General features: G+C 56.9%; 52 protein-coding genes, 2 tRNA genes, 2 rRNA genes and 1 pseudogene (1 of these 57 cut by a window edge). 34 read left to right on the plus strand and 23 right to left on the minus strand.

What is annotated here, in order from left to right; genetic code table 11:
- The 4 genes from CWM54_RS13655 to dkgB all read left to right on the plus strand — a co-directional run.
- A 23S ribosomal RNA gene (locus CWM54_RS13655) occupies positions 1–107 on the plus strand; the annotation flags it as partial.
- 198 nt (positions 108–305) lie between these two features.
- Positions 306–421 (plus strand): 5S ribosomal RNA (rrf, locus tag CWM54_RS13660).
- Between the two features lie 57 nt (positions 422–478).
- Positions 479–555 (plus strand) — tRNA-Asp (locus CWM54_RS13665).
- Positions 556–719: 164 nt separating this feature from the next.
- Positions 720–1,523, plus strand: a complete 804-nt coding sequence (gene dkgB / locus CWM54_RS13670; RefSeq protein ID WP_061155681.1) for a 2,5-didehydrogluconate reductase DkgB — start codon at positions 720–722, stop codon at positions 1,521–1,523.
- Between the two features lie 45 nt (positions 1,524–1,568).
- Here dkgB and yafC read toward each other — a convergent pair whose 3' ends face one another.
- Positions 1,569–2,474: a DNA-binding transcriptional regulator YafC gene (gene yafC / locus CWM54_RS13675; protein ID WP_100697498.1), complete on the minus strand. Its 906-nt coding sequence runs from the start codon at positions 2,472–2,474 to the stop codon at positions 1,569–1,571.
- A gap of 104 nt (positions 2,475–2,578) precedes the next feature.
- Here yafC and CWM54_RS13680 point away from each other — a divergent pair, with 104 nt between their 5' ends.
- The 3 genes from CWM54_RS13680 (at position 2,579) to CWM54_RS13690 (ending at position 5,527) form a co-directional block, all read left to right on the plus strand.
- The gene (locus tag CWM54_RS13680; RefSeq protein WP_100697500.1) at positions 2,579–3,769 is read left to right on the plus strand and encodes an MFS transporter; all 1,191 of its coding nucleotides are present in this window, start codon (positions 2,579–2,581) and stop codon (positions 3,767–3,769) included.
- Positions 3,770–3,871: 102 nt separating this feature from the next.
- Positions 3,872–4,669 (plus strand): endonuclease/exonuclease/phosphatase family protein, encoded by a 798-nt coding sequence (locus CWM54_RS13685; protein WP_004204614.1) that lies wholly within the window; start codon positions 3,872–3,874, stop codon positions 4,667–4,669.
- A gap of 87 nt (positions 4,670–4,756) precedes the next feature.
- Positions 4,757–5,527 (plus strand): class I SAM-dependent methyltransferase, encoded by a 771-nt coding sequence (locus tag CWM54_RS13690; protein WP_100697502.1) that lies wholly within the window; start codon positions 4,757–4,759, stop codon positions 5,525–5,527.
- A 60-nt stretch (positions 5,528–5,587) separates the two neighbouring features.
- On the opposite strand, the gene mltD is transcribed toward CWM54_RS13690, so the two are convergent.
- Together mltD and gloB are read right to left on the minus strand one after the other, a co-directional pair.
- Complete coding sequence (gene mltD / locus CWM54_RS13695; RefSeq protein ID WP_032737077.1) at positions 5,588–6,955, minus strand: murein transglycosylase D; 1,368 nt, start codon at positions 6,953–6,955, stop codon at positions 5,588–5,590.
- Positions 6,956–7,026: 71 nt separating this feature from the next.
- Positions 7,027–7,782, minus strand: coding sequence for a hydroxyacylglutathione hydrolase (gloB, locus tag CWM54_RS13700; protein WP_061155677.1), 756 nt, complete (start codon positions 7,780–7,782; stop codon positions 7,027–7,029).
- A gap of 32 nt (positions 7,783–7,814) precedes the next feature.
- On the opposite strand from gloB, the gene CWM54_RS13705 reads away from it, so the two are divergent.
- Positions 7,815–8,537, plus strand: coding sequence for a class I SAM-dependent methyltransferase (locus tag CWM54_RS13705; RefSeq protein WP_061155676.1), 723 nt, complete (start codon positions 7,815–7,817; stop codon positions 8,535–8,537).
- Here the strand turns inward: CWM54_RS13705 and rnhA are convergent.
- Positions 8,534–9,001: a ribonuclease HI gene (gene rnhA, locus CWM54_RS13710; RefSeq protein WP_061155675.1), complete on the minus strand. Its 468-nt coding sequence runs from the start codon at positions 8,999–9,001 to the stop codon at positions 8,534–8,536. The genes CWM54_RS13705 and rnhA overlap by 4 nt on opposite strands.
- Before the next feature lie 64 nt (positions 9,002–9,065).
- Between rnhA and dnaQ the strand changes: the two genes are divergently transcribed.
- On the plus strand, positions 9,066–9,797 hold the full coding sequence (dnaQ, locus tag CWM54_RS13715; RefSeq protein ID WP_100697504.1) for a DNA polymerase III subunit epsilon: 732 nt from the start codon (positions 9,066–9,068) through the stop codon (positions 9,795–9,797).
- A 133-nt stretch (positions 9,798–9,930) separates the two neighbouring features.
- Positions 9,931–10,007 (plus strand) — tRNA-Asp (locus tag CWM54_RS13725).
- Between the two features lie 59 nt (positions 10,008–10,066).
- Here CWM54_RS13725 and CWM54_RS13730 read toward each other — a convergent pair.
- Positions 10,067–10,948 carry a LysR family transcriptional regulator gene (locus CWM54_RS13730; protein WP_100697508.1) on the minus strand — a complete coding sequence of 294 codons (882 nt, stop codon included), beginning with the start codon at positions 10,946–10,948 and terminating at the stop codon, positions 10,067–10,069.
- A 103-nt stretch (positions 10,949–11,051) separates the two neighbouring features.
- Here CWM54_RS13730 and eamB point away from each other — a divergent pair, with 103 nt between their 5' ends.
- Positions 11,052–11,642, plus strand: a complete 591-nt coding sequence (gene eamB / locus CWM54_RS13735; protein WP_061155674.1) for a cysteine/O-acetylserine transporter — start codon at positions 11,052–11,054, stop codon at positions 11,640–11,642.
- A 28-nt stretch (positions 11,643–11,670) separates the two neighbouring features.
- Here the strand turns inward: eamB and CWM54_RS13740 are convergent, their stop codons facing one another.
- The 3 genes from CWM54_RS13740 to fadE form a co-directional block, all read right to left on the minus strand.
- On the minus strand, positions 11,671–12,771 hold the full coding sequence (locus tag CWM54_RS13740; RefSeq protein ID WP_061155673.1) for an AI-2E family transporter: 1,101 nt from the start codon (positions 12,769–12,771) through the stop codon (positions 11,671–11,673).
- Between the two features lie 248 nt (positions 12,772–13,019).
- Positions 13,020–13,790 carry an amidohydrolase gene (locus CWM54_RS13745; protein ID WP_061156412.1) on the minus strand — a complete coding sequence of 257 codons (771 nt, stop codon included), beginning with the start codon at positions 13,788–13,790 and terminating at the stop codon, positions 13,020–13,022.
- 179 nt (positions 13,791–13,969) lie between these two features.
- Positions 13,970–16,414: an acyl-CoA dehydrogenase FadE gene (gene fadE, locus CWM54_RS13750; RefSeq protein ID WP_100697510.1), complete on the minus strand. Its 2,445-nt coding sequence runs from the start codon at positions 16,412–16,414 to the stop codon at positions 13,970–13,972.
- 239 nt (positions 16,415–16,653) lie between these two features.
- On the opposite strand from fadE, the gene lpcA reads away from it, so the two are divergent.
- Positions 16,654–17,235: a D-sedoheptulose 7-phosphate isomerase gene (lpcA, locus tag CWM54_RS13755; protein ID WP_100697512.1), complete on the plus strand. Its 582-nt coding sequence runs from the start codon at positions 16,654–16,656 to the stop codon at positions 17,233–17,235.
- A 74-nt stretch (positions 17,236–17,309) separates the two neighbouring features.
- The gene (locus tag CWM54_RS13760; protein ID WP_061155671.1) at positions 17,310–18,077 is read left to right on the plus strand and encodes a class II glutamine amidotransferase; all 768 of its coding nucleotides are present in this window, start codon (positions 17,310–17,312) and stop codon (positions 18,075–18,077) included.
- Here the strand turns inward: CWM54_RS13760 and dpaA are convergent.
- Entirely contained in the window at positions 18,048–18,788 is a 741-nt protein-coding gene (gene dpaA / locus CWM54_RS13765; protein ID WP_061155670.1) for a peptidoglycan meso-diaminopimelic acid protein amidase, read from the minus strand. The genes CWM54_RS13760 and dpaA overlap by 30 nt on opposite strands.
- 411 nt (positions 18,789–19,199) lie before the next feature.
- Between dpaA and CWM54_RS13775 the strand changes: the two genes are divergently transcribed.
- From CWM54_RS13775 to nqrM, 7 genes are read left to right on the plus strand one after another with little or no spacing between them, the layout of a single operon-like run.
- Positions 19,200–20,543, plus strand: a complete 1,344-nt coding sequence (locus tag CWM54_RS13775) for a Na(+)-translocating NADH-quinone reductase subunit A (RefSeq protein ID WP_100681400.1) — start codon at positions 19,200–19,202, stop codon at positions 20,541–20,543.
- A 3-nt stretch (positions 20,544–20,546) separates the two neighbouring features.
- Positions 20,547–21,785 (plus strand): NADH:ubiquinone reductase (Na(+)-transporting) subunit B, encoded by a 1,239-nt coding sequence (locus tag CWM54_RS13780; RefSeq protein WP_074386796.1) that lies wholly within the window; start codon positions 20,547–20,549, stop codon positions 21,783–21,785.
- On the plus strand, positions 21,778–22,572 hold the full coding sequence (locus tag CWM54_RS13785; protein ID WP_061155667.1) for a Na(+)-translocating NADH-quinone reductase subunit C: 795 nt from the start codon (positions 21,778–21,780) through the stop codon (positions 22,570–22,572). Before CWM54_RS13780 ends, CWM54_RS13785 begins: the two co-directional genes overlap by 8 nt.
- Entirely contained in the window at positions 22,565–23,203 is a 639-nt protein-coding gene (locus CWM54_RS13790; RefSeq protein ID WP_002889716.1) for an NADH:ubiquinone reductase (Na(+)-transporting) subunit D, read from the plus strand. Before CWM54_RS13785 ends, CWM54_RS13790 begins: the two co-directional genes overlap by 8 nt.
- 10 nt (positions 23,204–23,213) lie before the next feature.
- The gene (gene nqrE / locus CWM54_RS13795) at positions 23,214–23,810 is read left to right on the plus strand and encodes an NADH:ubiquinone reductase (Na(+)-transporting) subunit E (RefSeq protein WP_061156411.1); all 597 of its coding nucleotides are present in this window, start codon (positions 23,214–23,216) and stop codon (positions 23,808–23,810) included.
- A gap of 12 nt (positions 23,811–23,822) precedes the next feature.
- Positions 23,823–25,046, plus strand: coding sequence for an NADH:ubiquinone reductase (Na(+)-transporting) subunit F (nqrF, locus tag CWM54_RS13800; RefSeq protein ID WP_100697514.1), 1,224 nt, complete (start codon positions 23,823–23,825; stop codon positions 25,044–25,046).
- 2 nt (positions 25,047–25,048) lie between these two features.
- Positions 25,049–25,264, plus strand: a complete 216-nt coding sequence (nqrM, locus tag CWM54_RS13805; RefSeq protein WP_004204638.1) for a (Na+)-NQR maturation NqrM — start codon at positions 25,049–25,051, stop codon at positions 25,262–25,264.
- Positions 25,265–25,673: 409 nt separating this feature from the next.
- Here the strand turns inward: nqrM and CWM54_RS13815 are convergent, their stop codons facing one another.
- Entirely contained in the window at positions 25,674–26,534 is an 861-nt protein-coding gene (locus CWM54_RS13815) for a glycerophosphodiester phosphodiesterase family protein (protein ID WP_100697518.1), read from the minus strand.
- Positions 26,535–26,693: 159 nt separating this feature from the next.
- On the opposite strand from CWM54_RS13815, the gene dinB reads away from it, so the two are divergent.
- Both dinB and CWM54_RS13825 read left to right on the plus strand, forming a co-directional pair.
- On the plus strand, positions 26,694–27,749 hold the full coding sequence (gene dinB / locus CWM54_RS13820; RefSeq protein ID WP_100697520.1) for a DNA polymerase IV: 1,056 nt from the start codon (positions 26,694–26,696) through the stop codon (positions 27,747–27,749).
- Between the two features lie 2 nt (positions 27,750–27,751).
- On the plus strand, positions 27,752–28,204 hold the full coding sequence (locus CWM54_RS13825; protein WP_061155663.1) for a GNAT family N-acetyltransferase: 453 nt from the start codon (positions 27,752–27,754) through the stop codon (positions 28,202–28,204).
- A gap of 42 nt (positions 28,205–28,246) precedes the next feature.
- On the opposite strand, the gene pepD is transcribed toward CWM54_RS13825, so the two are convergent.
- Positions 28,247–29,704 (minus strand): cytosol nonspecific dipeptidase, encoded by a 1,458-nt coding sequence (gene pepD / locus CWM54_RS13830; RefSeq protein WP_100697522.1) that lies wholly within the window; start codon positions 29,702–29,704, stop codon positions 28,247–28,249.
- A 257-nt stretch (positions 29,705–29,961) separates the two neighbouring features.
- On the opposite strand from pepD, the gene gpt reads away from it, so the two are divergent.
- From gpt to crl, 3 genes are all read left to right on the plus strand, one after another.
- Complete coding sequence (gene gpt, locus CWM54_RS13835) at positions 29,962–30,420, plus strand: xanthine phosphoribosyltransferase (protein ID WP_002889733.1); 459 nt, start codon at positions 29,962–29,964, stop codon at positions 30,418–30,420.
- 105 nt (positions 30,421–30,525) lie between these two features.
- A complete protein-coding gene (frsA, locus tag CWM54_RS13840) occupies positions 30,526–31,770 on the plus strand; it encodes an esterase FrsA (RefSeq protein WP_061155661.1) in 1,245 nt (414 codons plus the stop codon).
- Positions 31,771–31,827: 57 nt separating this feature from the next.
- On the plus strand, positions 31,828–32,226 hold the full coding sequence (crl, locus tag CWM54_RS13845) for a sigma factor-binding protein Crl (protein ID WP_004178681.1): 399 nt from the start codon (positions 31,828–31,830) through the stop codon (positions 32,224–32,226).
- 85 nt (positions 32,227–32,311) lie between these two features.
- On the opposite strand, the gene csiR is transcribed toward crl, so the two are convergent.
- The 6 genes from csiR to glaH form a co-directional block, all read right to left on the minus strand.
- Entirely contained in the window at positions 32,312–33,004 is a 693-nt protein-coding gene (csiR, locus tag CWM54_RS13850; RefSeq protein WP_061155660.1) for a DNA-binding transcriptional regulator CsiR, read from the minus strand.
- Between the two features lie 45 nt (positions 33,005–33,049).
- Positions 33,050–34,450 carry a GABA permease gene (gabP, locus tag CWM54_RS13855; protein WP_061155659.1) on the minus strand — a complete coding sequence of 467 codons (1,401 nt, stop codon included), beginning with the start codon at positions 34,448–34,450 and terminating at the stop codon, positions 33,050–33,052.
- A gap of 135 nt (positions 34,451–34,585) precedes the next feature.
- Positions 34,586–35,869: a 4-aminobutyrate--2-oxoglutarate transaminase gene (gabT, locus tag CWM54_RS13860; RefSeq protein WP_008805274.1), complete on the minus strand. Its 1,284-nt coding sequence runs from the start codon at positions 35,867–35,869 to the stop codon at positions 34,586–34,588.
- Positions 35,870–35,881: 12 nt separating this feature from the next.
- Complete coding sequence (gene gabD, locus CWM54_RS13865) at positions 35,882–37,330, minus strand: NADP-dependent succinate-semialdehyde dehydrogenase (RefSeq protein WP_061155657.1); 1,449 nt, start codon at positions 37,328–37,330, stop codon at positions 35,882–35,884.
- Between the two features lie 23 nt (positions 37,331–37,353).
- Entirely contained in the window at positions 37,354–38,622 is a 1,269-nt protein-coding gene (gene lhgO, locus CWM54_RS13870) for an L-2-hydroxyglutarate oxidase (RefSeq protein WP_100681384.1), read from the minus strand.
- A gap of 27 nt (positions 38,623–38,649) precedes the next feature.
- On the minus strand, positions 38,650–39,627 hold the full coding sequence (gene glaH / locus CWM54_RS13875) for a glutarate dioxygenase GlaH (RefSeq protein WP_100697524.1): 978 nt from the start codon (positions 39,625–39,627) through the stop codon (positions 38,650–38,652).
- A 461-nt stretch (positions 39,628–40,088) separates the two neighbouring features.
- Here glaH and CWM54_RS13880 point away from each other — a divergent pair, with 461 nt between their 5' ends.
- Positions 40,089–40,346 carry a YjhX family toxin gene (locus tag CWM54_RS13880; protein ID WP_061155654.1) on the plus strand — a complete coding sequence of 86 codons (258 nt, stop codon included), beginning with the start codon at positions 40,089–40,091 and terminating at the stop codon, positions 40,344–40,346.
- A 57-nt stretch (positions 40,347–40,403) separates the two neighbouring features.
- Positions 40,404–41,153 carry an SAM-dependent methyltransferase gene (locus tag CWM54_RS13885; protein WP_165785930.1) on the plus strand — a complete coding sequence of 250 codons (750 nt, stop codon included), beginning with the start codon at positions 40,404–40,406 and terminating at the stop codon, positions 41,151–41,153.
- Between the two features lie 209 nt (positions 41,154–41,362).
- On the opposite strand, the gene lpdA is transcribed toward CWM54_RS13885, so the two are convergent.
- Genes lpdA through CWM54_RS13905 form a run of 4 tightly spaced genes read right to left on the minus strand, consistent with a single transcriptional unit; the run spans position 41,363 to position 46,279 of the window.
- Positions 41,363–42,760, minus strand: a complete 1,398-nt coding sequence (gene lpdA / locus CWM54_RS13890) for a dihydrolipoyl dehydrogenase (protein WP_100697526.1) — start codon at positions 42,758–42,760, stop codon at positions 41,363–41,365.
- Positions 42,750–44,285, minus strand: coding sequence for a 2-oxo acid dehydrogenase subunit E2 (locus CWM54_RS13895; RefSeq protein ID WP_100681381.1), 1,536 nt, complete (start codon positions 44,283–44,285; stop codon positions 42,750–42,752). The genes lpdA and CWM54_RS13895 overlap by 11 nt, the downstream gene beginning before the upstream one ends.
- A gap of 3 nt (positions 44,286–44,288) precedes the next feature.
- Positions 44,289–45,308, minus strand: coding sequence for an alpha-ketoacid dehydrogenase subunit beta (locus CWM54_RS13900; protein WP_002889881.1), 1,020 nt, complete (start codon positions 45,306–45,308; stop codon positions 44,289–44,291).
- Between the two features lie 11 nt (positions 45,309–45,319).
- On the minus strand, positions 45,320–46,279 hold the full coding sequence (locus CWM54_RS13905; protein ID WP_100681380.1) for a thiamine pyrophosphate-dependent dehydrogenase E1 component subunit alpha: 960 nt from the start codon (positions 46,277–46,279) through the stop codon (positions 45,320–45,322).
- A gap of 252 nt (positions 46,280–46,531) precedes the next feature.
- Between CWM54_RS13905 and CWM54_RS13910 the strand changes: the two genes are divergently transcribed.
- On the plus strand, positions 46,532–49,297 hold the full coding sequence (locus CWM54_RS13910; protein ID WP_100681379.1) for a LuxR C-terminal-related transcriptional regulator: 2,766 nt from the start codon (positions 46,532–46,534) through the stop codon (positions 49,295–49,297).
- A gap of 573 nt (positions 49,298–49,870) precedes the next feature.
- Here CWM54_RS13910 and CWM54_RS13915 read toward each other — a convergent pair.
- Both CWM54_RS13915 and CWM54_RS13920 read right to left on the minus strand, forming a co-directional pair.
- Positions 49,871–50,773: a proline iminopeptidase-family hydrolase gene (locus CWM54_RS13915; RefSeq protein ID WP_061155649.1), complete on the minus strand. Its 903-nt coding sequence runs from the start codon at positions 50,771–50,773 to the stop codon at positions 49,871–49,873.
- Positions 50,774–50,857: 84 nt separating this feature from the next.
- The gene (locus CWM54_RS13920; RefSeq protein WP_100697528.1) at positions 50,858–51,610 is read right to left on the minus strand and encodes a helix-turn-helix transcriptional regulator; all 753 of its coding nucleotides are present in this window, start codon (positions 51,608–51,610) and stop codon (positions 50,858–50,860) included.
- A gap of 200 nt (positions 51,611–51,810) precedes the next feature.
- Here CWM54_RS13920 and CWM54_RS13925 point away from each other — a divergent pair, with 200 nt between their 5' ends.
- The 6 genes and pseudogenes from CWM54_RS13925 to CWM54_RS13950 all read left to right on the plus strand — a co-directional run.
- Entirely contained in the window at positions 51,811–52,710 is a 900-nt protein-coding gene (locus CWM54_RS13925; RefSeq protein ID WP_100697530.1) for a proline iminopeptidase-family hydrolase, read from the plus strand.
- Positions 52,710–53,648 (plus strand): ABC transporter permease, encoded by a 939-nt coding sequence (locus CWM54_RS13930; protein ID WP_061155646.1) that lies wholly within the window; start codon positions 52,710–52,712, stop codon positions 53,646–53,648. The genes CWM54_RS13925 and CWM54_RS13930 overlap by 1 nt, the downstream gene beginning before the upstream one ends.
- A complete protein-coding gene (locus CWM54_RS13935) occupies positions 53,645–54,490 on the plus strand; it encodes an ABC transporter permease (protein ID WP_100697532.1) in 846 nt (281 codons plus the stop codon). The genes CWM54_RS13930 and CWM54_RS13935 overlap by 4 nt, the downstream gene beginning before the upstream one ends.
- Entirely contained in the window at positions 54,487–55,467 is a 981-nt protein-coding gene (locus CWM54_RS13940) for an ABC transporter ATP-binding protein (RefSeq protein WP_061155644.1), read from the plus strand. Before CWM54_RS13935 ends, CWM54_RS13940 begins: the two co-directional genes overlap by 4 nt.
- Positions 55,467–56,502, plus strand: a pseudogene (locus tag CWM54_RS13945) (ABC transporter ATP-binding protein). Before CWM54_RS13940 ends, CWM54_RS13945 begins: the two are co-directional and overlap by 1 nt.
- On the plus strand, positions 56,483–57,238 hold the 5' end (the start) of the coding sequence (locus CWM54_RS13950; protein ID WP_061155642.1) for an ABC transporter substrate-binding protein. The gene runs 759 nt beyond the window's last position; the window shows 756 of its 1,515 coding nt (coding positions 1–756); its start codon is at positions 56,483–56,485; the stop codon falls past the right edge of the window. The pseudogene CWM54_RS13945 and the gene CWM54_RS13950 overlap by 20 nt, the downstream one beginning before the upstream one ends.

A 57,238-nucleotide genomic window follows, 5' to 3' on the forward strand; every position in this document is an offset into this window, starting at 1 on the left:
TAAGTCTCCTGAAGGAACGTTGAAGACGACGACGTTGATAGGCCGGGTGTGTAAGCGCAGCGATGCGTTGAGCTAACCGGTACTAATGAACCGTGAGGCTTAACCTTACAACGCCGAAGCTGTTTTGGCGGATTTGAGAGAAGATTTTCAGCTTAGATTCAGAGTTGAGTACGCAATAATTTGCGCAGCAGCAAGGCGGCAAGCGAAGGAAAGGAAAGAGCATACTGAAGTATGTGACTGACTTTACGAGCGCAGGCAACGCGGCTGATGCGATAAAGAATGGCGTACTGAGCACAAAGAATTTGCCTGGCGGCGATAGCGCGGTGGTCCCACCTGACCCCATGCCGAACTCAGAAGTGAAACGCCGTAGCGCCGATGGTAGTGTGGGGTCTCCCCATGTGAGAGTAGGGAACTGCCAGGCATCAAATTGCAGTAAGCCGGGGTGACAACCGGTGGTAATAAAGCGAAGAAATTCGGTGGAGCGGTAGTTCAGTCGGTTAGAATACCTGCCTGTCACGCAGGGGGTCGCGGGTTCGAGTCCCGTCCGTTCCGCCACTTATTAAGAGCCCTGAGCATTTGCTCAGGGCTTTTTTGTTTGCTCTATTCCCTATTATTGCTAAATCAGCAAAAATCCTCTGCATTAATCGCTCTTTTTCTCCACTTCTCCCTCAGCCATAATTCTATCCGTTAACCGAAATGAAGAAATAACGAGGAAAATCATGGCAATCCCTGCATTTGGTCTTGGCACCTTCCGTCTGAAAGATGATGTTGTTATCGCATCCGTAAAAACCGCGCTGGAGCTGGGCTATCGTACTATCGACACCGCGCAAATCTATGACAACGAAGCCGCGGTGGGTCAGGCCATCGCCGAAAGCGGCGTGCCGCGTGATGAGCTGTTCATCACCACCAAAATCTGGATCGAAAACCTGAGCAAAGACAAACTCATCGCCAGCCTGAAAGAGAGCCTGCAGAAGCTGCGCACTGACTATGTTGACCTGACGCTGATCCACTGGCCGTCGCCGAATGACGCTGTTGCCGTTGAAGAGTTTATGGCTGCCCTGATGGAAGCGAAGAAACTGGGACTGACCCGTCAGATCGGTATCTCCAACTTCACTATTCCGCTGATGGAGCGTGCGATTGCCGCTGTTGGTGCGGAAAACATCGCGACCAACCAGATTGAGCTCTCGCCGTACCTGCAAAACCGTAAAGTGGTCGATTGGGCGCGTGAGCACGGCATCCATATCACCTCTTACATGACGCTGGCCTACGGTAAGGCACTGAAAGATGAAGTGATTGCCCGCATCGCGGCGAAACATGGTGCGACCCCAGCGCAGGTTATTCTGGCATGGGCAATGGGCGAAGGCTATGCGGTTATCCCATCGTCCACCAAGCGTGACAACCTGGCCAGCAACCTGAAAGCGCAGGATCTGCAGTTGGATGATGAAGATCGTAAAGCGATCGCCGCACTGGACTGCAACGATCGTCTGGTGAGTCCGGAAGGTCTGGCTCCGCAGTGGGATTAATCTCCCGATACCGGGATGCCGCTCGCATTGCCGCCTGAGATTGTATTACGACAGCTCCTTCGGGAGCTGTTTTACATGCTCGCTCAGAAAATCAATAAATGCCCTGATGCGGGTGCTGACCGCCCGGTCGCTGTAATAGACGGCACTGAAGGGCATCTCCACCGGTAAGCGCTTATCGGCCAGTAGTTCGACAAACTCTCCGCTGGCAATCTCTTTATCCACCATGTAATCCGACAAACAGGCAATTCCGTTACCGGTCAGGCACAGCTGCTTGAGCGTTTCGCCGCTGTTGGATGACACCGCCGACTCGATCTCTAACAGCTGACCATCGCAACAGGAGACCGGCCAGGTATTCAGTGATACCGGCTCGGTGAACCCGAGGCAGTGATGCTGTTTCAGATTGGACGGATCCTGTGGCATACCGTAGCGCGCGACATAGTCGGGCGAGGCGACGATCTTACGATAGCTGGTAAACAGCGGCCGGGCGCGCAGGCTGGAATCCGTTAAGGTCCCGGCCCGAATGGCTACATCCACTTTTCGTTCAATCAGATTGATAAACGTCTCAGACGAGACGAGCGACAGCGTCATTTCCGGGTAGCGCTCACGAAATGGCTTCACCAGCGGCATGAGAAAATGCAGCATCACCGGCGTCGCGGCATCCACCCGCAGCAGGCCTCGCGGCGTCGTGCGCGTCTCCAGCAGGTCATTCTCTGCCGCCGCCATTTCCTGCAAGACCACCTGCATCCGACGAAAATAGCGCTCGCCTTCCTCCGTCAGACTAAGCTGGCGGGTGGTCCGATTGAGCAGGCTTACGCCTAGCTTTGATTCCAGCTTCTTGACCGCCCGGCTGACGGCAGAGTTGGCCTGTCCGAGCTGCTCGGCCGCCCGGCTGAAACTCCCGCTTTCCACCACCGCCACAAAGATGGCGATCTCCTCTGATGTGGCTCTCATTATTGCACCTGTAGCAAAATTCTATTGATACTTTGATGGTTTTTGTTATTTATACAACCCTTCATACTACGTGTCATCTTAATCCTGATGCTACGGAGTAAATTATGCCACTGGCGCTATTTGCCTTAACTATCGGTGCCTTCGCAATTGGCACCACTGAATTTGTGATTGTCGGTCTGGTCCCGACCATCGCGCAACAACTCTCTATCTCTCTGCCTTCTGCGGGACTACTGGTCTCTATCTACGCGCTGGGTGTGGCGATCGGCGCCCCGGTATTGACGGCACTAACGGGTCGTATGCCGCGTAAACAGCTGCTGCTGGCGTTGATGGTCCTGTTTACGGCGGGTAATGTGCTGGCCTGGCAGGCCCCGGGCTATGAAACGCTGATCCTAGCGCGATTGCTGACCGGACTGGCACACGGCGTGTTCTTCTCTATTGGCTCGACAATCGCCACCAGCCTGGTGGCAAAAGAGAAAACCGCCTCAGCTATCGCTATTATGTTCGGCGGCCTGACGGTCGCGCTGGTCACCGGGGTGCCGTTCGGGACTTTCATCGGTCAGCATTTTGGCTGGCGGGAAACGTTCCTCGCGGTATCGATTCTGGGCGTGATTGCGCTTATCAGCAGCCTGATTCTGGTACCGAATAATATTCCGGGCCGTGCCAGTGCCAGCCTGCGCGATCAGATGAAAGTATTAACTCATCCTCGCCTGCTGATGATCTACGCCATTACCGCGCTGGGCTACGGCGGCGTGTTTACCGCCTTTACTTTTCTTGCACCGATGATGCAGGAACTGGCCGGTTTCAGCCCGTCAGCGGTTAGCTGGATCCTGTTGGGCTATGGTGTCTCGGTTGCTATCGGCAATGTGTGGGGAGGCAAACTGGCCGATAAGCATGGCGCCGTCTCCGCGCTGAAGTTTATCTTCGCCGCGCTGGTTGTGCTGTTGCTGGTCTTCCAGTTGACCGCCAGCATCCACTATGCCGCGCTGGCAACGGTTCTGGTTATGGGTATTTTCGCCTTCGGTAACGTTCCGGGTCTGCAGGTGTACGTGGTGCAAAAAGCCGAACAGTACACGCCTGGCGCCGTCGACGTCGCTTCCGGCCTGAATATTGCCGCCTTCAATATTGGTATCGCACTGGGGTCCATCGTCGGTGGGCAGACGGTTGAACGGTATGGTCTGGCGCAGACGCCGTGGATTGGTGCGGTGATTGTGCTGGTCGCCTTGCTGTTGGTGGTGCTGAGCGGTCGTTTAGATAAATCGCCACACCGTTCGGCAGCGGTTTCTCTCGAAGGCTAAGGGTTTATCGCAAATTGCATTGAAAGTGGATGGGAAAATCCCTATAACAGAAGAACCAGTCGTTGTTGGGCTGGTTTCTGTTATTGAGGATTGATGCCCAAATTGCGAAAGAATACCTATGCCATGCGCTACGTCGCCGGACAACCTGCGGAGAGAATATTGCCTCCGGGGGCGTTTGCGGGTGTGAGTCCGGTTTATCCTGCCGGCACGCCGTTAAGCAGCGATGAGAAGATCCGCGTGCTGGTATGGAATATCTTCAAGCAGCAGCGCGCAGAGTGGCAGTCAGTCCTCAAAAATTTCGGCAAAGATGCCCATTTAGTCCTGTTGCAGGAGGCGCAGACGACGCCTGAGCTGGTCAGGTTCGCGACCACTAACTATCTGGCTGCCGATCAGGTACCGGCTCTGGTGCTGCCGCAGCATCCTTCCGGCGTGATGACGCTGGCCTCTGCTCACCCCATCTATTGCTGCCCGCTGCGCGAGCGCGAACCCATTTTGCGCCTGCCTAAATCCGCATTAGTGACCGTCTATCCGCTGCCCGATGCGCGATTGTTGATGGTGGTGAACATCCATGCCGTTAACTTTAGTCTTGGCGTTGACGTCTACAGTAAACAGCTGCTGCCGATAGGCGATCAGATTGCCCATCACAGCGGGCCGGTGATCATGGCCGGAGACTTCAATGCCTGGAGCCGCCCGCGGATGAACGCGCTGTACCGCTTTGCGCGTGAGATGTCGTTACGCGAAGTTCGTTTCTCTGACGACCAGCGCCGCCGCGCGTTTGGTCGTCCGCTCGATTTTGTGTTCTATCGTGGGTTAAGCGTGCACGATGCTTCCGTGCTGGTGACCCGCGCCTCCGATCACAACCCGCTACTAGTCGAATTCAGTCCCGGCAAGCCTGATTAATTTAAGGTATGTCAGGCCTGCCATCGGGCAGGTCTGCGTTCAGCACGATGCTGCCCTAAATTACTCACACAACCGAAGGACAACACAATGACAACACGCTCTCACCATGACAACGTCGAAAAGCAGTTCGGCTCCCAGGCCAGCGCCTATTTGACCAGCGCCGTGCACGCCTCCGGGCGCGATCTGCAGCGGCTGGCGGAACGGCTGGCCGATTTCCCTCAGGCGAAAGTGCTGGATATGGGCTGCGGGGCAGGGCACGCCAGCTTTACCGCGGCGGGACAGGTTGCCGAGGTGACCGCCTATGATTTATCAAGCCAGATGCTGGAAGTGGTTACCGCGGCGGCAAAAGAGAAAGGCTTTACCAATATCGTGACCCAGCAGGGATATGCTGAAACGCTGCCGTTCGCTGATGCCAGTTTTGATGTGGTGATTAGCCGCTACTCCGCTCACCACTGGCATGATGTCGGCCAGGCGCTGCGTGAGGTGAAACGGGTGCTGAAGCCGGGCGGGGTGATGATCATAATGGACGTGATGTCGCCGGGCCATCCGGTGCGTGATGTCTGGTTGCAGACCGTGGAAGCGCTGCGCGATACCTCGCACGTGCGTAATTATTCCAGCGGCGAGTGGCTGGCGCTGGCCAATGACGCAGGCCTGGTGATTAATCATTTATCGACCGATCGCCTGCCGCTGGAGTTCAGCTCCTGGGTGGCGCGGATGCGTACCCCAGAGGCGCTGGTAGAAGCGATTCGCTTATATCAGCAGAGCGCTTCGGCGGAGGTCAAAGCCTACTTCGAATTACAGCAGGACGGGTCGTTTACCAGCGATACCATCCTGTTCGAAGCACATAAGGCCGTCTAAAGCGGGCAATAAAAAAGGCACCGGGGGAAGTCGGTGCCTTTTTATCGAACCCTGAGAGTATCAGGACTCTGGTCGATCGCTGTTTTTCACGAACAGCGTCAACTGATCGCCGGGCCGCAAATTGTCGGTATCGCTGTTCCAGCGCATCACGTCGCGAATGTTAACACCGTGACGTTTTGCGATGCTCGACAACGAATCACCTTTGCGAACACGATAGGTGATGCTATCGCTGTTATTCGCCAGGCGCTGTGCGCTGCTACCTGCGCCGACAACCAGATTCTGCCCGACTTTTAACCCTGAACCGCGCAGGTTGTTCCACTGCTGCAAATCCCGGGTCGTGACGCCGAGACGCGAAGCAATCCCGGAAATCGTGTCGCCAGAACGTACCTTATAGCTACGGCTGGTCAGCGGCGTATTGTCCGCGAGCTGCGTTGGCTGCACGGCGGCAATGTCGCCAGAGGCCAGCGATTCACGCAGCTGAGCAGCGTGCTTCTGCGGCACCATGACGTACTTTGGCCCACTCGCGCCCAGCGTTGATCCCTTTACGCCAGCGTTGAAGGTTTTCAGTTTGCTGACCGGCATTCCTGCCATGTCCGCGAGCTGAGAAATATCAACCGGGCTGTCGAGGCGAACGCGCGCCAGCGCACGGCTTTCATCGGCCGTAGGCAGCTTTACGCCGTAACGCTTGCTGTTTTTGAGAATGTCGCTCAACGCCAGCATTTTCGGTACGTAGATTTTCGTTTCATGCGGCAGAGACAGCGACCAGAAATCGGTGGGTTTACCACGCGAACGGTTCGCTTTTACTGCCTTCATGACCCGACCTTCGCCGCTGTTATAGGCTGCGACCGTTAATAACCAGTCGCCGTCGAACATTTTGTTCAGACGTTGCATCATGTCCAGCGCCGCGGTAGTAGAGGCGACGACGTCACGACGCGCATCGTAACTGCGGGTCTGTTTTAAACCATAATTGCGCCCTGTGCTCGGAATGATCTGCCAAATGCCTGCGGCATTGGCGCCAGACGTCGCGTGTGGGTCAAAAGCGCTCTCCACTATGGGTAGTAATACCAGTTCCATTGGCATGTTACGTTTCTTAACCTGCCCGGCTATCCAGTACATATACGGCTCTGCCCGTAAAGTTACATCGTGGAGATAGCTCTTATTTCTTAAGTACTTCTGTTTCTGTTCGCGAATCCGGGGATTATCCGGTATTCCCATCTTTAGCTCGTCGCCTATGGAAGTCCACAGATCCTGGTCTTGCGCGTAGAAGGTTCCATCATCTAACCAGCGCGCTTGACTTGTGAACTTACCTGCTTCCCCTTGACCAGCCGCAGAAAGGCTCTGTGCTCGCTGTTCGACGGTGCCATCGTGCTTAGACGCCTGGCACCCCACCAGCAGGACAGAGGCGAGTAATATCGCTCGTGCCTTCATGTGTGTGTCAATAGTTGCTTAAAAGACGACCAAGGATAACGGCGAAGTTGTCCGATGACAAGAATTAAATATCAGAAGTCGTCTTTCTTTGACCTTAACCATGCAAATCGCGCCACAGAGTGTTGCAAATTTGTTTCTTTGTTAATTTTATCAATTAAATCAACATCATTTACGCGTAAAAATAAATTTATACGACGCTCATTTTTCAGAATTACGGGTAGTGTTTTTTGTTTTTTTGCACGTAACTCATTAACTTTATGATAGTAATCGTTTATGTCCCTATCATCTGGCAGGATACTCAATGCAAACTTCATATTCGCTAACGTATATTCATGTGCGCAACATATGAGGGTTTCTTCAGGAAGGGCGTTAATTTTCATAAATGATTGATACATCTGCTCAGCAGTACCTTCGAACAGCCTTCCGCAGCCGCCGGAAAACATAGTGTCGCCACAGAACAGATAAGGTTCGCTGTAGTAACAGATATGTCCTAATGTGTGACCTGGCGTAGAGAAAATGGAAAAATCGCGCCCGAGAATTGACAGCCGATCGCCATCGCCTACTACCTGAGTGACTCCCTTATCCTGGGTTTCCGCCGGCCCGTAAACCGCTATAGAAGGGAATTTCTCCCGTAGTTGTTTTACGCCGCCGACGTGATCCTGATGATGATGGGTCAGTAAAATGGCCTCGGGCTGCCACTGGTTTTCCTCGATTGCCGCCAGAACCGGCGCGGCTTCGCCAGGGTCAACGATGATGCAGCGGCCGTTATTCTCACTGAGAACCCAGATGTAGTTGTCCTGAAACGCGGGAATACTGATAAGATTCATAAATTACCTCTAAAGCGTAGCGGAAGGTGGCAATGAAGCCGGCAAGGATACCTCACACAGTGACAGCGCCTGAGCATTGGTCCAGTATGCCGTGGGGCGAATACTATCGCGAAACGCTGGAACAGCAGATGAAACCGTGGCTGGCTAAATTATATGGCTTTCATCTGCTTAAGATTGGCAATCTGAGCGCGGAAATCAATACCGAAGCTTGCGCCATCTCGCATCAGGTCAATGTCTCGCTGGCGGGAAACCCGATGCAGGTCCGGGCCGACCCGCTGCATTTACCCTTTGCCGAAAAGTCCGTCGACGCCTGTCTGCTGGCGCACACTCTGCCGTGGTGTGGCGATCCGCATCGTCTGCTGCGGGAAGCCGATCGCGTGCTGATTGATGATGGCTGGATGATCCTGACCGGGTTTAATCCGGTCAGCCTGATGGGAGTGCGTAAGCTGGTGCCGGTCCTGCGCAAAGGTACGCCTTATAATAGCCGTATGTTTACGCTGATGCGCCAGCTGGACTGGCTGTCGCTACTCAACTTTGAAGTGCTGCACTATGGGCGTTACCAGGTTTTACCCTGGTCGCGCCACGGTGGCAAACTATTGAGCACTCATCTGCCAGCGCTGGGCTGTTTACAATTGATTGTCGCCCGCAAACGGACCATTCCGCTGACGCTCAATCCGATGAAATCCGGCAAAGCGAAAACGCAGCTGCGGCCGGCAGTGGGCGCCACCCGGCAGTGGCGCAAGGGGCAGAATTAGCTCTCAGGCTGGTAGCCGATATCGTCCTGAGTGGGATGAGTGGCTGCCGCGCGGGCCAGTTCGTCGCAGCGTTCGTTTTCAGGATGGCCGGCGTGGCCCTTCACCCATTCCCATTTAATCTTATGCTGGCCAAGTGCAGCGTCCAGGCGCTGCCAGAGGTCGACATTCTTCACCGGTTTTTTATCTGCCGTTTTCCAGCCGCGCTTTTTCCAGTTGTGGATCCACTGGGTGATCCCCTGGCGGACATACTGGCTGTCGGTGCTGAGTACGACCTCGCAATGTTCTTTTAACGCTTCCAGGGCGACGATTGCCGCCATCAGTTCCATGCGATTATTGGTGGTCAGACGGTAGCCGGCGCTAAAGGTTTTTTCGTGCTGGCGGTAGCGCATGATGGCGCCGTAACCGCCGGGTCCTGGATTTCCCAGGCAAGAGCCGTCGGTGAAAATTTCTACCTGTTTGAGCATCTCTGGTAGACTTCCTGTAATTGAAATCGATTTGTAAACGATAAGTCTGACATAAATGACCGCTATGAGCACTGCAATTACGCGCCAGATTGTTCTCGATACCGAAACCACCGGTATGAACCAGATCGGGGCGCACTACGAAGGACACAAGATTATTGAGATCGGCGCCGTGGAGGTGATCAACCGCCGCCTGACCGGTAACAATTTCCACGTCTATCTGAAACCCGACCGGCTGGTGGATCCTGAAGCATTCGGCGTGCACGGGATCGCCGATGAGTTCCTGCTGGATAAACCCACCTTTGCCGACGTTGCTGATGAGTTTATGGATTACATCCGCGGCGCGGAGCTGGTGATCCATAACGCCTCGTTCGATATCGGCTTTATGGACTATGAATTCGGGAAGCTGAACCGCGGCATCGGGAAAACCGATACCTTTTGTAAAATCACCGACAGTCTGGCACTGGCGCGGAAAATGTTCCCCGGCAAGCGCAACAGCCTGGATGCGTTATGTTCGCGCTACGAAATAGATAACAGCAAGCGTACGCTGCACGGGGCATTACTCGATGCCCAGATTCTGGCCGATGTCTATTTGATGATGACCGGCGGCCAGACTTCGATGGCGTTCTCTATGGAAGGCGAAAGCCAGCAGCAGGCGGGAGAGATGGGCATTCAGCGCGTCGTCCGCGCCGCCAGCCAGTTACGGGTGGTTTATGCCTCTGATGAAGAACTGGTGAACCATGAATCACGCCTCGACCTGGTACAAAAGAAAGGCGGAAGCTGCCTGTGGCGTGCCTGATAACCCCTGAAATGGATTAAAAGTAGGCGGTTGGGCGATTTTTGCAGCAAACGATTCAAAACGGTAGAAAAAGCGTTGACGGGGTAGAGGGGAATACGTAATATTCGCCTCGTTCCCAACGGAACAACAACGCGGAGCGGTAGTTCAGTCGGTTAGAATACCTGCCTGTCACGCAGGGGGTCGCGGGTTCGAGTCCCGTCCGTTCCGCCACTATTCAGAAAGCCTGAATCAGCAATGATTCAGGCTTTCGTCGTTTTCGTCGCCGAATTTCAGCGCGCCTCTTGTTCCTCCTGCATACACTGCATGAATACCCGCATCGCCGGACTGATTGCTTTCCCGGCGTGATGGGCGCAGAGCGCATGGATCGTCAGCGGCGTCTCGCTGAACGGCAGCTCGACCAGCGTCCCGCGTTTGAGCTCCTCCTCTACCGCAAAGCGCGGCAGGAAGCTCACCCCAAGATTACCCGCCACACACTGCTTGATGCTTTCAATACTCCACAGTTCGATGGTGTTCTCCATGGTAATGCCGCGCTGGCGCAGGGTACTTTCAAAAATCTGCCGGAACACGCACTGGGGCTCGTTGATGATAAAGCTCAATGGGATATGCTGCTGCGGGCGCAGGAAGTCGACCGGCGCCTGATCGACTGACGCGACCAGCGCCAGCGGCTGCGGGCCAAGTTCCATCATGGTGAGTGCATCATCGTTGCCAACCCGGTAAAACACCCCCAGGTCGACTTCGTCAGCGAGCAGCGCATCACGGATGCTGTAGCAATTGAGCGACTGTAGTGACAGGCGGACCTTCGGGGCGCGTTGCTTAAAACGCTGCAGCACCGGCGGCATTTTATACGCCAGCAGGGTTTCACCAGTGGCGACGCGAAGTTCACCGCCGGGTTCATCGTCCTGGCGGGCTGCCTGACGAATCGACGCCATTACTTTGGTCAAGTCGTAGACATGCGGCAGGACATTCTTACCCGCGGCGGTGAGACACATCCGCCGGCCAATTTTCTCAAACAACGGGATGGCAAGCTCTTGCTCAAGCTGCTGGATATGAAAGGTTACGGTGGACTGGGTGCAGCACAGTTTCTGCGAGGCGCGCAGAAAGGATCCTTCTTCGACAACCGTTTTGAAGGTGATAAAGCGTCGCAGATCCATATTTCCTCTTTATATCGACATTCTCGAAGTCAGAATGAAAAAACATTCATTTTTTTAAATTATCAGCTTCGGGTACTGTCTGCCAGTCAAGAGGAGAAAATACGTGACACCTACCCTGATTAGCGCCTTTTTAACGTACACCCTGATCACCGCCCTGACGCCCGGGCCGAATAATATTCTGGCGCTGAGCAGCGTCACCGCGCACGGCTTTCGACGCAGCACACGGGTACTGGTCGGTATGAGCCTCGGATTCGTGATTATCATGCTGATTTGCGCCGGGCTGACGTTAACCCTTGTTACGCTGGATGCGGGAATTACCTCCCTGCTCCGCTGGATCGGCGCGGGTTATATTCTGTGGCTGGCCTGGCACATTGCCCGTAGCGATCCTGCCAGCGGCGGGCAGGAGGAGCGGCCTGTCAGCTTCTGGGCCAGCCTGGGGCTGCAGTTTGTGAATGTAAAAATTATCCTGTACGGCATCACGGCCCTGTCGACCTTTGTTCTGCCGGTGACTCGCGAGCCATTCTGGCTGGTGATGATAAGCCTGTTGCTGTCAGTAATAGGCGTTGCCGGCAATCTTTGCTGGGCGCTGGCCGGTCAGCTGTTTCAGCCGGTGTTCGAACGCCATGGAAAAGGGTTAAATCTGCTGCTGGCGCTGCTGCTGGTCTGGTGCGCGGTGCGAATGTTTATGGAATGAATTAAGGGAGCGTAACGCTCCCTTGAGGTTATTTATCCTGCGGCAGGGCGGGTTGCCCTTCATTTACCCAGGTCATGAAAATCCGGTAACCGATGGCCAGCAGAGTGGCACCGAGGAACATACCGAGAATACCGTTAGAGGCCATTCCGCCGAGGGCGCCCAGCAGCACCACCGGCATTGGCGCATCGACTCCGCGCCCCAGCAGCAGAGGTTTGAGAACGTTATCGGCCATACCGGCGACGATCAGCAGGATGGTGTAGAAGATATCCATTCCGGTACTGTGGGTACCGAGACTCCACATTAGCGCAATGGCCGGGGCCGTCACCAGGATCACCGGCACCTGCGCAATGCCGAGGATCAGGGCCAGAATAAAGAAGATCCCAACGGCGGGAATGCTGGCCATCAGCATGATCACGCCGACCAGCAGCGCCTGGATCAATGCCACCCCGATGACGCCCTGGGCGACCGCGCGGATGGTGCTGGTGCACAGGCGGGTGAGGGTCACGCCTTTATTTTCATCGGTAATACGAATGGCAATACGCTGTGCGCTGATGGCGCCTGCTGTGCCCCAGGCCATCATAATTCCCGAGACGATAAACGAAATAATAAAGCCAATCAGCCCGCCGCCCATGCTGGCCAAAATGCTGAGAAACTGTTTGGCAATGTCGCCGATTTGCGAGCGGTAATTACTGAGCAGCCCCGGGAGATCCACGGAAGCCCTCATCCACAGGGCGCTAAGCCGTTCGCCAATGATCGGTAACGCGGCAATGCGCGAAGAGGGCGGGGGAATGGTAAAGCTCTGGCTCCCCATCTTGTCAATCATGTCGCTGGCGCTTTCCGCCAGCGAGGTGATCATCAGCACCGTGGGGATGACGATCAGTAAAATACCTAACAACACCAGCACCACTGACGCCAGTCCCTGTTTGCCCGCTAACAGTCCGGCAAAATATTGATGTAAGGGATAAAGCGCCACGGCGAGGATCAGCGCCCAGAGCATCATATTGATAAAGGGAGAAAAGACGGTAAAACAGAATGAGGCCAGCGCCAGAATAAGCCCGAACCGAATAAACATATCGAGAAAGCGGGTGACCAGCCGTTTTTCAATCAACAGCAGATTATTATTATCCATTGTCTATTACGCTCACATAATATTCTTACGCCAACGCTCAGCGTTGTTTAACAAAACACGCCAGCAACAGAAAATTCATGATTTACAACGCAGAAGTGAGTTGAAGGTGATCTCCGTCCATTTGATTGTGGAGTCTTTTAATGAGTGTAGAACAGAAATGAATGGCGCCCGGCAAATATTCTGTGGCGCGTTGGCGGGCGAAATCCCGCTTTCTTTACCCGCTGAATGGGGAAGAAAGCGGAGGGATATTAATCGAGGGTAAAAGGATCGGCATCGCGCCAGGCGGGAAATTTTTCACGATATTCCTGGAGGGCCGTCAGCGACAATTCGGCGTCAAGACGGGTGGCCTGATGCGGATCGGCAGTAGCGACAATCTCCCCCTGGGGGCTGATAATCCGGCTATCGCCGCGGTAATGATGGCCGTTGCCGTCAGTACCGACCCGGTTACAGCCGGCGACATAGGCCTGGTTCTCGATGGCGCGAGCGACCAGCAGCGACTGCCAGTGCAGCGATCGCGGTGCCGGCCAGTTGGCGACATACAGTGCCAAATCATAGTCGTTCAGATTACGTGACCATACCGGAAAGCGCAGGTCGTAACAGACCAGCGGCAGGATCCGCCATCCGCGCCATTCAAAGACCACGCGCCGGTCACCAGCCTCATAGTGATGGTGTTCATCGGCCATACGGAACAAGTGCCGTTTATCATAATGGTGCACCGTACCGTCAGGCTCGACCAGCAGGAAGCGGTTAACGGCGCCGTGTTCGGTTTGCAGCGCAGCGCTGCCAGCGATCAGCGCCTGAGTTTGCGCGGCCTTGGCATACATCCACTCCACAACATCGGCCTGTGGCAAAGACTGTTTTGCCGCCTCCATGGCAAAGCCGGTGGTGAACATCTCCGGTAAAACAATGACATCGCGCCCGATAATCCCTTCCAGTTGGCGATCAAAATGGCGCAGGTTAGCAGGGCCGTCCATCCAGACCAGCGGTTGTTGCAACAGCGTAATTTTCAGGCCAGGCACAATGGTCAACTCCATTCTCATGAGGGGGTTAGGTTAACTGTAACACCATATCAGCCTCGCGGCGGTCAGCGGAATATTTTGTTAAAAAAATGCTACTGACAGAAGCCACGGAGGAGGGGATGACGAAAAAAAAGGCGGGGAAAGTTCCCCGCCCGGCGTGTGATGTGGTGATTGTTTTATTATGCGGCTTCAACCTTGCGAACTTTCTCCGGCAGCTTTACCGGCTGCGTTGCCAGCTCCTCTGGTGCAAAGTCGTCGACGTTGATACTGCGCAGGCGACTGTGCTCTGCACGGGTCAGAATAGCGGCTTCTTCCTGATTAATTAATCCTTTGGCCAGCGCGTTGTGTGCCAGCTCATCCAGACGGGTGAACGGCAGATTTTTACCCAACTCTTTGCAGATCCGCTGGTGGATAGGATCGGCCGCCATCACTTCCAGCAGCGCTTCTTCCAGCAGACCAACCGGGTTATGCTCGCTCGGCGTCAGGTACTGACCGCGACCGATGCGGGAGCGGGTGGCGCTGGGCACCTGCAGAATTTTAGCGACTTTATGGTCCAGCTTATCCGACGGCGCATGATGATGACGCCCGGTCGGGAAGATGGCCACGCGCATCGCGCCAGCCACCAGGCGGTTCGGGAAGTTTTTCAGCAGATCGTCGATAGCTTGTTCAGCCTGGTGCAGCGCATCCTGCACTCCCCAGTGAACCAGCGGCAGATCGGCTTCATTGCGTCCTTCATCGTCATAGCGTTTCAGCACCGCCGAGGCCAGGTACAGCTGGCTTAACACATCGCCCAGACGCGCGGAGATACGTTCGCGACGCTTGAGGCTGCCGCCCAGTACCGCCATTGATACGTCTGACAGCAGCGCCAGGTTAGCGCTCAGGCGATTCATTTGCTGATAATAGCGACGGGTGGCGTCACGGGTCGGTGCACTGCTGGTGCGCCCGCCGGTCAGGCCCAGCCAGAAACTCCGTACTTTATTACTACCGACATGGCCAATGTGTTTGAACAGCAGCTTGTCGTAGGCGTTCAGGTCGTTATTCTGCGCGGCGGCCATCTCTTCCAGCACGTAAGGGTGGCAGCGAATAGCCCCCTGACCGAAGATCATCATGCTGCGGGTCAGGATGTTTGCACCTTCAACGGTGATGGCGATAGGCGCGCCCTGATAAGCCCGGGCGAGGAAGTTGCCTTCGCCCAGCATAATGCCTTTCCCGCCGGTAATATCCATCGCGTCGATAATGGAGCGCTGGCCGCGGTGGGTACAGTGATATTTCACAATCGCGGACAGCACTGCCGGTTTCTCGCCGAGCATAATGCCGTAGGTGATCAGCGACGCAGCGGCGTCCATCACATAGGCGTTACCCGCGATGCGCGCCAGCGCCTCTTCAATCCCTTCCATTTTGCCGATCGAAATCTTGAACTGGCGGCGAATATGGGCGTAGGCACCGGTTGCCATGGCGACTGATTTCAGACCGCCGGTGGCGTTGGACGGCAGGGTAATGCCGCGGCCGACCGACAGACATTCAACCAGCATGCGCCAGCCCTGACCGGCCATGCTCGGGCCGCCGATGATGTAATCGATCGGCACGAAGATATCCTTGCCGCGGGTGGGGCCGTTCTGGAACGGGACGTTCAGTGGGAAGTGGCGGCGGCCAATTTCCACACCCGGCGTTGAGGTTGGGATCAGCGCGCAGGTGATGCCCAGTTCTTCCTCACCACCCAGAAGACGATCCGGGTCAGAGAGTTTGAAGGCCAGGCCCAGCACGGTGGCGATTGGCGCCAGCGTGATATAGCGTTTGTTCCAGGTCAGGCGCATCCCCAGCACCTGCTGACCCTGCCAGTCGCCCATGCACACCACGCCGGTATCCGGGATAGCGCCGGCGTCAGAGCCCGCTTCCGGACTGGTCAGTGCGAAGCAGGGGATTTCCAGGCCGCGTGCCAGACGCGGCAGGTAATGGTTCTTCTGTTCTTCGGTACCGTAATGCTGCAGCAGTTCGCCCGGGCCCAGTGAATTCGGGACGCCGACGGTGATCGCCAGGATGCCGGAGACGCCAGAGAGTTTCTGCAGTACCCGTGCCTGAGCGTAAGCCGAGAACTCAAGCCCGCCATACTCTTTCTTAATGATCATCGCGAAGAAGCGGTGCTCTTTCAGATAGGCCCACAGCTCTGGCGGCAGATCGGCCATTTCGTGGGTGATGGCGAAGTCGTTAGCCATCCGGCAGGCTTCTTCCACCGGGCCATCAATGAATGCCTGCTCTTCGGCGGTCAGACGCGGCTGCGGATAGTTATGCAGCTTGTGCCAGTCCGGGTTGCCGCGGAACAGATCGCCTTCCCACCAGGTGGTGCCGGCGTCGATGGCTTCTTTTTCCGTACGCGACATCGGCGGAATCACCTTGCGGAAAGCGCGAAATGCCGGTGCGGAAATCATGGATTTACGCATTGGGGCAAAGTTGAACGGCAACAGAATAATGGCCAGCGGTAGCAGCAGCCAGATATTCCACAGTCCGGCCGCGCCGAGCGCCGCGGTCCAGGCGAGCAAAATCACACTGCTGAGCAGCAGACTGACCCGGTGATAGAAGAGCGCACCGAGTAAAACGACGGTTGCAACAATACTCAAAATCATCATAGAGAAATGCTCCCTGAGCTTGTAGGAGGTCTGACCACTTGTGATGTATTGGTTGTAGTGCATGCGTTTTTATTTAGCAATGTATTTACAAAATAATTACAACCTCGCTCACATTGTTGTATGCAAAAGCGGCACATAAAATCAAAAGGGCGGGGGATAACGCAGCCTGCTGCTTCTCGCTTCCGCGGCTATCCGGTACACTGCCAGGGTTATTCCACTCATACTGAAGGATTATCCTCATGTACCAGGATCTTATTCGTAACGAACTGAACGAAGCCGCGGAAACGCTGGCTAACTTTCTGCAGGACGAAGCCAATATCCATGCTATCCAGCGTGCCGCTGTCCTGCTGGCGGATAGCTTTAAGGCGGGTGGTAAAGTGCTGTCCTGCGGTAACGGTGGTTCCCATTGCGATGCGATGCATTTTGCGGAAGAGCTGACAGGACGTTATCGCGAAAACCGCCCGGGTTACCCGGCCATCGCGATCTCCGACGTCAGCCATCTCTCCTGCGTGAGCAATGATTTTGGCTATGAGTATGTATTTTCCCGCTACGTTGAATCCGTTGGCCGCGCGGGCGATGTGCTGCTTGGTATCTCCACTTCTGGCAATTCCGGCAACGTGATCAAAGCTATTGAAGCCGCGCAGGCGCAGGGGATGAAAGTGATCACCCTGACCGGCAAAGACGGCGGCAAAATGGCAGGTTCCGCCGATGTTGAAATTCGCGTGCCGCACTTTGGCTACGCCGACCGCATCCAGGAGATCCACATCAAAGTGATCCATATCCTGATCATGCTGATCGAAAAAGAGATGGTGAAAGGCTAACAGGCAGGCGAGTATGTACTGTTGACGGCGGCTTCGCTTTGGCGCCGTCGTGATTTGTGAGGGTGAGGTGATCTATGTGCGAACTGCTCGGGATGAGCGCCAATGTGCCAACAGATATCTGTTTTAGCTTTACCGGGCTGGTACAGCGCGGAGGCGGGACGGGGCCGCATAAAGACGGTTGGGGTATCACCTTCTATGAAGGTAAAGGCTGTCGCACATTCAAAGATCCGCAGCCAAGCTTTCAGTCACCTATCGCGAAGCTGGTCCAGGATTACCCGATTAAATCCTGTTCCGTTGTCGCCCATATTCGTCAGGCCAATCGCGGTATGGTGGCGCTGGAAAACACCCATCCGTTTACTCGCGAGCTGTGGGGGCGCCACTGGACCTACGCGCACAACGGGCAACTCAAAGGCTATAAATCGCTGAAAACCGGGAATTTTCATCCGGTGGGTGAAACCGACAGTGAAAAGGCGTTTTGCTGGTTGCTGCACCGCTTAACCGAGCGCTATCCGCGCACGCCGGGCAATATGCTGGGGGTATTCAAGTTTATCGCCACCCTGGCGGGTGAACTGCGTGAGAAAGGGGTGTTCAACATGCTGCTGTCGGACGGGCGCTACGTGATGGCGTTCTGCTCGACTAATCTGCACTGGATCACCCGGCGGGCGCCGTTCGGCGTGGCAAAACTGCTGGACCAGGATGTGGAGATCGACTTTCAACGCGAGACCACACCCAACGATGTGGTCACGGTTATCGCCACGCAGCCGCTGACGGCCAATGAAACCTGGCACAAGATCATGCCAGGCGAGTGGGCGTTATTTTGTCTCGGGGAGCGTGTAGTTTGAGGCCAGCTGCGGCTGAACAACCTCGTGGCTGAGCGGCTTGCTTACCACATAGCGGCCGTCGGTCACTGACACAATCGGCGGTTTGTGGGTCTGCTGGAAATAGTCATAGCCAGGCTTGAGCTGTTTCCAGAAATCCGCATAGTAGGAGTATTTGTGGCGTTCCATATTGGCATTGGTCATGCGGAACGGATAGATACTCACTTGCACGCTTGCCTGGCCGAAGACTAAGGCGCCGGTCACGAACTGGAAGATCTCATCGATCCCGCTGTCGGTCATGGCGTAGCAGCCGATAGAGACGCAGTCGCCATGGATCATCAGGTATTTCCCTTCATAACCATGGGCGCGATCGTAGGCGTTCGGGAAGCCGATGTTAATGGCTTTATAGAAGCGGCTGTCGGGTTTGAGCTGGCCGCGGGTGACGTTGTAGAACCCTTCCGGACTCTTGAAATCGCCCTGGCGCTGTTTCGGCCCAAGACCACCGGAGTAGTTGCAGATCCGATAGCTGTCGAGGAGCTGGTAGGTCTCACCCATTTTGACGTAAAGGTCGAGCATGCGCTCTTCTTTAAAGATCTCAATATAAACCGGTGAACCCATTAATTGCTGCTTGTATTCTTTGCTAACCGGCGTCGTCGGGCTATTGCTGCTGAGCAGCCCGGCAAATGACACGCACGGCAACAGAAGCATCGCAATAAATAATGCGATTTTGCGCATACTGCTTGTTCCTTGATAAAACAAAATAGCCACATTGCCAGGACGGCAAGAGAGACCCGAAATCAGAGTTTTCTGGATTTAGAGCGCTCACATTAGCATCACGGCATTTTTTCGCAAGGGCGACGTGGCGGCGTTTACAATTCAGCCTCACTTTATAACCTGCTTACGGCGAAAACACAGTCAGAACTTTGCGCAATAGCTCGCATTTTAGAAGCACTTATTGCCCCTCGCGCTACAGCCGCCGCTCACGAAATGTTACACTTGCGCCGGTTCATCACCAGAGTAAGAAAGGAGGCTTCTCTTCCGTCATGAGCGTCACTGGCGCCGTTTCGCCCTTTCTTCTCTGCCATTCTATCAATAGGCTGGCCCCGGCCTGCGTCGGGGTTGAGGTTACGGATACCTGCTAACGATATGATTAAAATCACGAAAGGGCTGGATTTGCCCATAGCTGGCATGCCATTACAGCAGATTTCTCCCGCGCCAGCGGTGAAGCGCGTCGCGCTGCTCGGCGAAGAATACATCGGAATGCGTCCCGCCATGGCGGTCAAAGAAGGCGATCGGGTCAAAAAAGGTCAGATCCTGTTTGAAGATAAAAAGATCCCCGGTGTCTGCTTTACCGCCCCGGTAAGCGGGGTTGTCAGCGCGATCCACCGCGGTGAACGGCGCGTTTTGCAGTCGGTGGTCATTGATATCGAGGGCAATGAGGCGGTGGCCTTTACGCGTTACGCTGCGGACGCACTGGCTGAGCTGCCGCGCGACACCGTACAGCAGCAGCTGCTGGCGTCGGGCCTGTGGACCGCGCTACGCACCCGGCCATTCAGTAAAACGCCGCGCCCGGGCAGCGTGCCCGCCGCTATTTTTGTCAACGCCATGGACACCAATCCGCTGGCGGCAGAGCCGCAGCCGATTATTCTGGCCGAGCGTGCCGCCTTCGACGCCGGTCTTACCGTGCTCACGCGTCTAACCGACGGGAAAGTGCACGTCTGCCAGCCCAGTGGCGGCAAGCTGGGCGGCCATCCTGCCGGCCAGGTCTGTTTTAATCAATTTGCCGGGCCGCACCCGGCGGGGCTGCCGGGAACGCATATTCACTTTCTGGAGCCGGTGAGTCTGAATAAGCAGGTCTGGCACCTCAATTATCAGGATGCGATCGCTATTGGTCAGCTTTTCCTTGAAGGTGAGTTGTACTGCGAACGGGTGATTGCGCTCGGCGGCCCGCAGGTGAAGTCGCCGCGGCTGGTCAAAACGACGCTGGGCGCCAGTCTGGACGATCTGCTGGCAGGCGAGCTGGAGGAGGGCGAAAACCGCGTCATTTCCGGCTCGGTGCTTAGCGGTACCCGTGCCCATGGCCCTCACGCTTTCCTCGGGCGTTTCCATCTGCAGGTGAGCGTGGTTCGGGAAGGTCGGGAAAAAGAGCTGTTTGGCTGGGTAATGCCGGGCAAAGAGAAGTTCTCGATTACCCGCACTACGCTAGGCCATTTCTTCAAGCGCAAGCGCTTTCATTTTTCCACCGATACCCACGGCGGCGAACGGGCGATGGTGCCGATCGGCAACTATGAGCGGGTGATGCCGCTGGATATTCTGCCAACCATATTGCTGCGCGATCTGCTGGCCGGCGATAGCGATAGCGCCCAGGCGCTGGGCTGTCTGGAGCTGGATGAAGAAGATCTGGCGCTCTGCACCTACGTTTGTCCGGGCAAATATGAATACGGTCCGGCGCTGCGCAGCGTGTTAACCCAGATTGAGCAGGAAGGATAAGAGATGGGCTTAAAGCACCTGATTGAGAAACTTGAGCCGCATTTCACGCATGGCGGCAAGCTGGAAAAATATTACCCGCTGTATGAAGCGGCGGCGACCATCTTCTACACGCCGGGGCAGGTCACCCGCGGCGCGGCGCACGTGCGCGACGCCATCGACCTCAAGCGGATGATGATCCTCGTGTGGTTTGCCGTATTCCCGGCGATGTTCTGGGGCATGTACAACGTTGGGCTGCAGACCATTCCGGCGCTGCACAAACTGTACGGCGCCGAACAGCTGCAGCAGGTGATCGCCAACAACTGGCATTACAGCGTCGCCCAGTGGTTAGGGGTCAGCTTCAGTACTGACGCCGGCTGGCTAAGCATGATGACCTTGGGCGCGGTCTTCTTCCTGCCTATTTACCTCACCGTCTTTATCGTCGGCGGCTTCTGGGAAGTGCTGTTCGCGATTGTGCGCAAACATGAGATCAACGAAGGCTTTTTCGTTACCTCAATTCTCTTCGCGCTGATTGTGCCGCCTACGCTGCCGCTATGGCAGGCGGCGCTGGGGATCTCCTTCGGGGTGGTGATCGCTAAAGAGATTTTCGGCGGTACCGGGCGCAACTTCCTCAACCCAGCACTGGCGGGACGCGCGTTCCTGTTCTTCGCCTATCCGGCGCAAATCTCCGGCGACCTGGTATGGACGGCGGCGGACGGTTTCTCCGGCGCCACGCCGCTCTCCCAGTGGGCCAGCGGCGGCGGTGAAGCGCTGGTTAACGTCGCTACCGGCATCCCGGTGAGCTGGATGGACGCCTTTCTCGGCAACATTCCCGGCTCAATTGGCGAAGTCTCCACGCTGATGATCCTGATTGGCGGCGCGATCATTCTCTTTGGCCGCGTCGCATCCTGGCGCATCGTCGCCGGGGTGATGATCGGCATGATCGCCACCGCCACCCTGTTTAATTTCATCGGTTCCGCAACCAACCCGATGTTCGCCATGCCGTGGTACTGGCATCTGGTGCTCGGCGGCTTTGCCTTCGGCATGATGTTTATGGCGACGGACCCGGTATCCGCCTCGTTTACTGATAAAGGGAAATGGAGTTACGGCGTGCTGATCGGCGTGATGTGCGTGCTGATCCGCGTGGTGAACCCGGCCTATCCGGAAGGGATGATGCTGGCGATCCTCTTCGCCAACCTCTTCGCACCGCTGTTCGATTACCTGGTGGTGCAGGCCAATATTAAGCGGAGGAAGTCGCGTGGCTGAGAAGAAAAGTAACGATAGCATCGGCAAAACGCTGCTGGTGGTGCTGGTGCTTTGTCTGGTCTGCTCCATCGTGGTGGCGGGCTCGGCTGTGGGGCTGAAATCCCGCCAGCAGGCGCAGCGGGCGCTGGATAAGCAGCGCAATATTCTGGCCGTCGCCGGCCTGATGCAGCCCGGGATGGATGCCGATGCGGTAGCCGATACCTTCGCGGCACGCATTACCCCGCGGCTGGTGAACCTGTCGACCGGCGAGCTGTTGGAGAAAGACCCGGGGAAATTCAACCAAGCCCAGGCGCTGAAGGATCCGCAGCAGAGCATCGCGCTGGACGCCAGCCAGGATCCGGCCGGCATTAAACGCCGTAGCAACCTGGCGGAAATTTATCTGGTGCGCGACGCGCAGCAACAGATTGAGCAGATGGTGCTGCCGATCTACGGCAATGGCCTGTGGTCGATGATGTACGCCTTTGTGGCGCTGGACGTCGATGGCCGCACGGTGAAAGGCATCACTTACTACGATCAGGGGGAAACCCCGGGGCTGGGCGGCGAAGTGGAAAACCCGAACTGGCGCCAGCAGTTTATTGGCAAGCAGGTGCTGGATGACAACGGCATGCCGGCACTCCGCGTGGTAAAAGGCGGCGCACGCGCCGGTGACCTGCACGCGGTAGACGGTCTATCCGGCGCCACGCTGACGTCAAACGGCGTGCAGCACAGCTTTGATTTCTGGATGGGCGAACTGGGCTTTGGTCCGTTCCTGAAAAAGGTGCGCGAGGGAGGGCTGAATAATGGCTGAACAGAGCGATATGAAAGAAGTTAAGCGCGTGCTGGTGGGGCCGCTCATCGCCAATAACCCCATCGCCCTGCAGGTGCTGGGCGTCTGCTCCGCGCTGGCGGTGACGACTAAACTGGAAACCGCCTTCGTGATGACCATCGCGGTGACGCTGGTGACGGCGTTCTCCAGCATGTTTATCTCGATGATTCGCCACCATATCCCCAATAGCGTGCGCATCATCGTGCAGATGGCGATCATCGCCTCGCTGGTTATCGTGGTGGATCAGCTACTGCGGGCTTTCGCCTATGAGACCTCTAAGCAGCTGTCGGTATTCGTCGGGCTTATCATCACCAACTGTATTGTGATGGGTCGCGCCGAAGCCTACGCCATGAAATCGCCACCGCTGGCGAGCTTTATGGACGGTATCGGCAACGGTCTCGGCTATGGCGCGATCCTGATTATCGTCGGCTTCCTGCGTGAGCTTATCGGCAGCGGCAAGCTGTTCGGTATCACGGTGCTGGAGACGGTGCAGAACGGCGGCTGGTATCAGCCGAACGGCCTGTTCCTGCTGGCGCCGAGCGCGTTCTTCATTATCGGTTTGCTGATCTGGGCCCTGCGTAGCTGGAAGCCTGAACAGCAGGAAAAGGAGTAAGTAATCGATGATGGCTCATTACATTAGCCTGTTTGTCCGCGCGGTGTTCGTTGAGAATATGGCGCTGGCCTTCTTCCTCGGAATGTGTACCTTCCTCGCGGTGTCGAAAAAGGTCTCCACCGCCTTCGGCCTCGGCGTCGCAGTGACGGTGGTGCTGGGTCTTGCCGTGCCAATCAACAACCTGGTCTATAACCTGGTGCTGCGCGACGGCGCATTGGTGGAAGGCGTTGATCTCAGCTTCCTTAACTTCATCACCTTTATCGGGGTGATTGCCGCGCTGGTGCAGATCCTCGAGATGATCCTCGATAAATACTTCCCGGCGCTGTACAACGCGCTGGGGATCTTTCTGCCGCTGATTGCGGTCAACTGCGCGATTTTCGGCGGCGTGTCGTTCATGGTGCAGCGCGATTACAACTTCACGGAATCCATCGTCTACGGCTTCGGCTCCGGCATTGGCTGGATGCTGGCGATCGTGGCGATGGCGGGGATCCGCGAAAAAATGAAGTACGCCAATGTGCCCGCCGGTCTGCGCGGGTTAGGGATCACCTTTATTACCACTGGCCTGATGGCGCTGGGCTTTATGTCCTTCTCCGGTGTGCAGCTATAAGGGCGGAAAAGTATGGAAATTATTCTTGGCGTTGTGATGTTCACGCTAATTGTGCTGGTGCTGTCGGGGCTTATCCTGGCAGCGCGCTCGAAGCTGGTGAACGCGGGCGACGTGGTTATTGAGATCAATAACGAAGCGGATAAACAGATCCGTACCCCGGCGGGTGACAAACTGCTGAGCACGCTGTCCAGCAATGGGATCTTCGTCTCTTCTGCCTGCGGCGGCGGCGGCTCCTGCGGCCAGTGTCGGGTGACAATTAAAGAGGGCGGCGGCGATATCCTGCCGACCGAGCTTTCGCATATTACCAAGCGGGATGCCAAAGCCGGTTGCCGTCTGGCCTGCCAGGTTGCGGTGAAGCAGAACATGAAGATTGAGCTGCCGGAAGAGATTTTTGGCGTCAAAAAATGGGAGTGCGAAGTTATCTCTAACGATAACAAAGCCACTTTCATTAAAGAGCTCAAGCTGCGGATCCCGGAGGGGGAGGTGGTGCCGTTCCGCGCCGGTGGCTTTATTCAGATTGAATGCCCGCCGCATAAAGTGGCCTATGCTGACTTCGATGTTCCCGATGAATACCGTTCAGACTGGGATAAGTTCAACCTGTTCCGCTACGTCTCTGAGGTGAAAGAGCCGACCCTGCGCGCCTACTCGATGGCTAACTATCCGGAAGAGAAGGGCATCATTATGCTCAACGTGCGCATCGCGACGCCGCCGCCGAAAGTACCGGATGCGCCGCCAGGGATCATGTCGTCCTATATCTGGTCGCTGAAGCCTGGCGATAAGGTGACGATTTCCGGGCCGTTTGGCGAGTTCTTTGCTAAAGAGACCGACGCCGAGATGGTGTTTATCGGCGGCGGCGCCGGCATGGCGCCGATGCGCTCGCATATCTTTGATCAGCTCAAGCGGCTGCACAGCACGCGCAAAATCAGCTTCTGGTACGGCGCCCGTTCGCTGCGCGAGATGTTCTACGATGATGAGTTCGAGCAGCTGGCGCGCGACAATCCAAACTTCACCTTCCACGTCGCGCTCTCCGATCCGCTGCCGGAAGATAACTGGACCGGGCATACGGGCTTTATCCATAATGTTCTGTATGAAAACTATCTGCGCGACCACCCGGCGCCGGAAGACTGCGAATTCTATATGTGCGGGCCGCCGGTGATGAACTCCGCGGTGATAAAAATGCTCAAAGACCTGGGCGTCGAAGATGAGAACATCATGCTCGACGACTTTGGAGGCTGACGATGTTGACGGTATTTGTCGCGACCTTTGTGATTTTTGCGCTGGTGATCCTCGGTATGTCGCTGGGCTACCTGGTGAAGCGTAAGAGCATTCAGGGCAGCTGCGGCGGGATCTCCTCGCTGGGGCTGGAGAAAGTCTGCGACTGTCCGGAACCGTGCGACGCGCGTAAGAAACGTCTCGCTCGCGAGGCGCAGCGTCAGCAGCGGCGTATTTTGTAATCTGTGTTATTTCCGGGCAGATTGCGCTCCCAATATTTCTTCTGCGTTATGTCACTCATGGCGCAGGGAGCGCACAGGGGGCAGCCAGTCGCCGCCGCCCCCTGTACCCCCGGGCTCCGGCCAGCAACATCGCCACTGCGTGGTACCTTCGACTTATCCCTGCAGGCTTCGGGTCGGGCCGAGGCAGCGTCCGTGCAAAACACGGCCCTCAGCCCGCATCCCTGCGGGCTGCCCCGGCCTTCCGGGAACGTCTCAGCGATGTTGAGGCCGCCAGCACCGGCAGTTTCAGCAGCTTCTGGCCCGGCGGTGATTTGGGACCGTAGGCCGGGTCAGGCGCCAGCCGCCACCCGGCAATAGCATGCCAGCAATGTGAGGCCGCTTTCGCGGCCCTTTTTAGCCGTTGACTCCCTTACTGCCAGCTTTTCGCCTGCGCCGGAGAATCCACCATCACCCCGTCGGCGCCCAGCTCCTTCGCCGTGCGGTAGTCTTCCGCACTGTTGATGCCGAAGAAAATAATGTGCGCTTTGCCCTGCGAGCGGAAGCAATCCATCGCCTCTTTATCCCAGGTGAGCGTTGCCGGAGAGATCCCTTCGCCAAGGGTAAACTTCTCCACTACCTCCACCTTGCGCTTCAGCTCCAGCCCATACCACTTATCGCCATTGTGCTGGCTGCTCAGTTGGCACTGGTGGCTGAGTGAAATAGTAGCAAGTTTAGTGCGAGTCTCGCTGCGGGTGACGAAGCGGGGAATAGCGGATGGCAGGGCGGCGATATAGCGGTCATCGGTGGAATAGACCCGCACGCGATCGAGGCTGTCGGTGGCTTTTAACACCGCCAGCAGGCGTTCGCCCATCACCGCCGGATCGGCATCTGGAGATTTGATATCGATGTAGAAAAAAGTGTGCGGCCACTGTTGCAGCACGCTTTGCAGGGTCGGGATCGTAGCCTGCTTACCGCGCCACGGGTGGCTGTCATCCCCCCATTTCCAGCCGGCGTCGACTTTCGCCAGCTCGGCGGCGGTTAAGCTGGAGACCTTACCCTCGGCGTTGGTCAGGGCGGAGAGATCGCTTGAACGATAGAGTACCGGTACGCCGTCGCGGCTTAACTGCACCGTGACCCAGATGGCCTCAGCGTGGTTCTCCAGCGCCAGTTTAATGGCCGGCAGGGTATTTTCCGGCGCATCGCCGGTACCGCCGCGGTGGGCAATCAGCTGTGGGTTAGCTAAAGCGCTGCTGGCGGCCAGCAGGCAAAGGGCGGTGAGTCGTTTCTTCATAATTGTATCTTTCAGATTAGTTGATTAACGTTATGAAAATAAACATGATTTATTGCACTTTTATGTTGTCAGCGTTTTTTTGACCACCGGAGTAAAAAAAGCATCAAACTGGCGCGCAGTTTTGCTATGCTGTATGGGTATACAGTGTTGAGTCTGACGATGCGTAAAATTATCCATGTCGATATGGACTGTTTCTTTGCAGCGGTGGAGATGCGCGACAACCCGGCGTTGCGTGATATCCCCCTCGCGATAGGCGGCAGTCGGGTACAGCGTGGCGTGATTAGTACCGCGAACTATCCTGCGCGTAAGTTTGGTGTGCGCAGCGCCATGCCGACGGCAACGGCGCTCAAGCTGTGCCCGCATCTCACGCTGCTTCCCGGCCGCTTCGATGCCTACAAAGAAGCCTCGAATCATATCCGCGAAATTTTCTCCCGCTATACCTCGCGCATTGAGCCGCTGTCGCTGGATGAAGCCTACCTTGACGTCAGCGACAGCGTGCATTGTCACGGGTCGGCCACTCTGATAGCTCAGGAGATCCGCCAGACCATCGAACGGGAGCTGCACCTCACCGCCTCGGCGGGCGTGGCGCCGGTGAAGTTTCTCGCTAAAATCGCTTCCGATATGAATAAACCCAACGGCCAGTTCGTTATCGCTCCCCATCAGGTGGCAGAGTTTGTGCGGGCGCTGCCGCTGGCGAAAATACCCGGTGTCGGAAAGGTGTCGGCGGCGAAGCTGGAAAATATGGGCCTGCGTACCTGTGGCGATGTGCAGAACAGCGATCTGGCCATGCTGCTCAAGCGCTTCGGTAAATTCGGTCGTATTCTGTGGGAGCGCAGCCACGGGATTGATGAGCGGGAAATCCATAACGATCGGCAACGTAAATCGGTGGGCGTGGAGCGGACGTTAGTGGAAGATATCCACGAATGGTCAGCGTGCGAAGCGATTATCGAAAACCTCTATCCCGAGCTGGAGCGCCGGCTGGCAAAGGTCAAACCGGACCTGTTGATCGCCCGCCAGGGCATTAAACTGAAATTCAATGACTTCCAGCAGACCACCCAGGAGCACGTCTGGCCGCGGCTGAACAAAGAGGATCTGATTGCCACCGCCCACAAAGCCTGGGATGAGCGTCGCGGCGGACGGGGCGTGCGTCTGGTTGGGCTCCACGTGACGCTGCTCGATCCGCAGCTGGAAAGGCAGCTTTTATTAGGGATTTAACCATGCACATTCGTGCTTACCGCGACAGCGATTTGCCCATGCTCTGCGAGGTCTTCCTGCGCGCGGTGCGGGAAACGGCGAGCCAGGACTATACCCCGGGGCAGATTGCGGCCTGGGCACAGGTGGATGAGACGCGCTGGCGACAAAAGCTGGCTGACTCAATCGGGCGGGTGGCCGTGGTCAACAATCAACCGGTTGGCTTTATCACCGCTATCGGGACGCATATCGATTTGCTCTTTGTCTCGCCGGATCACGCCAGGCAGGGTATCGGCGGCGCGCTTATCGAAGCGCTCTGCGCTCAGTATCCTGAGCAAATCCTGACGGTGGACGCGAGCATTACCGCAAAGCCCTGTTTTACAGCCCATGGTTTTGACGTGGTGGCGGAGCAGCGGGTGGCGGCGCGTGGGGAGTGGTTTATTAACTACCGGATGGAAAAACGCGTGGCGCTAAGGTGATACGGGGGAAAACCGGCGGCAGACTGCCGCCGGTTGTGGTGCTTATTTAGCCGGAATGGCTTTCAGCAGCTCGGTCAGCAGCGTCCAGTACTGGCCGACGCTCTCGATATGTACCTGCTCATCCGGGGAGTGCGGACCGGTAATGGTTGGCCCGATGGAGACCATGTCCATCTCCGGATACGGTTTTTTGAACAGACCGCATTCCAGACCGGCGTGGATGATCTGGATGTTCGGCGTCTTGTTGAACAGACGCTGGTAAGTCTCGCGCACCAGGTGCATTACCGGCGAGTTGGCGTCCGGCTGCCAGCCAGGGTAAGCGCCTTTGGCTTCGGTTTTCGCCCCCGCCAGTTTACCCAGAGAATCCAGCATGCTGACCACGTAGTCTTTGCCACTGTCGAGGAGTGAGCGGATCAGGCAGTGGATCTGCACGTTGTCATCGGTCATGGTGACGACGCCGACGTTCAGCGAAGTTTCCACTACGCCTTTCGCCACGTCAGAGTTGCGGATAACCCCGTTCGGCGTGGCGTTCAGCAGGCGGATGAAACCGTCGCGGGAAGCCTGCGTCAGCGCTGCTTTGTCGTTATCAACCGCTTCCAGGAGCACTACCAGGTTCTTCTCTTTGGCCTCCAGCTCGTTTTTCAGCAGCGCCTGGTAAGTATTCACCAGCGCTTTCAGCGCATCGGCTTTATCCGCGGCGACGGCGACGGTCGCGTATGCTTCGCGCGGGATGGCGTTGCGCAACGTACCGCCGTTGAAATCGACCAGACGCAGATCCAGCTCATCGGCGTGGCCGGCGAGGAAGCGCGACAGCAGCTTGTTGGCGTTGCCCAGACCAAGGTGAATGTCACCGCCGGAGTGGCCGCCCTTCAGCCCTTTTAAGGTCAGTTTAAAGCTCTGGAACCCGGCCGGAATCGCTTCGCGGGTCAGCGCCAGGTTAGAGGTGAAATCGATCCCGCCGGCGCAACCCATGTAGATTTCGCCTTCTTCTTCGGAGTCGGTATTGATCAGGATATCCGCCTGCAGCCAGTTGGCCTGCAGACCGAACGCGCCGTCCATACCGGCTTCTTCGGTCATGGTCAGCAGCACTTCCAGCGGGCCGTGAGCGACGCTGTCGTCGGCCAGCACCGCCAGTGCGGACGCCATCCCGATGCCGTTATCCGCGCCCAGCGTGGTGCCGCGTGCTTTCACCCATTCGCCGTCAATGTACGGCTGAATCGGATCTTTGGCGAAGTCGTGGACGGTATCGTTGTTTTTCTGCGGCACCATATCGAGGTGCGCCTGCAGCGCTACCGGCTTGCGGTTTTCCATACCGGCAGTCGCGCCTTTACGAATCAGAATGTTGCCAACCTGGTCACGTTCCGCGTGTAAGCCTTTTTCTTTTGCCCAACCCATAATGTGCTCGGCGAGCTGTTCTTCGTGATAGGATGGGTGCGGGATGGAGCAAATCTTGGCAAAAATATCCCAAAGCGGCTGCGGGGATAGTTGAGACAGTTCAGACACGGTAAGTCTCCTTACAAACTCCTGCATACAGCGGTTGCAGGACGAGGGTTAGCAATAAAATACACAACAAGCCTGGGCTTGCGCGATGAGGTTGAGAATACCACTTTCCACCGCCGCAGGTAGTGTAAACAACGCAAAAAGCGTTGCGCAAACCGCTTAACACTGGTTTTTAGTGCGTCAGATCTCTATAATCTCGCGCAACCATTTTCCCCCTCGAACATTATTTAAGCCGTATTACACAGGCTGGGACACTTCACATGAGCGAAAAATACGTCGTCACCTGGGACATGTTGCAGATTCACGCCCGCAAACTGGCCAGCCGTCTGCTGCCGGTTGAGCAATGGAAAGGCATTATTGCCGTCAGCCGCGGTGGACTGGTACCGGGAGCCTTACTGGCGCGTGAACTGGGCATTCGTCATGTTGATACCGTATGCATCTCCAGCTACGACCATGATAACCAGCGCGAGCTGAAAGTGCTGAAACGTGCGGAAGGCGATGGCGAAGGCTTTATCGTCATCGACGATCTGGTGGATACCGGCGGTACCGCCGTGGCGATCCGCGAAATGTATCCAAAAGCGCACTTTGTCACTATTTTCGCCAAGCCGGCAGGCCGTCCGCTGGTGGATGATTACGTTGTTGATATTCCTCAGGATACCTGGATTGAACAGCCGTGGGATATGGGCGTGGTCTTTGTACCGCCTATCGCAGGTCGTTAATTCTTCAGGACAGTGCTATTTACCACGCCCGGCTTGCCGGGCGTGGTTTTTTTTATCCTTTAGCAGGTTACAATAACAGGAGTGGCACTACGACGGAGACTGCACATGTCACAGGCTAACCTCAGCGAAACGCTGTTTAAACCTCGCTTCAAACATCCCGAAACCTCTACGCTGGTGCGTCGGTTTTCTGCCGGAAAACCCCCGGCGATGCAGTCGGCGCTAAGCGGCAATCACGTCGATCACTGGTACCGTCTGATCAACCGTTTGATGTGGATCTGGCGCGGCGTGACCCCGCAGGAGATCCTCGATGTGCAAGCGCGCATTGTGATGAGCGAGGCCGAACGAACGGATCCAGAGCTGTTCGATACCGTCATCGGCTATCGCGGCGGCAACTGGATCTTCGAGTGGGCGAAAGAGGCCATGCAGTGGCAGCAAAAGGCCGGGCAGGAAGCCGATCCTTTGCTGAGCGGCCGCCACTGGTTGCATGCATCGAACCTGTATAGCATTGCCGCTTATCCGCATATTAAAGGCGATGAGCTGGCCGAACAGGCGCAGGCTTTAGCCAACCGGGCGTATGAAGAAGCCGCCCAGCGGCTGCCGGGCTCGCTGCGCGAGCTGGAGTTCACCATCCCTGGCGGTTCGCCAATAACCGGCTTTTTGCATACGCCAAAAGGCGATGGGCCGTTTCCGACGGTGCTGATGTGCGGGGGCCTGGACTCGCTGCAGACGGATTATTACAACCTGTATGAGAACTACTTCTCACCGCTCGGCATTGCCATGCTGACGATCGACATGCCTTCCATCGGCTTCTCGTCAAAATGGACGCTGAATCAGGACACCAGCCTGCTGCACCAGCATGCGCTGCGCCATCTGGAAAATGTACCGTGGGTCGATCACACCCGGGTCGCGGCCTTTGGCTTCCGCTTTGGCGCCAATATCGCGGTCCGTCTGGGTTACCTGGAGCCGCAGCGGCTGAAGGCCGTGGCCTGTCTGGGCCCGGTCGTTCATGGTCTGCTGGTGGATCCTCTGCATCAGGGGCGCGTGCCGGAGATGTATCTTGACGTGCTGGCCTCGCGGCTGGGCATGCATGACGCATCCGATGAAGCACTACGCGTGGAGCTCAACCGCTACTCGTTAAAAACTCAGGGACTGCTGGGGCGCCGTTGCCCGACGCCGATGCTCTCGGGCTTCTGGAAGGACGATCCGTTCAGCCCCGAAGAGGAGTCGCGGTTAATCACTTCGTCATCTGCCGATGGCAAACTGCTGGAGATCCCGTTTAACCCGGTGTATCGCAATTTTGATCACGCATTGCGACAGATCGCCCGCTGGATCAATCATAGATTTGGTTAATTTATTGCTAAATTCTATTGGTTTGGTAAAACAGTTGCATCACTAAAGGAGATCGCAATGACGTTACCGAGTGGACACCTGAAAAGTAAGTTGATCAAGAAATTCACGGCGCTAGGGCCTTACATTCGCGAAGAGCAGTGCCATGACAACCGTTTCTTTTTCGATTGCCTGGCAGTTTGCGTCAATGTTAAGCCCGCGCCGGAGAAGCGTGAATTCTGGGGCTGGTGGATGGAAATGGAAGCACAAGAGTCACGTTTCACTTACAGCTACCAGTTTGGCCTGTTCAATAAAGAAGGTTCATGGCAGGCGGTCGACATTGACGACCCGGAAGTGAGCGAGAGACTGGAAAAAACGCTACGCGAGTTCCACGAGCGCGCAGCGGCGCTGCTGACCACCTTTAATCTGAAGCTGGAACCGGCCGACGATTTCAGCGAACCGGTTCGCCTGCGGGCCTGATTGATCTACGGATACGATTTCTCCACGCCCGTGCGGCGTGGAGGAGCGTGCCGCCATACCCGTAATTTCAACCCCACCATCTGACTCACCCTGCCTGCGGCGACAGCTTGCCGGCCATCGCCTGTTGAATAATCGGGATAGGGGTCAGTAAGTGCTCGCGCATCAATGCGCTGGCCTGCTCGGCATCGCGCGCCAGAATGGCGTCCAGCAGGGTCTGGTGTTGAACATGCTTGTCTTCCAGCATCTCCACCGACAGCACGGTGGTGCGCAGCCAGATAAAACGGTAGCGCGCCGCCAGATCGAACAGCCGTTCACGCATCTGCAGCAGGTACTGCGAGCCGCAGCCGGCAACAATGGCGGTGTGAAACGCCTGATGGCGCTGGTCCCATTCATCGAGTAAGCGCTCGCTGGCGTCGCAGGACTCCAGTTTGTTGAGCAGATGGGCGCGGGCCAGCAGCTCGGCTTCCCACTCGTCGCCGCCGCGTTCGATGGCGAGGCGCACCAGCATGGCTTCCATATTGGCGCGCGCGTCGAAGATATCGAGAAGCTCCTGTTCGGACATGGGCGCTACCCGATAACCTTTCTGATTGACCACCGTCACCAGCCTTTCCGCCACCAACTGCGAGAGCGCCTCCCGTAGCGGTCCGACGCCGAGCTCATAGCGCGACGTCAACAGACTCATCCGCAGCTTCTCATCGGGTTGGTAGACCCCGCGGATGATGTCGTTTTTCAACCAACGGTACCCGTCAATGGCCGTCGCCTGGGGAATGGCGGTCATGTTCTTACTCCTGAATACTCTTCCCGGCGGGCGCCGGGAACAGGGTTAACGCGTATTTTGCAGCGGCAGTTTTTGCCACAATACCAGCTTTTTCCAGCGTGACATAATCGGTACTGTACAAATAATTCCCAGTGCTAACAGCCCGGTAGAGATCACCTCCAGCTGCTGCGCCGGACGGAACAGCATCACCACCAGCACGAAGGTGATAAAGGCGATAACCAGCCAGGTCAGGTACGGGTAGAGCCACATCTTAAGACGAATTTCCCCCCCTTTCGCCAGCAGGATTTTGCGCATCCGCAGTTGAGAAATGGCGATCACCAGATAAACCAGCAGGGCGATAGCGCCGGAGCTGTCGATAAGGAATTTAAACACCTTGGCGGGGGCGTAGTAGTTCACCACCACGGTTAAGAAGGCTGCGCCGGTGGAGAGCAGCACCGCCACGTACGGGGTTTTGCTGCGGTTGGTTCGGCCCATGATGGCCGGCGCATCGCCGCGGCGGCTCAGGGAGTAGAGCATCCGCGAGGCGGTATACAGCGCCGAGTTCAGGCAACTGGTGACCGACAGGAGGATCACACCGTCCATAATCAGCTTCGCGTAGGGAATATGCAGCAGCTCGAGCACCGAGCGGTAGGACCCCACGCTCTTCAGTCCCGGCATGTTCCACGGGATCAGGGCGACCACCACGAAAATGGAGCACAGGTAGAAGATAGAGATGCGCCAGATAACGGAATTGGTGGCACGGACGATGTGTTTATCCGGGGTATCCGATTCGGCGGCGGCAATGGTGACGATCTCCGCGCCCATAAACGAGAACATGGTGATCAGCATCGCGCTGAGTACCGCGCCGAAGCCGTTCGGCATAAAGCCGCCGTGATCCCACAGACGCGAAATCCCACTCACTTCGGCATAAGGGTAGAAGCCCGTGATGGCGATGGCACCCAGCACGATAAAGGCCAGAATGGCGATGACTTTACAGATAGCCAGCCAGAACTCGAATTCACCGTAGTTCTTGACGCTCAGCAGGTTACTGCCGGTGAGGGCGAGAGTGATGACCAGCGAGAACAACCACACCGGGACGCCCGGCACCCACGAATGCAGAATAATCGCCGCGATATTGGCTTCCAGCGGAATAACCAGTACCCAGAACCACCAATACAGCCAGCCGATGGTATACCCCGCCCAGCGGCCGATGGCTTTGTCGGCGTAGGTGGAAAAGGAGCCAGTATCCGGCGTGGCGACGGCCATTTCGGCCAGCATACGCATAATCATCACCACCAGCAGCCCGGCAAACAGATAGGCCAGCAGCACCGCCGGGCCCGCTTCGGCAATGGCGACGCTGGAACCGACAAATAAACTCGCGCCGATCACCCCGGCGATAGATAACATCGTGACGTGGCGCGACTTCAGCCCCGCCCCTAAATCCTGTGATTGCGACAGTTGCCCCATCATTTACCCTCTCGAAGTGTGTCACCTGGGAGAGCGCCCCGACATTCCCGCGCCGGGGCACGCGTATTATTGTTGTTTTGCAGGTCTCGTCTTCATTCCCTTACGAACGTACTTCGCTTCCGCATGTGTTCTGTTCTATGCCTGTTTCGCCTCGGTAAAGCAGTCGGCGATGATCTTGAGACCCTGCTCGATCTGCGCCTCTTCAATGGTCAGCGGCACCAGGATGCGCAGCACGTTGTAGTACGGCCCGCAGGAGAGCAGGATCAGGCCTTTGTCGCGGGCGCGGGCGACGATATCCGCCGTCAGCCTGGCGTTAGGCTTGCTGCGGTCGCCCTCTTCAAACAGCTCAATAGCGATCATCGCCCCGAGACCGCGAACGTCGCCGATCTCCGGATGATCTTCCGCAATCGCCAGCAGGCCCTGGCGCAGGGTGTCGCCGAGCTGGTTGGCTTTTTCCAGCAGATTCTCTTGCTCGAAAATCTGCAATACCGCCAGGGCGGCGGCGCAGGCGATGGGGTTGCCAGCGTAGGTGCCGCCCAATCCGCCCGGCGCAATAGCGTCCATGACTTCCGCCCGTCCGGTGACGCCCGCCAGCGGGAAACCGCCGGCGATGGATTTGGCGAAGGTGGTGATATCTGCCGCCACGCCCATCTGCTCCATGGCGAACAGCGTGCCGGTACGGCCCGCGCCGCTTTGGACCTCATCGGCGATCAGCATGATGCCGTGTTCGTCGCACAGGGCGCGCAGGCGCTGCATAAAAGCCGGGGAAGCGGCATAAAACCCGCCTTCACCCTGCACTGGCTCAATAATGATGGCGGCGATATCTTCCGGCGCGGCATCGTTTTTGAAGATGCGATGGATGCTGGCGATCGCCTCGTCATCGCTGACGCCGTGCAGCGCGCACGGGTAGAGGGCGCGATAGACGTGGCCCGGCATTAACCCCATACCGGCGGAGTACGGGTTCACTTTTCCGGTCAGCGACAGGGTGTAATGGGTACGGCCGTGATAAGCGCCGGTGAAGGCGATGGCGCCGCTGCGCCCGGTTGCCGCGCGGGCGATTTTCACCGCGTTCTCCACCGCTTCCGACCCGGTGGTGACCAGCAGGGTTTTCTTGGCGAAATCACCGGGCACCTTCTGGTTCATCTTTTCGCACAGCGCCAGGTAAGGCTCGTAGGCCAGTACCTGAAAGCAGGTATGAGATAGCTTTTTCAGCTGGTCTTCGACGGCGGCGACAACCTGCGGATGCAGATGGCCGGTATTGAGGACCGCGATACCGCCGGCAAAATCGAGATATTCGCGGCCTTCGACGTCCCACACCCGGCAGTTCTCCGCGCGTTCGGCGAAGATAGGGTGGATCTGGCCGACGCCGCGCGGCACCGCATCGCTGCGACGCGCCATCATTGCTTTATTGCTGTTCATCCCTCGCTCCTGTTAAAGGCCAATACACATATATTTGATTTCTAAGTAATCTTCGATACCGTACTTCGACCCTTCGCGGCCAAGGCCGGAGGCCTTGACGCCGCCGAACGGCGCGACTTCGGTCGAGATAATGCCGGTGTTGATGCCGATGATGCCGTACTCCAGCGCTTCGCCGACGCGGAACACGCGGCTCAGATCGCGGGCGTAGAAATAGGCGGCGAGGCCGAATTCGGTATCGTTGGCCTGGGCAATGACGTCGGCTTCATCTTTAAAGCGGAACAGCGGCGCCAGCGGGCCGAAGGTCTCCTCTTTCGCCACTTTGGCGCTGTCGGGAACGTTGACCAGGATGGTCGGCTGGAAGAAGTTGCCGCCCAGGGCATGCGGTTTGCCGCCGGTGACGACCTTCGCGCCTTTGGCGATGGCGTCGGCAATATGTTCTTCAACTTTGGCGACGGCTTTCTCGTCGATCAGCGGGCCGGTGGTGACGCCATCCTGCAGGCCATCGCCGATGCGCAGTTTTTCTACCGCCTGCTGCAGTTTTTCAGCGAAACGGTCATAGACGCCGTCCTGGACGTACAGGCGATTGGCGCAGACGCAGGTCTGCCCGGCGTTGCGGAACTTCGACGCCAGCGCCCCCTCGACGGCTTTATCGAGGTCGGCGTCGTCAAAGACGATAAACGGCGCGTTGCCGCCGAGTTCCAGGGAGACTTTTTTGATGTCTTTCGCACACTGCTCCATCAGCTGGCGGCCAATCTCGGTCGAGCCGGTGAAGGAGAGCTTGCGCACCAGCGGATTGCTGGTCAGTTCGCCGCCGACCGCGCCGGCGGAGCCGGTAACCACGTTAAACACCCCGGCGGGGATCCCGGCGCGATTCGCCAGTTCGGCCAGCGCCAGCGCGGAAAACGGCGTCTGGCTGGCCGGTTTCAGGACCATGGTGCAGCCGGCGGCCAGCGCCGGGCCCGCTTTACGGGTGATCATCGCCGCCGGGAAGTTCCACGGGGTGATGGCGGCGGTAACGCCGATCGGCTGCTTAATCACCAGCAGGCGTTTGTCGGCCTGATGGCCGGGAATGGTATCGCCGTAAATGCGCTTACCTTCTTCGGCGAACCACTCAATAAAGGAGGCGGCGTAGCTGATTTCGCCTTTGGCTTCCGCCAGCGGTTTTCCCTGCTCGAGGGTCATCAGGCGGGCGAGATCGTCCTGGTTCTCCATCATAAGATCGAACCAGCGGCGCAGAATGTTCGCCCGCTCTTTGGCGGTGAGGGCTCGCCAGGCGGGAAGGGCGCGATTGGCGGCTTCAATTGCTTCGCGGGTTTCATCGGCGCCCATTTTCGGTACGCTGCCGAGCTGCTCGCCGTTGGCCGGGTTGGTCACCACAATCACGTCGCCATTGGGGGCATCGCGCCACTGACCATCGATCAGCGCCTGCTGGCGAAACAGTGTCATATCGTTGAGTTGCATAATCGCTTCCTGTCTTAAGGGGGTTAACGGGTAAAAGCGGCGTGTAGTGTCTCCACGCTACGTGCCGCACGCAGCGTGCGTCCGGGGTTGCTCTGGCTGGCCAGCAGGGTCTGTACCTTGCTGACGATGTGCGCGCCGATCGGGATAGCGGAGGTGGCCGCTGGCGATGGCGCATTGCAGGTATGTATCGAACGCGCGGTGGTGACGAAGAGAAAATCGTCGATCAGCTTGCCCTGCGGCGACACGGCCTGCGCCCGCACGCCGGCGGGCCACGGGCGTAAATCGCTCAGCGTCAGGCTCGGGCAATATTTTTGCACCAGCCGCAGATAGCCGCTTCTGCACAGCGAATTCTTCATTTCGCCCAGTCCGGAGCGCAGGTTGTTTTGCAGTACCCGGCGAATGCCGGGCGAGGTGAGGATCTCCAGGGTATCGGCCAGCGAGATATCGCGCTTGCGGTAGCCTTCGCGCTTGAGGGCCAGCACCGCATTGGGGCCGACGGTGACGCTGCCGTCGATCATGCGGGTCAGGTGGACGCCGAGGAACGGCATCGTTGGATCGGGGATCGGATAGATCAGATGATTGACGATCTGGTTGTGCTGCGGCGCCAGTTGAAAATATTCGCCGCGGAACGGGCAGATGATAAAGCCGGGATCGACGCCGATCATTTTCACCAGCCGATCGGCCATCAAGCCCGAACAGGCGATCAGCGTGGAGGCCTCATATTCGCCGCCCTGGCGGGTGCGGATCACCACGCCGCTGGCATGTTCTTTCAGGGCGCTGACTTCGGCGTCGTAGACGATCGTTCCGCCTTTCGATTCGAAGATCTTCGCCATTGCCGCCGCCACGTCGCGGTAGCTGACGATGCCGCTGGAAGGGACGAAGATCCCGCCGAGCCCGGTAATGTTCGGTTCGCGCTCGCGTAGCTCCCCGGCGCTTAGCCACTCGCGTTGCAGGCCGTTGGCGGCGGTGCGATCCCACAGGGCGCGCATCCGCTCCATTTCCAGCGGCGAGGTGGCGACCAGCATTTTGCCGCAGACGTCATAGCGGATGCCGTTCTGCTCGCAAAAGGCTTTGGTGGCGCGGTTGCCGGCGAGGCAAAACTGCGCCTTAAGGCTGCCGGGGGTGTAGTACACCCCGGCGTGGATCACGCCGCTGTTGTGGCCAGTCTGATGGCAGGCCGGACCGGTCTCTTTTTCCAGCAGCGCAATGCGCGCGTCCGGGTAAATCTCAATTAACTGCATGGCGGTCGACATGCCGATGATGCCGCCGCCGATAATCACGAAATCATACATCCGCTCAATTCCTTCGCCTGAGAACCCTTATTGATGAGTCTGGTAATGATTCGTGGAATACGCAAAGTAGCCGCGCTGGCGCATCAGTTCGCGGCGCAGGTCCGGGTGCGGCGTAAACCGGTCGCGGCCATGCAGCCAGAACAGGTTGTTAATCAGCAGGAATTTGCCCACCGGCACCGGCACGGAAAGAATGTTTTTACTGGTCTCCAGCGCGTCGGAAAGGCGGCTCAGCCAGGTGCCTTCTTCGAAATCTTTCGGCTGGACGAACTGGTCGATATAGCGCATGACCGGGCGGCCCAGCGAATCGACGTCGAACACCGGGTGGAAAACATCCTTGCTGACGTTTTTGCTCGGCGGCGCGGCCCAGCGCATCGGGCGGCGAGCCAGCGGGTCGCGGAAAAATTCGTCGAGATGCTCCCAGTCGTCGAGATGCAGCAGCAGGGAATTGCCGCCCTGCATGTTCTGCTCGTCGATCTTCATCATCAGCACGTAGTCGGTAATTTCTTCGACATAGGTACCGTCATTGTGCAGCTCCATTACCCGGTGCGGCTGGCGCAGGTAGCTGTCTGAGTTATCGACATTTTTCACCACAAAGCGGGCGTAATACTGGCCGCTCATGGCGTCGAAATTGGAACGGCCAATCAGATGCGCGACGGCGGTGGCCAGCTTGACCATCTCATCGGCCTGGCTGACGTTCTCGATGCCTTCGCCGTTGATCAGCAGCGCGCCTTCCGCGCGATCGAGCAATGTTTTGATCAGCAGCGGCTGCAGCTGGTTGCCGCACAGATCGTCGAGGATCTTGCCGACCTGGAAGCGTAAGAAAGATTTGTACTCCAGCGCCTGCACTGGCCACTGCGCGACCTGCTGCAGGAACCGGGAGGTTGTTTCGGCGGAAAAGGTGAGTTCCAGCAGGCGCGGCGACTGGGCGGAAGGGGCGAAGGAAAAGCCAGGGTATTGCTGGGCTAATGGCGCGGGTGTCGGTTTTACTGCGGTCAGGGCGTTCATCAGGATCGTTCCTCGCTGTAAGGTCAGGGTGATGTTTATTTCGTAGCCATAAATTAAAAATATCTACATTTTTATAAAATACGTACGAAATGGCCTTTTTGTTTCTATTTTGTGATCTGACAACAATTATTTAACAATGTGGGAGGGAGATAAGGTGGTGGTTAACGTTGAGGAACAGAGCGGGTGGTGGAAAGCGCAAAATGCGGGGAAGGATGAGGGTAAATCGTAATACCGGTCACAGTTTTTAATCTGCGCAATACCCTTACCAAATTAGGGTGTTAATATTCAGCCGGTAAATACCTTTCAATGCTCACTGAGGCTTCGATGCTGGAGAATGTCATTATCAGATAATCAGTTCCCCGACCTGCCCAGGCCGGACTGATTATCGCTGCGCTTAAACCTTACGCACACACCTGCGGGTGTAGGCATGTTTTCGCTCATGATAATGAACAGGTTTCAGTATGAATTTATCCCGTCAGGAACAACGTACCTTACACGTTCTCGCCAAAGGTGGCCGTATTGCGCACGTTCGCGATACCTCCGGCCGCATTACCGCCGTCGAATGCTACACCCGTGAAGGACTGTTGCTGAGCGACTGCACCCTCGCGGTCTTCAAAAAGCTCAAAACCAAAAAGCTGATTAAGTCGGTTAATGGTCAACCGTACCGGATCAACACCACCGGTTTGCACAACGTCCGCGCACAGGTGGACAACTGCTGATACAGCGACCCGGGCAGGGTTGCTGCCCGGGTGTATGTTTCTCAAGGAGAAAACCTCATGATCGATATCCCTCGCATTTTTACCATTAGTGAAAGCGAGCACCGTATTCATAACCCTTTTACCCCGGAAAAGTACGCCACCCTGGGACGAGCGCTGCGGATGGCGCCGGGCACCGCCATTCTCGACCTCGGCAGCGGCTCCGGAGAGATGCTCTGTAGCTGGGCGCGCGATCATCAGATCGTCGGCACCGGCGTGGACATGAGCCTGCTGTTCAGCCAGCAGGCGACCGCCCGTGCAGAAGCACTCGGGGTAAGCGACCGGGTAACCTTTGTGCATCAGGATGCCAGCGGATATGTCACCAGCCAGCCGTGCGATATTGCCGCCTGCGTGGGGGCCACGTGGATCGGCGGCGGGGTGGCCGGCACGATTGAGCTGCTGAAGCAGAGCCTGCGGCCCGGCGGCATGTTGCTGATCGGCGAGCCATGGTGGCGTAAACGTCCGGCCACGGCGGAAGAGGCGGTTGCCTGCGGCGCGCAGTCGCCTGATGACTTCCTGACGCTGCCGGCGCTGGTCGCCCACTTTGGTGAACTGGGCTATGACGTGGTGGAGATGGTGCTGGCCGACCAGGAGGGCTGGGATCGTTATGAAGCGGCGAAATGGTTGACGATGCGCCGCTGGCTGGAGGCCAATCCGCACGATGACTTCGCGCCGGAGGTTCGCCAGCAGTTGACCACTGCGCCGCTGCACCACGTCACCTGGGCCCGGGAATATCTCGGCTGGGGCGTGTTTGTTCTGATGGCGCGTTAACCGGCATGTCGGTAGCGCCATTTGCCTTGCTTTAGTCTTGCTCACTTTCAATAAAGTGAGATGACTGCCAGAGGCTGGAGATCAATGATGCGAGATACTTACCTAACGACGGGGTGTTACCTTACCGAACGTTTCAAGGAAAATACAGGAGGGATAACGGGAAACTTACTCCGTATCACGACGCTATCGCCTCCCTTATTTTCATTTTCTTATTGATGCAACGGTTGGTCACAGGCCGCGAGTATGGATTCATGCATCGCTTCGGAAAGTGTCGGATGCGCAAAGATCATCGACAGGAGACTTTCATCTGTGGCCTCCAGGTGACGGGCGATACCAAACCCCTGGATCTGTTCCGTGACCTGTGCGCCAACCATATGCGCGCCCAGCAATTCACCCGTTTCAGCATCGAAAATGGTCTTCACAAAACCCTCTGTCTCGCCGCTGGCCAGCGCCTTACCATTGCTCTGATAAGAGAACTTACCGATCCTGACGGGCCGTCCTCTGGCCAGGGCCGTCGATTCCGTCAGGCCCAGACTGGCAACCTGAGGCCGGGCATAAGTGCAACCGGGCACATAGTCGCGATCAAGCGGATGGGTGCCTTCGACACCAGCCAGCGTCTCAATGCAGATTACGCCTTCGTGGCTGGCCTTGTGCGCCAGACACGGCGGGCCGGCTACATCGCCGATGGCATAAAGCCCAAATACGTTAGTGCGACAAGCCGCGTCCGTCTTGATAAAACCGCGGTCTAACTCGACGCCCAGTGCTTCCAGCCCCAGATCTTCAATATTCGGCTGTACGCCAACCGCCAGCAGCACACGTTCGACTTCCAGGAAAGATTCGGCGCTCGTATTTTTCAGTGTACAGCGCACCCCGGTATCGGTGAGCTGTACTTGCGTCACCTGGGTCTGGGTATGGACCTGAATCCCGCGCTTTTCGAATGACTTACGCACCGCCGCTGACACTTCGGCATCCTCCACTGGCAAAATCTGCGACGCTAGCTCGACCAGCGCCACTTTACAGCCCAGATCGTTATAAAGGCTGGCGAACTCGACGCCAATCGCGCCTGAACCGATGATTAATAGCGACCTGGGCAATCGCTTAGGCTGTAGTGCCTCGAAATAGGTCCAGATATGTTCGCCATCTGGCTCTATGCCTGGTAATGCGCGTGGTCGGGCGCCCGTGGCCAGGATCACGTGATCGGCCCGGTAATCGTGCTCTTCCCCCCGGGCATCCGCTACCGTTATTTGTCCCTTACCGCGCAGCCGCGCGGTACCATCAATCACCCTCACGCCATTTTTCTTCAACAGATACTCAACCCCGCCGGTGAGCTGTTGCGAAACGGCACGGCTAAACTGCACCAGTTTCTGCAGATCGACATTCACCTCACCCACGCTGATGCCCAGCTGACTGGCATGGGTGATACTGTGCGCGACCTCAGCGCCATGCAACAGCGCCTTGGTTGGAATGCATCCCCAGTTCAGGCAGATGCCGCCCAGATGTTGTTTTTCCACTAAGGCGGTACGAAGTCCTAGCTGACCGGCACGGATGGCGGCCACATACCCCCCAGGACCCCCGCCGATGATCAGCACATCGTAATTATCGTGCATAGCTCGTCTCCTGGATAAACATCAGGGTAGGGGTTTCAGTCAGTCGCTTGAGTTCCCGGAGAAAAGCTGCACCTGCCGCCCCATCAATGACCCGGTGATCGCAGGATAGCGATACCGTCAGTTGGTGGCGCGCGACGATTTGCCCGTCGCGTACTACCGCCCGCATCTCGCCGGTGCCAATGGCGAGGATTGCGCTTTGCGGTGGATTGATGATGGCGTCAAACTGCCGTACACCGAGCATACCCAGATTTGACACGCTAAAGGTTCCCCCCTGGAACTCTTCCGGCTTCAGCGTGCCCGCTTTGGCTTTGGTCACCAGGGTGTGAATTTCGGCCGATATGTCGCTGATCGATTTCCGGTTCGCCGAGCGAACAATAGGGGTAATTAGCCCGTCAGGCAGCGCAACGGCCACCGAAATGTCGGCATCCGCAAAGCGGCGGATACTTTGTGTCGCCTCATCAAACTGGATGTTGACGTCTGGCACGGCCACCAGCGCCAGGGCACAAGCCTTCACCAGCAGGTCATTAACCGAAATCTTGACGCCGGGTACTTCGCGGTTAATTTCCTGACGTAACGCTAACAGTCGTTCCAGATCGAGATCGACACTCAAACGGAAATGGGGAGACTGTTGCTTGGACGTTTGCAGACGAGAAGCGATAGCCCGCCGCATACCGGACATCGGGATGCTCTCAAAGGGTGCCGGGGCACTCTCCTGCACAGGGCTGACCGGCGGGTGCCCGTCGAGCAACAACGCCGCAGCCAGCACATCATCGCGACTCACCCGACCTCGTGAACCACTGCTTCGGCAGTCATGCAAGTTGATACCCAGTTTGCCGGCCAGACGGCGGGCCAGCGGGGTGGCCGATACCTGGCTATCATCGGCATGCGAGCGGGGCGCTTTGCTGGGACGAACGGGGGGCGTCGGAGAGGCCAGGCGACCGCCGGCGGCAACGATCGCGCTTTCCAGATCAGAAACAGAGATACGTTCCCCGCGTCCGCTGCCGCGGACCTTTTTCAGGTCGACACCCCAGCGGGCGGACAGTCGTAACGCATGGGGCGTGGCATTAACCTGAGTCACATCGGTCACGCCTTGCAGACTGGCGGGGATGTCGATCTGCCCAATGGGGGCCACGGGGTTGTTGGATGGGGGCGAAACAACGGAAGGTGGCTTAGCGCCTGCCTGTGCCGCTACGTCCGGCGCGGCAGCCTCCGTGCCAGGCGCTGCGGGTTTCACCGTCGCCAGACTGGCAGCAAATTCGTCCAGTTCAGCATCGCTGACCGAAGCGTCAGCCGCCAGAGCCAGCACGGCGCCAACCTGAAGCGTCTCACCCTCCCGGGCGATTATCCGGCGTAATGTACCGGCAAAAGGTGCCTCCAGGACATTGACGATTTTACTGGTTTCAATCTCACAGATTTCCTGCCCTCTGGTGAAATCGTCACCCTCCTGGATTGCCCATCGAGCGAGCAAGCCTTCCTCCATGGAAAGCCCCCACTTTGGCATTTCAAGCGTCTTGATTTCGCTCATAGGTTAATCCTCCAGCACTTGACGGACGGCGGCTTCGATACGTTCAACGCCAGGGATCCAGAGTTTTTCGAGAGCAGGGGAGAACGGGACCGGCGTGTGTGGCGGAGTCACCAGCAGAACGGGCGCTTTGAGGAAATGGAATGCCTGGGACGCAATCAGCGCCGCGACATCATGAGCAAAACCGAAGCGTGCAGCGGATTCGTCGACAATCACTACCCGCCCCGTGGAAGCCACCGATTCCAGAATACCTTCCTCATCCAGCGGCGAAATGGTTCGCGGGTCGACCACCTCGACCGAGATCCCCTCTCTGGCCAGTTTGTCCGCCACCTGGTTTGCTTTATGTACCATTGCCGACAACGCAATGATGGTGACGTCCTCCCCTTCGCGAGTGTAGTTGGCTACACCTAGCGGGATGGTATAGATCTCGTCCGGTACCTCGCCCTTGAGGTCGTACAGCATTTTATGCTCGCAGAATACCACCGGGTCGTCGTCGCGAATGGACTGGATTAACAGACCCTTGACGTCATAAGGCGTCGAGGGCACCACCACCTTCAGTCCTGGCGTGGTGGCAAAGATATTATAGGGTGACTGTGAATGCTGGGCCGCGGCGGAAAACCCCGCGCCGATCATCCCTCGCATCACCAGCGGAGCTCTGGCTTTGCCGCCAAACATGTAGCGGAACTTAGCCGCCTGGTTATACAGTGCATCGTGACTCACACCAAAAAAATCCATGAACATCAGTTCCGCGACCGGCCGCAGACCCGTTGCTGCGGCGCCGGCCGCCATACCGATGATGGCCGACTCGGTAATGGGTGTGTCGATCACCCGATCGGAGCCGAACTGCGTCCACAGCCCTTTAGTGACACCCAGCACACCGCCAAAGGCTTCAATCTTCGCCTCTTCGGGCGCATTTCCGCCATGACCGCCACGCAAGTCTTCACCGATGAGCACCACGCGTTCATCGCGTTCCATTTCCTGAGCCAGGGCTTCCTTGACCGCTTCACGATAGGTTTTTATTGTCATGGTTATCACCCTCAGTATGAGACGTACACGTCTGTCAGCAGGTCTTCCGGAGCCGGGTAGGCAGCGGCGCGGGCCTTCAATACGGCATCGTTGACCAGGGTTTCTACTTCCTCATCAATCGCCGCCAGTTCTTCCTGGGTGATATGCTGTTTGACCTTAGCGGTGAAAATCTTCAGCGGATCATGTTGTTCACGCAGGCGTTGCACTTCACCTTCTGCGCGGTATAGCGCGGGATCGCCCTCAAAATGACCATGCCAGCGGAAGGCTTTGGCCTCAATGACGCTTGGGCCACCGCCTTCTCGCGCACGCTTGACCGCCTCTGAGGTTGCCTCATAAACGGCAAAGAAATCGGTGCCATCGACGGTCACTGCCGGCAGGCCGAAGCCAGCGGCGCGCCGGGCGATATCACGCCCACCCACGGCGTAGTCATGGCCGGTCCCTTCGCCGTAACCGTTGTTCTCGAAAATAAAGACGGCTGGAAGCTGGAGCACGACGGCCATATTGATGGCTTCAAAGACCAGGCCCTGATTAGAACCACCATCGCCCGTAAAAGAGACACCGACGTTGCCGGTTTTTAGCGTTTTTGCCGTTAGCGCGGCGCCGATGGCCAGTGGAGGGGCTCCCCCAACGATAGCGTTCGCCCCCAGCATTCCTTTCGACAGATCGGCAATGTGCATCGAGCCACCCTTACCGCGACATAACCCGCTGTCCTTACCGAATATTTCGGCCATCATGCCGTGAATGTCACAACCTTTAGCAATACAGTGGCCATGTCCACGGTGTGTTGAACCAATGAAATCTGCGCTCGTTAAATTTTCGCAGACCCCCACCGCGATGGCCTCCTCACCGGTATAAAGGTGAATGAAGCCCGGAATATCACCGCTGGTATTTTCCTGATGTAACCGCTCTTCAAAGGTCCTGATCTCCCGCATCTTGCGGTAAGCCTGCAATAACGCCTGTTTGCTGAGCATCGTTTAATTCTCCTCAATAAAGGTCACCCAGGCGGGGCCAACAGACAAGGCGGATAACCCTGGCCACACCCATGCAATGAATCTACGAGCGGTTAAAGGGAGTGCGAAGCCACCTTCATGGGGGGGTAGGTGGGGGTTTTCATGCTTGAGGTCAAACTTTCTAAATTTTGTGTAGCAATAAAGTTTGGCCGCCCCATGTCATCCCGGGGGCTGGCGTACAATTGAAAAAAACAAAACGAGTAGACACCACGGATGAAGCCATTGGATTTAGAAGGTCGCCAATCACCCTCACTGGTCTCCGGGCCATTGCGGCTGACGCGAGGCTTGCCGTTAATCCTGACCAAATTCGTCCCACCTCGCTCTTCAATACAATTGCTGGAGCGCCCCCGGCTTCTTCAGCTTCTCAGTCCCGTTCAGCAGTGCCGGCTGGGCGTCGTCTGCGCCGGCGCTGGATTTGGCAAAACCACGTTGTTGGCACAATGGCATCAGCAGATGGTCGCCCAGGGTGAACGTATCGCCTGGCTGAGCCTCGATGAGGATGATGATGACGTATGGCAGTTTATTCCTTATCTGCTGCAAGCATTGCGTCCTCTCTATGCTGACTGGGACGCCGATTTCTGGCGTGACATGGAAGAACAGAAGCTCTCCAGCTCCGAGCAACTGCTGGCCGGGCTCATTAACCAGCTACACTATTGCCCGCATGACGTGTACCTGATTATCGACGACTTCCACGTGATTAACGATCGTGGGGTCTATGAAGCGCTGGGGTATTTAATCAAGCATGCGCCTGCCGCCTTGCATCTGATCATTGGCAGCCGTTTCCACCCGAATCTTGCGCTGAGCCAGCTGCAGGCCCAGGACCAACTGGTGGAAATCTATGATCGAGACCTGCAATTCACGCTCGAAGAAACAAAACACTATTTTAGCCGCACGGTTGCGCTACCCCTCAGCAACCACCATGCACAGCGGCTACAGTCCGTGACAGAGGGCTGGATTGCAGGGATGAAGATCGCTTCATTGTCCGCAGAATTACAGCATGATCCTGAGCATCTGTTGCGCAATATGCATGGAGGAACACGGTCTATTGCCCGCTATCTGAAAGAGGTGGTCCTGGATCCGCTGCCGGAAGAGGTTCTCGATTTTCTGGTGAAAACGTCCTTCCTCAGTCGGTTAAATGCCGAATTATGCAACGCAGTGACTGGACGTGATGATAGTAAAGCGATGCTGGCATGGATTGAGCGACACAACCTTTTTTTGTCAGCCCTTGACGAACAAGGCTACTGGTTCCGCTACCATCCTCTGTTGCAGGAAAATCTTCGGACCATGCTGCAGCAGAACAACGATATTGATCGCAAACAGCTACATGAATTAGCCAGTCATTGGTTCGTCGAACAGAAGCTGTGGTCTGAGGCGGTACGCCATGCGCTCAGCGCAGGCAAGCCGGTGCATAGCCCCGGGCAGGATGGCGCAAGCGCTCAGTCACTGGCGGAAGAAGGGGATATCGATACCCTGATTTCATGGATGCATCATTTACCACCCAGCACCGATCCTTCGCGCATTGACCTGCAAATTAATCTGGCCTGGGCACTGGCGCATTATTTCCACTTTGATGAGTCGAGGCAGCTGCTTGATAACCTCGATCAGATGGTACTTCATCATCGTGAGGATTTAACCCGCAGTACCTGGTGTAAATTGCGCGTTGTGCGGGCAATTTGCGAAGCCTTTGCGGAAAACATCCCGGAGAGTCTGGTTATTGTTCAGCCGTTGCTGGCCGAAGTGCCCTGCGGCGACACCTGGGTTGATGGTCTGATATGCAATATTCTCAGCTATTGCCATGTTGTTAACCAGCGCTATCACGACGCGCTGGAGGTTCAACAGCATATGCCCTCTCCGGAAAGTCCTTTAGATAATCTGTTTGTCTCGGTATATCGCGCTTTTATCATTGCCCAGTGCCATCTTTGTCAGGGCGATCTGGGGAAAGCCGGGTGGTACGCAGAGAAAACGTTGCGTCAGGCTGAATGTTATACCGGTACCCAGTCGACCAGTGGCGCGACGCTGGCGCCGCTGCTGGCGGAGATAGCCTATGAATGTCAGAGTGGTGACTCGCCCGATCATCTGTTAGCCGACCGGCTCGAATTCATCGACCGATTCAGTCCACCCGACGCGCTGAGTCGCTGTTATACCTATCTCGCGCGTCAGGCCCTGGATGGCGATATGCCGTATGAGACCGAGCGATTGCTGGAGCATGCGCAGCGTCTTGCCGTGTCTCGCGGCTGGCAACGGCTCCAGGCCATGATGTTAGCCGAGCAGGTGAGGGTGCGACTGCAGCACGGCAATGTCACCGGCGCAGAGCAACTGCAGCGACAACTTGAACAAATGGCCGCCAGCTTCCGAATGGATGCCGAACATCCCTGTCAACGCGCTATCGCTCTGTCTGCATCCCTTAGCCACTGTCGCCTTCTTCTCGCCAGAGGCCAGGCGCCGCAAGCTTGTATTCTCCTGGCTGACATGGTCTCTGATCAGGAAAGCCGGGGGGACGGGTTAACCGCAGCGCGTCTGCGTACGCTCTGGTCATTAGCCTTGTGGAACAGTGGCAAAACTGCGGCAGCGCGCACGACATTTCAGCCAGTCGTGCAGCTGGCTGAACAACAGCATCTCACGGGCCTCTTTCTTGACGCTGGCGATACCTTGCAACCTTTGCTTGCCGGTATGAATGAATCCTCTTCAGCTTGTACAGAGGAAGGGATAATCCATAGTCCCTGGGCAGACAAGCGCGCGCCTGCAGATGGAACACCGTTTAATAGTGGAAGCCCCGATATTCATGGCGAGCTGAGCGAGCGAGAGTTGCAGATATTACAACTGATCGCTGAAGGTCAGATGAATAAAGAAATTGCTCGCTCCCTCGCTATTTCTGCCGAGACGGTCAAATGGCACATCAAAAACATCTACGCGAAGCTTAAAGTGAATAGCCGCACTCAAGCGATGAGTCGGGCGCTGGAGATGAAATTACTGGATTAACGGTTTGAAGAGGGAGGGCTGGATACAAAATATTATAAAGACGAGCCACTTTCTTAACGGGCTATGAGCCACGGATAATCCCGGCATTTCTGAGACCATTGGGCTTCTCACTCTGAACAGTGACGGCAGTTTTGATGCCCTGACTCAGCGATAAGTGCGTTGAGTTTAAGGGGGCGACGCCAGGGGAAAGTAACCCTGGTGTAACCTTAGAGAGGCTTTTATCTTTGATTTAGCGTGGTGGCGATAATAGGAGTTGAACCTACGGCCTTAGCATTACGAATGAGAGAAGGTATTATTAAATCCGTTACTATCAACTTTAATTTATCTTTATAACCTTATGAAATAAAAATATTTTTTTGCTTTTGTGATGTTTTTCATCGTCGTATTGTTTTTGACCAGGAGTGTAATCCCAAGGCAACCCCGCAGAGAGTATTGATAAGGCGTAGGTCAATCGCCGCCAGGCCTGGAATAATGGTGAACTCAGCCATCAGACGGTGGGGCAGGCAATTCGATGCTTAAAAAGCACCGTTTACCGAGGCCAATTTTGTGGGCTGCCTCGGTGAACGGTAGAAATTATGTTGAGGAGATCGCGCTGCTTAAAAAATCGCTCACCGTCTTCATGCATAGATCGCGCTCTTCCACGTGCGGCATATGGCTTGAGGCGTCAAAAATGACCCACCTCGCGCCAACGATATGGTCCATAAAGGGCTGTACCACTTCCGGTGTGGCTTCATCGTAGCGCCCGGAAATCAGCAGCACCGGAATCTGAATTTGCGCGAGGCGGTCGATAATCGTCCATTCTTTCATACTGCCGATGACGTGGAATTCGGTGGGGCCATTCATCGCGTGATAGACCGTTGGATCGGCATCCATAGCATCAAAGGTGCGCCGTACTTCCGGCGGCCAGGGATCAAGCCGACAGACGTGGCGTTGATAAAATATTGCGCTTGCCGCCTTATATTCTGCGCTATCCAGTGTACCCGCCGCCTCATGTTCCAGCAGCGTCTTCTGGACATCGGCAGGGAGCTGCGCCCGGAGTTCTGCTGCGCCCTGTAGCCACAGCGCCATTGAGGCCGGAGAGTTGGCGATAATCAGCGCTTTTAAGCCCGTTGGCTGGGTCACGGCATGTTCTGCGCCCAGCATGCCGCCCCACGATTGACCCAGTAAGGCGTAATTATCGGCAATATCGAGATACTGCAGCAGGTTATCCAGCTCGTTGAGGAACAATGCCGGTTGCCAGAAGTCGGCAGGCTGCTGCGGTAGATGAGTTGAGCGGCCGTTACCTAGCTGATCGTAGTGGATCACCGCTCGCCCGCTGAGGGCGATATCACGGAACGCATCGACATAATCGTGCGTACATCCCGGCCCGCCGTGGGCAATAACCAGCGGCGTCAGTCCACTATGGATATCGCCGCAAATACGAAACCAGGTTTGGTATTCCCGAAACGGGGCGTAGCCTTCGCTAATGGTGTACATGAATGATCTTTATCCTGCTAAGTGGACCGGCTTTCAGGGTAAAGGGTCGTAACCAACGCTGAACACTAGCAAAAATGCTAGTTCTTAGCAGTCGAGCAGACGGTAATGCAGGGCGCGTACCACCGCCTGTACGCGATTGCTGGCGCCCAGTTTTCTGGCCGCGGTATTCAGGTGCAACGTCACCGTCGCCACCGAGCGGTGCAGTTTGCGGGCGATCTCTTTGGCGGTAAGCCCTTCAGCAGACCACGTCAGACATTCGCGTTCACGATTGCTTAGCTTCACGTGGAGACAGGTCAGCATGGTGCTGTCGAATAGTGGAAAGGCTGACTCCTGGAACTGGTGGGCAATCAGCATCAGTTGCGCCAGGGTCGCGCTGATTTCCCGTTCCTGACGCTGGCCGGTATGGATGCCGGTGAGAGTAACGAATCCGCCGTTTGGGAGATGCAGGGGAACCGTTGCTCCACAGGGCATATTGTGTTCACGCATATAGTCGGTGACGGCGGTAGCGTGATCGTCCAGCCTGCCGCGCAGCATGCTTCTGTCCGGCCGTTGATAGGACCAGATAAAGGGCGCGCAGCTCTCCAGCGCACAGTGTTGGACCGGATCAACCTGGTAATATCCTCGCTCGCACCATAGCTGGCGCATATCCTCCGGTACATTGTACGTTTTCAACAGCGACGGCGTAATCAGCTCTCCCTCCAGCGAACGCGGGACTGGCGTGTAGTCGTAAATAACCGCGTCAAATCCCAGCGTTCTGGTGTGCTGGAAAAGCCCACTGAATGCGTCATCCAGGCTGGTTGCCCGGGTGCTTTCGGGGCGTTCAAACTCCAGTCGCATATAACCCCCTTTACGTTAAACGAGGCCTGAGACGGGCACGATTTGTGCAAAACCGTCAATAGCTCGCTTCAAGGCATGCAATTCCGGTGCCGTTCCGGCGCAGCGCAAAACTAGTATTTTTGCTAACTGTTCAGCTTCCGACGTTGTCGTTAGCGTTAAGGCAACGACACACCAGCAGCATCGACGACGAGGAACACACCATGTGGAGTGAAGTAGCGCCCGATCAGTGCCATAACATTGCTGTGGATGGTTATAACGTCGTGGCTTATCAATTTGGTGACGGCGATGAGACCGTCCTCTGCCTCAACGGCGGACCCGGGCTGCCCAGCGACTATTTGCGTGAGGCTCACTCCTGCCTGAAACAGCACGGCTACCGGGTGATTGCCTTTGATCAACTGGGAACCGGGAAATCGGACCGACCGGATGACGCCAGTCTGTGGACCATGGCGCGCTACGTACGTGAAGTGGAAACCGTCCGCCAGGCGCTGGGGCTCGGTAAGGTGCATCTGCTTGGTCATTCGTGGGGCGGATGGCTGGCGATAGAAGTGGCATTGCACCATCCTGGTGCAATTCGCTCGTTGATTCTTGAAAACACCGTCGCCGATATGCCGCATCTGGTGCAGGAACTGAACCGCCTGCGCGGTGCGCTGGGACCAGAGACCGTCGCCATGATGCAGCGCTATGAAGCGCTGGACTGGCTGGAACACCCGGCCTATCAAGCGGCGATTACCCTGCTTAATTATCGCCACGTCTGCCGCCTTGATGTGTGGCCCGAACCGGTTAAGCGGTCGCTTGAGGACTGGAATATGGGGCCGTACATCACAATGCAGGGGCCGAACGAATTCCTTTATACCGGTAATTTAAAAACGTGGAACCGCAGCGCGGAACTAGCTTCGATCCGCGTGCCGTGCCTGATAGTCAGTGGACAGCATGATGAACTTACACCCGCCTGTGCCCTGAAAATGAAGCAGGGACTGGCGAATGCCGAAATAGCAGTTTTTGCCAATAGCAGCCATATGCCGTTTTACGAAGAGCCGCAGGCTTACTACCCGGTGCTGCTCGATTTTCTGGCACGCCAGCGCGATACGGGAGGCTGTTGATGCATCGTTACCGCTTTCTGCTTTTTCGTCCGCTGCAGCTGCTGCCGGTTCTGCTCGGCATTAGCTTGATCACCTTCATGATGGTGCGGGCGATCCCCGGCGATCCGGCGCGCATTCTGCTGGGAGTCCGCAGCACACCGGCAGCGCTGGCCCGCATCCGCGCGCAGTTTGGTCTCGATGAGCCACTATGGGTACAGTACGGCTTTTTTCTGCGCAACCTGCTGCAAGGAGAACTGGGGAAGTCGATTGTGTATCGCGTGGATACTCTGAAGCTGATTGGTTCGCGTCTTGAGCCAACGCTGTGGCTGGTACTGGGCAGTGTCCTGTTGGCCATTGCCTTGACGGTGCCGCTAGCGGCGATTGCTGCACGCCAGCGTGGACGTCTCGCCGATCGGCTGATTCGTCTTTTTACCACCGCCGGGCTGGGGTTTCCGGCGTTCTGGCTCGGTATCATGCTGATTCTGCTGTTCAGCATTGTGCTTGGCTGGTTCCCGGTTTCCGGCTACGGCAGCGATTTTTTAGACCAGTTACGCCATATGGTTCTGCCGTGCCTGACCGTGGCGCTGGCGCTTTCAGCGGTATTGATTCGTAACCTGCGCGCCAGCCTGCTGATGGAGATGAATAGTGACTATGTCGTGGCGGCACGAGCGCGCGGGCAACGGGAAAGACGCATCTTCTGGCGACATGTGCTGCCCAATTCGCTGGTGCCAACCATCAATCTTCTGGCCGTGAATATCGGTTGGTTAATCGGCAGTACGGTGGTTATCGAAAGCGTGTTTGCCATCCCTGGCCTCGGACAACTACTGGTAAAGGCGATTTTTAGCCGCGACTACATGGTGGTTCAGGGCGTAGTCATGGTCTTTGCCCTTGCCACCGTGGCGGTCAGCCTGCTGGCGGACATTCTGACCGTGGCTCTGGACCCGAGGATAAAGCTATGAAGGTAACGGCGACGTTTTCCCGTCTGCGTCAGCGGATTATTCCGCGCCAGCAGGCGCTATATGCCGGGCTGACCATTGTCGGATTGTGGCTGTTGGTGGCCTGCCTGGCACCATGGATAGCGCCGTTTGATCCGATTGCTCAGGACGTATCCTCCAGCCTGCTGTCGCCGAGCGGCGCGCACCCGTTCGGTACTGACAACTTTGGTCGCGATGTTTTTTCCCGGGTGCTATGGGGCTCACGAGTCGATCTGCAAATTTGCATACTGGGAGTCCTGTTCCCCTTTATGCTTGGCACCACGCTGGGTGCGCTCTCCAGCTATCTTGGCGGCGTCGTGGACGCGCTAGTGATGCGGGTGATTGATATTGTGCTGGCTTTTCCGTTTCTGGTACTGATGTTAGCGATTATTGCCATCCTCGGACCAGGACTGAGCAGCTTTTATATTGCGATGGCGATAGTGGGCTGGGTTTCCTACGCTCGGCTGGTGCGCGCTCAGGTACTGACGCTGAAACAGCGAGATTTTATTCTGGCGGCCCGCAGTCTGGGCTATGGACACCTGCGCATTTTGTTCCGCCATTTGCTGCCGAACGCATTAACTGGCGCGATCGTTTTTTCGATGTCCGACTGCGTACTGGTACTGCTTAACGGGGCCTCGGTGAGCTATCTCGGGCTCGGCGTGCAGCCACCAACCGCGGAATGGGGCGTGATGGTTGCCGAAGGGCAGAGCTTTATCACCACTGCGTGGTGGATAACGACCTTTCCGGGGATCGCCATTGTGTTGTTGGCAATGGGGTTCAGCCTGCTGGCCGATGGGTTGGGGGATAAGTTAGGGGAGCGCGTATGAGTTTGTTGACGGTGAATCACCTGACAGTCACGCGTGGTGAAGATATCGCGCTGGTAGATAACGTCTCATTAAGTCTGGAAGCTGGTGAGATGCTCGGGCTGGTCGGTGAGAGCGGGTCGGGAAAAACCGTAACCTGCCGGGCGCTGATGCGCCTGTTGCCGGGGGCTGGACTGCGGATTACTGGCGGCGAAGTTTTGCTGGGAGGGCGCGATATTTTGTCCCTCAGTGAAGGGCAAATGTCGGCGGTGCGCGGACGGGAAATCGGCATGATTTTCCAGAACCCCTCCAGCCATTTGAATCCAGTGATGACTATAGGGGAACAGATCGCAGAAAGTCGCCGCCTTCATTTTGGCGCTAACCGTCGTCAGGCACGAGAGGATGCGCTGGCGCTGCTACGACAAGTGGGGATCCCTGACCCGCAGAATCGGCTCAATAACTATCCACATGAATTTTCCGGTGGCATGCGTCAGCGGGCGATGATTGCCGTCGCCCTCGCACCGGAGCCCACGCTGTTGATTGCCGATGAACCGACGACCGCGCTGGACGTGACCGTGCAGATGCAGATTTTACGCCTGCTGAGTGACCTGCGCGCTGAGCTGGGGCTGGCGGTCATTATGATCACTCACGATCTCGGCGTGGTGGCGCAAACCTGTGACCGGATTGCGGTGATGTACGGCGGTCGACTGTGTGAGGTGGGCGACAAGCGAGAAGTGCTGGCCAGCCCGTTGCACCCTTACACTCGCGGACTTATTGATTGCCAGCCGGTCAGCGAAGGTGGGCAGGGGAGGTTGACGACCATCGACGGCCAGCCGCCAGTTGCCGACCATTTTCCATCGGGCTGCCGTTTTCATCCGCGCTGTCGATGCGCCGATGAGGCCTGCCTCCACCAGCCGTTGCTTCGCTACAGGCAGGATAGCCGCAGCCATGCGGCAGCCTGCCATCACACATTGCCGACACCTATCCGGCGGGAGAGATAATGGCTTACCCTAACTGGCCGCTGCTTGAGGCCGATAACCTTTCCGTCACCTTTCCGGTTTCCGGCGGGTTTTGGCGAGAGAAAAAAGTGGTGCATGCGGTTAACCAGGTCACGGTGCAAATTTATCCCGGCGAGACGCTGGGCCTGGTCGGCGAGTCCGGCAGCGGTAAAAGTACCCTTGGACGGGCGCTGTTGCAGCTCGAACGGGTTGCGGCAGGAGAGGTGCGGTTCGATGGTCAGCGTATTACACATGGCTTAACCAGCGACATCGTCCGTCTGCGCCAGCAAAGCGCGATGATTTTCCAGGATCCTTTTGCGTCATTAAATCCGCGACAGACCGTGGGAGAAAGTATTGCGGAGGTACTGCGCGTTCATCAGAAGATACCGCGCGCGCAAATTGCTCAGCGGGTAGCGGAACTGCTCACCCAGGTTGGCCTGCGTACGCAGCAGGCCAACGCGAAACCGTCTCAGCTTAGCGGCGGTCAGTGTCAGCGCGCCGGTATTGCCAGAGCGCTGGCTATCGAACCGCGGCTGATTGTGGCGGATGAGTGTGTCGCGGCGTTGGACGTCTCTATTCAGGGGCAGATCGTGAATTTATTGATGGATCTGCGGGAGAAAATGGGGCTGGCGATTCTGTTTATTGCTCACGACCTGGCGATTGTGCGTCGGCTTTGTGATCGCGTCGCGGTGATGTATCTTGGGCGGATCGTGGAGGAGGGGCCTACGGAAACGGTCTTTACACGGCCCCTGCATCCCTATACTGCCGCGCTGGTATCCGCGATCCCGGAAATTGACCCGGATAAACCGCTGCCAAAAAATTTGCTGGGGGGCGAGCCGCCCAGCCCCGTCGCTGTTCCACCAGGTTGTGCATTTCATCCGCGCTGCCCTCATGCGCAGGTGCAGTGCCGCACCGGCGAACCACCACCAACCCGGCAGATTGCCGACCACGCTTATGCCTGCGTATTGAACCACGAAGGCGATGAGACCGTTTTATCCTTTGACAGGGGGATCTATTGATGAAGCACAGGCATGTTAAGTTACTGGCGGCAAGCGTTTTTCTGGCGCTCAGCGTGGTGAGCGAAATAGCACAGGCGGCAGGGGTATTGACCATTGGCCGGCGAGAGGACAGCACCACTTTTGATCCGATAAAATCGGCGCAAAATGCCGATAACTGGGTTTTTTCGAACGTCTTCGACCCGCTGGTGCGGGTGGATAAAACCGGGACTAAGCTGGAGCCTGGTGTGGCAGAAAGCTGGACGATTTCCCCGGACGGCAAGGTCTACACCTTTAAAATTCGCGATACCAAATTCTCTGACGGCACACCTCTGACCGCTAGCGATGCGGCGTTTAGCCTGATGCGTATCCGTGATGATAAAGGTTCGCTGTGGCGCGATTCCTACAGCATTATCGACAAAGCTGAGGCCACGGACCCGCGCACCTTGGTGGTCACGCTGAAATCGCCCTCAGCGCCATTCTTATCTCAGCTGGCGCTGCCGAACGCCTCGGTGGTTTCACAGCAGGCGATGAAGGCGGAAGGTGAAGAGGCCTTTGCCGAAAAACCGGTAGGTTCCGGCGCGTTCAGCGTTAAAGAGTGGCTGCGTGGCGAAAAAATCGTGCTGGTTAAGAACCCGAATTTCTGGCAAGCGAAGAACGTCAGCCTGGATGGCGTGGAGTGGTTAACCATTCCGGATGATAATACCCGAATGCTGAAAGTGCAGGCCGGTGAGCTTGACGCCGCGCTGACCGTGCCCTTCTCACGCATTGCATCGTTA

The sequence above is a fragment of the Klebsiella sp. D-Nf1 genome, from assembly GCF_002810515.1.
GTDB lineage: Bacteria > Pseudomonadota > Gammaproteobacteria > Enterobacterales > Enterobacteriaceae > Klebsiella > Klebsiella variicola.

Bases quoted from the DNA above. Each gene is read 5' to 3' on its own strand.
- crl (WP_004178681.1), top strand. From the start codon at position 31,828: ATGACGTTACCGAGTGGACACCTGAAAAGTAAGTTGATCAAGAAATTC.
- CWM54_RS13760 (WP_061155671.1), top strand. From the start codon at position 17,310: ATGTGCGAACTGCTCGGGATGAGCGCCAATGTGCCAACAGATATCTGT.
- frsA (WP_061155661.1), top strand. From the start codon at position 30,526: ATGTCACAGGCTAACCTCAGCGAAACGCTGTTTAAACCTCGCTTCAAA.
- CWM54_RS13935 (WP_100697532.1), top strand. From the start codon at position 53,645: ATGAAGGTAACGGCGACGTTTTCCCGTCTGCGTCAGCGGATTATTCCG.
- dkgB (WP_061155681.1), top strand. From the start codon at position 720: ATGGCAATCCCTGCATTTGGTCTTGGCACCTTCCGTCTGAAAGATGAT.
- CWM54_RS13680 (WP_100697500.1), top strand. From the start codon at position 2,579: ATGCCACTGGCGCTATTTGCCTTAACTATCGGTGCCTTCGCAATTGGC.
- glaH (WP_100697524.1), bottom strand. From the start codon at position 39,627: ATGAACGCCCTGACCGCAGTAAAACCGACACCCGCGCCATTAGCCCAG.
- mltD (WP_032737077.1), bottom strand. From the start codon at position 6,955: ATGAAGGCACGAGCGATATTACTCGCCTCTGTCCTGCTGGTGGGGTGC.
- lhgO (WP_100681384.1), bottom strand. From the start codon at position 38,622: ATGTATGATTTCGTGATTATCGGCGGCGGCATCATCGGCATGTCGACC.
- CWM54_RS13790 (WP_002889716.1), top strand. From the start codon at position 22,565: ATGGCTGAACAGAGCGATATGAAAGAAGTTAAGCGCGTGCTGGTGGGG.
- CWM54_RS13905 (WP_100681380.1), bottom strand. From the start codon at position 46,279: ATGCTCAGCAAACAGGCGTTATTGCAGGCTTACCGCAAGATGCGGGAG.
- CWM54_RS13915 (WP_061155649.1), bottom strand. From the start codon at position 50,773: ATGTACACCATTAGCGAAGGCTACGCCCCGTTTCGGGAATACCAAACC.
- CWM54_RS13690 (WP_100697502.1), top strand. From the start codon at position 4,757: ATGACAACACGCTCTCACCATGACAACGTCGAAAAGCAGTTCGGCTCC.
- CWM54_RS13885 (WP_165785930.1), top strand. From the start codon at position 40,404: ATGATCGATATCCCTCGCATTTTTACCATTAGTGAAAGCGAGCACCGT.
- CWM54_RS13740 (WP_061155673.1), bottom strand. From the start codon at position 12,771: ATGGATAATAATAATCTGCTGTTGATTGAAAAACGGCTGGTCACCCGC.
- CWM54_RS13920 (WP_100697528.1), bottom strand. From the start codon at position 51,610: ATGCGACTGGAGTTTGAACGCCCCGAAAGCACCCGGGCAACCAGCCTG.
- CWM54_RS13925 (WP_100697530.1), top strand. From the start codon at position 51,811: ATGTGGAGTGAAGTAGCGCCCGATCAGTGCCATAACATTGCTGTGGAT.
- dinB (WP_100697520.1), top strand. From the start codon at position 26,694: ATGCGTAAAATTATCCATGTCGATATGGACTGTTTCTTTGCAGCGGTG.
- nqrF (WP_100697514.1), top strand. From the start codon at position 23,823: ATGGAAATTATTCTTGGCGTTGTGATGTTCACGCTAATTGTGCTGGTG.
- CWM54_RS13825 (WP_061155663.1), top strand. From the start codon at position 27,752: ATGCACATTCGTGCTTACCGCGACAGCGATTTGCCCATGCTCTGCGAG.
- CWM54_RS13705 (WP_061155676.1), top strand. From the start codon at position 7,815: ATGAAGCCGGCAAGGATACCTCACACAGTGACAGCGCCTGAGCATTGG.
- gloB (WP_061155677.1), bottom strand. From the start codon at position 7,782: ATGAATCTTATCAGTATTCCCGCGTTTCAGGACAACTACATCTGGGTT.
- CWM54_RS13900 (WP_002889881.1), bottom strand. From the start codon at position 45,308: ATGACAATAAAAACCTATCGTGAAGCGGTCAAGGAAGCCCTGGCTCAG.
- CWM54_RS13780 (WP_074386796.1), top strand. From the start codon at position 20,547: ATGGGCTTAAAGCACCTGATTGAGAAACTTGAGCCGCATTTCACGCAT.
- CWM54_RS13895 (WP_100681381.1), bottom strand. From the start codon at position 44,285: ATGAGCGAAATCAAGACGCTTGAAATGCCAAAGTGGGGGCTTTCCATG.
- lpdA (WP_100697526.1), bottom strand. From the start codon at position 42,760: ATGCACGATAATTACGATGTGCTGATCATCGGCGGGGGTCCTGGGGGG.
- CWM54_RS13815 (WP_100697518.1), bottom strand. From the start codon at position 26,534: ATGAAGAAACGACTCACCGCCCTTTGCCTGCTGGCCGCCAGCAGCGCT.
- CWM54_RS13730 (WP_100697508.1), bottom strand. From the start codon at position 10,948: ATGGATCTGCGACGCTTTATCACCTTCAAAACGGTTGTCGAAGAAGGA.
- csiR (WP_061155660.1), bottom strand. From the start codon at position 33,004: ATGACCGCCATTCCCCAGGCGACGGCCATTGACGGGTACCGTTGGTTG.
- gabP (WP_061155659.1), bottom strand. From the start codon at position 34,450: ATGGGGCAACTGTCGCAATCACAGGATTTAGGGGCGGGGCTGAAGTCG.
- CWM54_RS13910 (WP_100681379.1), top strand. From the start codon at position 46,532: ATGAAGCCATTGGATTTAGAAGGTCGCCAATCACCCTCACTGGTCTCC.
- dpaA (WP_061155670.1), bottom strand. From the start codon at position 18,788: ATGCGCAAAATCGCATTATTTATTGCGATGCTTCTGTTGCCGTGCGTG.
- nqrM (WP_004204638.1), top strand. From the start codon at position 25,049: ATGTTGACGGTATTTGTCGCGACCTTTGTGATTTTTGCGCTGGTGATC.
- rnhA (WP_061155675.1), bottom strand. From the start codon at position 9,001: ATGCTCAAACAGGTAGAAATTTTCACCGACGGCTCTTGCCTGGGAAAT.
- lpcA (WP_100697512.1), top strand. From the start codon at position 16,654: ATGTACCAGGATCTTATTCGTAACGAACTGAACGAAGCCGCGGAAACG.
- CWM54_RS13930 (WP_061155646.1), top strand. From the start codon at position 52,710: ATGCATCGTTACCGCTTTCTGCTTTTTCGTCCGCTGCAGCTGCTGCCG.
- yafC (WP_100697498.1), bottom strand. From the start codon at position 2,474: ATGAGAGCCACATCAGAGGAGATCGCCATCTTTGTGGCGGTGGTGGAA.
- dnaQ (WP_100697504.1), top strand. From the start codon at position 9,066: ATGAGCACTGCAATTACGCGCCAGATTGTTCTCGATACCGAAACCACC.
- CWM54_RS13775 (WP_100681400.1), top strand. From the start codon at position 19,200: ATGATTAAAATCACGAAAGGGCTGGATTTGCCCATAGCTGGCATGCCA.
- fadE (WP_100697510.1), bottom strand. From the start codon at position 16,414: ATGATGATTTTGAGTATTGTTGCAACCGTCGTTTTACTCGGTGCGCTC.
- gabT (WP_008805274.1), bottom strand. From the start codon at position 35,869: ATGAACAGCAATAAAGCAATGATGGCGCGTCGCAGCGATGCGGTGCCG.
- CWM54_RS13940 (WP_061155644.1), top strand. From the start codon at position 54,487: ATGAGTTTGTTGACGGTGAATCACCTGACAGTCACGCGTGGTGAAGAT.
- nqrE (WP_061156411.1), top strand. From the start codon at position 23,214: ATGGCTCATTACATTAGCCTGTTTGTCCGCGCGGTGTTCGTTGAGAAT.
- gpt (WP_002889733.1), top strand. From the start codon at position 29,962: ATGAGCGAAAAATACGTCGTCACCTGGGACATGTTGCAGATTCACGCC.
- gabD (WP_061155657.1), bottom strand. From the start codon at position 37,330: ATGCAACTCAACGATATGACACTGTTTCGCCAGCAGGCGCTGATCGAT.
- CWM54_RS13880 (WP_061155654.1), top strand. From the start codon at position 40,089: ATGAATTTATCCCGTCAGGAACAACGTACCTTACACGTTCTCGCCAAA.